Below are 57,671 nucleotides of genomic sequence, written 5' to 3'. Positions count from 1 at the left end.
GTTGCTACAAAAGTGCAAGCCGGGGAAACTGTCCTTTTGGTCACTGACTATGCTAAAACAGACATCGCTCAAGCCGTTGCTGCCGTTGCCTGTGACCGAGGTGCAGAAGTAATGATTATGTGTATGAAGCCTCGCAAACGGGCCGGAGAAGAACCGCCTGCAGCCGTGGCCGCCGCCATGAAAAATGCGGACGTCGTGATCGTGCCCGTCAGTTACTCTATTACCCATACACATGCAGTAAAAAATGCGGCGGCAGCCGGAGCTCGAATCATCGTCATGACAGATTTCACCCCTGAAGTTATGATGCACGGCGGGATAGAAGCTGACTTTGATCAAATCAAACCAACCTGCATTGCTGTCGCCAAAGCCCTGGAAACTGCCGAAGAAATTCATATCACCTCTCCGGGAGGAACTGATCTTCGTTTCAATACGAAAGGAAGACGCGGAAATGCGCTTTACTGCGTAGTTGAAAAAGGTCAGTTCTCTACCATCCCCACTATTGAAGCAAATACAACCCCTATAGAGGGGACTGCAGAAGGGATTATTGTATGCGATGCTTCAATTCCATATCTCGGTATCGGCCTTGTAGATGAACCCGTCATATGCAAAGTCGAAGGGGGCTTTATCACTGAAATCAAAGGCGGAAGGGCTGCAGAAATCCTTCGCAAAGATTTAGCCAGCCACGCCGACAAAAACAGCTACAACATTGCAGAACTCGGGATTGGTTTGAATCCGAAGTGTCGTATGTGCGGAATCATGCTTGAAGACGAAGGAGTCCTCGGGACCTGTCATATCGGCATCGGCACAAGCCTTACCCTCGGCGGCGTTACCAAGGCACCGTGTCACTACGATCTCATCATGTGGCATCCGACCATCGTCGCCGATGGAAAAGTAATTTTTGACAAAGACCATCCGACGCTCTGACCAAAATTATCCCCAAAACTTTATTTCCATTCCAAGGACAAAATCATGAAACGCAGAAACCTTCTTTCCTCCCTTTCTGTTCTTACCGCTCTAAGCCTCTTTGGCGCCGGTTCAGCCTATGCAGCAGATATTTATCCTTCTAAGCCGCTCTTGACAATCGTTCCTTTTAGCGCAGGAGGCGGCAATGACATCCTTCTTCGCATCATGGGTAAATACGCGGAAAAACATCTCGGTCAAACTCTTACCATTGACAATAAACCAGGAGCCGGCGGCCAAATCGGCTGGACCCTTCTGAGTAAAGCCAAACCGGATGGTTACACAATCGGTGCAGCTTCTTTACCTTCAATGATCATGATCAAGGAACTGCGTAAGAATGTGCCTTTCTCTATGGATGATTTCACCTTCATAGCAGCTGTTCAATCTGACCCAATTGTCTGGGTTGTCAACGAGGACAGTCCTTATACAACAGCAGCTGATTTCATCAAAGCAGCTAAAATCAAAACTTTGAATGTCGCCGGAGACGGTCCGCAGTCTAATGTTCAGCTCCAGCATCTGATCGCTGAAAAAGATCTTGGTATTAAGACAAATTTCGTTCCCTTCAACGGCTCAGGTAAGGCACTTACAGCATTGATGGGTAAAAAAGTTGACCTCTGTGCTTCAACACTCTCTGCCGCACAAAAGCAGCTCGGCAACGGACTTAAAATTCTCGTGGTATTCGCTGACCAGTCCGCAGCCTCCGCTCCCACTGCCAAAGAAGCTTTCGGAAAAGATATCGCGCCTGCAGGCGCAGCCATCCGCGGCATTTGCGCGCCCAAAGGCTTAAGTCCCGAAGTATTAACTAAATTAGAAAACGGCATCAAAGGGATTTGCGAAGATCCGGATTTCATCGCTGAAACCAAGAAACTCAAGCTGGATATCGGCTTTAAAAACGCCCAAGAAACTCAAAGAATTGTCTCTCAGACCTCCAAACTAGTCTCAGAAAACAAGAACCTCTTCTAACATTTTGTCGGGAGTCAATCATGGAACAAGAGAACATCCGAAAAGAAACGTTTCTAGCGACTCTTCTTTTGCTCGCAGGAACTCTGATCTTATGGAAAGGCTATTCATATGAACCGGACTCCCGACAGTTCCCGGTCTTCTTGGGCTGGCTTTTCGTGTCTTTCTCGATACTCAATGCAATCACCCTCTTTAAAAAATTCAAAGCAGAAAAGCTATCTCTTTCCTTTGAGTTTCACAGACCGGGTTTTCCTCTCTCCTTGACAATTCTGCTGTTAGTTGGAACTTACGCAGTCGCAGTCCCGCTGCTCGGCTACTATTTCTCTACATTCTTATTCTTAATACTGGTGATGGCCGGATTTGGCTGCATCCGTAAAAGGAGCCTATTGGTTTATCTAGGAGTAACGCTTCTATTCCTTACCGGCGTTTATTTCTTCTTTACGCTCTTGCTCGGCACACGATTGCCTGTCGGCGAGATATGGGCTTTTTAGGAGGGCAGCTATGGATCTTTCAGCACTTTTTCCTGCTTTTTTCCAAGCATTGGAACCCGGAATGCTGGGGATGGTTCTCCTAGGGACAATTCTGGGCATTGTCGTGGGCTCTCTGCCAGGACTTACGAGCACTATGGGCGTTGCCCTTCTGGTACCTTTCACTTTCAGCATGAGCCCAGCGATGGGACTGGCTCTTCTCGGTGCCATTTATGCCTCTTCAAGTTACGCCGGCTCCATCAGTGCAATTCTGTTAAATATTCCCGGAACTCCCTCGAACTGCTGCACGCTACTTGACGGTTATCCGATGACTCAGAAAGGGCAGGCTTCTCGCGCCTTAGCGTTATCTACGATCGGTTCGGCAGTCGGCGGAATTCTCTCTGTCTTTGCCCTTTTATTTCTTGCTCCCCCTTTAGCGCGTTTGGCTTTGGAATTCGGCTCTCAGGAATATTTCATCATGGCGCTTTTCGGAGTCGCCATCATCGCTGCGCTTTCAGAAAAGAATATTGTTAAAGGAATGATCACCGGTATTTTTGGTCTCTTACTTTCGATTGTAGGAATGCATCCGATTACCGGGGAAGCGCGCTTTACCTTTGATCTGCCGGAACTTTTCAACGGTTTATCTCTAGTGACTGCATTAATTGGCCTCTATTCTCTTCCGGAAGTTGTCTCAATGTTAAGAGACGAAAAAGATGCCGTTAAAGTCGAAAGTTCGGTTTCCTGCTCTGGAATTATCCGCGCGATGAGAGAAATCCTGAAATACAAAATGCTGACTCTCAGGGCCTCAATCATTGGCATCATAATCGGCATCGTCCCGGGAGCCGGCCAGTCCATCGCTTCATTTATTGCCTACGATGACGCAAAGAAATCCGCCAAAGATCCGAGTCATTTCGGCGCCGGCTGCCCTGAAGGCGTTTTGGCTTCAGAAGTTTCCAACAATGCCGTAGTTGGCGGTTCGCTCGTTCCTGCCTTTACGTTAGGCATCCCGGGCAACGCCGTATCGGCTGTATTGATCTCCGGGCTGATGATTCATGGACTCCAGCCCGGGCCAACGCTTTTCCAAGAGAATGCTGAGACTGTTTACAGCTTTATCTTCAGTTTACTCATCGCTAATGTCGCTTTCATTCCCATCGGAATCCTTTGTGCCAAATACTGCGTCAAATTGCTGGCAATGCCTAAACCCATCCTTGCCTCATTAGTGCTTGCGTTAGCAGTGATCGGCTCGTACGCCGTCAACGGCTCAATTGTTGAAGTTTGGGTCATGATAGGTTTCGGAGCATTGGGATGTGCAATGAAGCACTTCAACCTTCCCAGAGAACCTTTGGTTTTAGGTTTGGTACTCGGCACAATGGCTGAAAGTGAATTAGCGCGTGCCCTGGCCTTGGTACAAGGAGATGTCGGTCAATTGCTTTTGGGAATATTCTCAAGCCCAATCTGCATGATTCTAATCGGCTTAATTCTTTATTCCATCATTCGCTCACAATACAAAAAAAGGAAAGCTTCAGCCAAGCCGTCTGACCAAAAAACGGAATTATCGGAAGAAGCCCGGATTACAGCGGCTTCCTGACCTCTTTCCTCTTCCTCTACCCGAAGAGGAGGAGGTCAGCTCCGCGGAGACCGGACTTTTCGGTCTCATTTCATCAGTCTTCGGTTTCCTCTTCGGTTCCCTCTTCTCCCATGTTAACCTGCCACCGGTTGGTTACAACAAGTAGAGCTTCCTTTATCAGACCATTCGAAGGACTTACGCTTTCAGCTCTGTACCCGTTAAAAAATAAACGCGAAGCAGGCATATGCGTGTCTTCTCCATAACGATATAACGCATAATGATGATGGCGCTGGTCAGCTTGCAAAGAATCCTTACTGAGATAAGAGATTTCACGATCAAAGCGATCGAACACCGACAGCATTTGCGGTGCAGCCGCGAAAATCCCTACTCTGTTGGATCTTGAAGAAATAACGTTCCTATCCGGCTTATACCCATCCTGAGAGACAAATATCATTGTTGAATTACCGGAAACAGATTTTTCTAAGGATATCGGACCGCCAGCATTCAGGACAAAGATCTGATCTCCGGCATCGACATTTTTGACCACGACGGCAGCAGACGGATCTGCGGAGCGCTGGACAATCGTGACATCCGCTCCGGACGCTAGCCCATTGGCTCGAATTTCGCCGTTGGCTTCGAGATAAATATCCTGAGATGCTTGAAGGTCTTTAAGTAAAACACTGTCGGCTTTCATTTCAGCGTGGCCGTTAACAGTCAGTTCATATCCAACTGAAAGCGGACCGTTGTAATTTTCTATAGTCAGATTTCCGTTGATGATATTGCCTTTTTCTTCGTTAATCTGAATTTCCTGCTTCTGACCGTTCAAGACCAAATTAATGTCCGAACCGGCAGATACAATCAATTCATCAACTCGATTCCCCAGTTCTTTATCCTTGGCTGATTTCTGAGCTAGTAACTCAACCGATCCGCCTGCAGAAACTTCCAGACGATCGGACGCAATGCCGTCGGCAGAAGCGTCTTGATGGACGTTTCTTTCCGCGTGAATCTCGAGGTTTTCCACCCCGTCAGAAGAGAATCCTTCAATTCCGGAGCCATGTTTCAAGGACACATCTTTCCCGGCCTCTACTTTCACAAGACCGTCCCCAGCCAAGACGGATCCTTGACCGAGCTCGAAGTTTCCCCCTGCTTTCAATTGAGCCTCTTCGGAAGCAAACAACATTACGGTGTCTTTTATCGTAAAGTCTTTTCCTGCAGAAACCGTCAAACGATTGATTTCCTCATCTTCGGAAGGACTGAGGACACCAACAGCTGTTTCCTCTTCAAAAACAACTGAGCCCCGTTTTGCTTCAATATTCAGGTCAGCTTGAGTCAGAACAACCGTGCCCTTTCCGATTGTGACATCTTGTCCGGCAGTGAAGGAAACATCCTTTTTACCCACTCGATTGGAAGCATCCGGATCATTACCGGCAAAAATAAAGGAATCAGATCCGATATCTATAGATCCGGCTGCGTCTAAATACACGTCACCGTAAGAAATCAATTCCGATTCATCTTTGAGTACGACATTGCCTTCAGAAGATCTGATTTCTGTTTCATGGAGAGAAGTCGAAAGGAATTGTCCGTCAAGAACCACGTCTCCTGTCACATTCATGCTGACGTTGTCTCTCGCGCTGACTTGAGAATTATCTCCCAGCTCGATAGAACCGCCTCCGACACCCCACTCATCTCCGGTTCGGATGTAAGCCGTTTGACCTTGGACGACTGAGTTTTCTCCCAACCTGATGTCGCCATGTTCTGAAACCAGTGACGTATGGTTCTTAGAGCCGTCCTCAAGCTTCGATTGAAGAACGGCGCCCTTATCCAAGAAAATGCCCTTGTTGCCGATAATATCTAAGCTCGTTCCAGACGTAACAAATGCGTTTTCTCCAAAACTTGTTTGGCCGCGTGAAGAGATTCGGACGTAAGAATCTTCCTGATCTTCTTGGGTCCGAATGTTTGCGCCGGCGCCGAAAGCAATATCTCCTTGAGCGTCAATAACAGCGCCGAGAACTGAAGTTTGGATGGAAGCACGTTCGCCGAAAGTTATATTTCCTTCCGTGTGATTTTCATCATCTCCCGCGTTCATAGACAGCATCGTCGTACGGAACGTTGCATCATTCCCGAATCTAACATCTCCTTTCACGTCAATAGACGTTTGCGGCAAAGATTCTATCGAACCGGTCTCGTATTTTCCGAATTTCGTTTGAACCGTTGCTCTGTCTCCTACAAGCAGCGAGCCTAGAGCATTGAGTTCAAATCCTTTTCCATGAACCGTAAAGTCTTCTTCGAACCTTATATTCTCTCCGGCACTGAACACCACAGAATTTTCTTGGCTGTCGAGTTTCGCATCCCGATCGATCACAATATCTTTTCCAGCTTCAAACAAAGTTTTGACAGCCTTAGAAGTCACCGTAAGGTTCTCACCCATGTAGATCGAACCTTCACTGCTTCTTACCGTGACTCCGTCTGTGGCACCGACGAGCGTCGCTTTATCACCGAATCGAACATCCTTTTGGGCAGAAACCAATAAATCGTCAGAAAGGATTTGAGCTTCATCACCGATAGTAAAGCTGTCTCCGGCGATGACACTGACTTTTCCATAGAGCGGGTTTTCTTGACTTAATCCGCTTTGCGTCCCGGCTTTCACCGTCGCTTTATTTCCGATATCAATTAAACCACGTTCCGAGATTAAAGAGCTGTCGGACGCAGAAACGATCGTTAAATCATTCTTGATATTCAGGCCGTTCCCGCCAAAGATATCGACACTGCCGTTTTCAGCAATGACTTCGAATTTGTCTTCCGTAACGTTTAAAACTCCCTGAGCTCCGATCCGGATCGGAGCTTCGTCTCCAGCAGACGGATCTTTCAAGGAAGCATTCACGTTGAGCGATCCTCCAAGCGTCGCGTCGGCGTCTGCCAAAACTTCAATTCCGCCATTTGTTGCTGTCAGAGAAACATAGTTTCCGAGGCTGAAGGCTTGTTTTCCTCCCGTAACAGACACACTGCAGCCCTCGACAGATATTTTGTCTCCGAGCACCAAACTCTCGTATCCGCGAACTACTGCTTCGTCCCTTGCTTTGACGGAAGAACCGGATTTGAGGTCAATTGCCTGTCCTTTCAAGACGGCTTTCCCGGAAGAAGCCTCAACTGTAATGGGGGCTTCATCTGCAAAAATCAACCCTCCGGCGCTGTCCATTACGACTTCGTCGCCCTTAAAGGTATTGTTTTTATGAGCAAACACTTTAAGGGCGTCAGAATCTGTAGAACCTGCTGTCAGACGTAGTGCTCCAGACTCCGAATATACAACTTTAGCTGCGGATAAATCGACCTTGCCTGCTGCGCCCACTTCCAGACTGCCGGCAGAATCAATGCTGGTCTTGTTATTAGAATCAACGTTTCCTTCCTCAGCCGAGAGGAGAACCGAGCCGGGTGTCGAAGTACTCAAAGAGGCATCCTTGATATTCAATCCGCCGGTAGCAACCTTCAAGTCGCCTTTGGAAGCAACAAGCGTATAACCCGTGAGATTAAGTTCGCCTTTTCCTTTTAAGGTGATCGTATCGGCAGCAAGATTCTTTTCATTCAGAGCAAGGTTCAAATTGCCTTCTTTCGACACCAAGATCAAATTAGAACCATCCTTGTTCTTTAAGGAGCCGCCGGTAACGGAAATACTATCTTTCGCCAGAACATCAATATCAGTTGAAGAATCGACATTGAGCCCCTTCAACGTAACAGAGCCGTTTTCTGCTGCGGCCTGCAAACCGCCTGTGTTGCCGTTCGCTTCTGAACTTACGTTGATGCTTCCTTCTTTACTCTCGACATCGAGTTTGCCAGCTGCATTCAAACTTTCAACAGTTAGACTGGCATCCTTTTGAGACGCAATGTCGATAACTGAGCCTGAACTTACTGTATTGCTTGTTACCTCAACCGCTCCTCCATTTGAGTTAATAAATAAGCCTTCCGATTCCCCAGTGCCGGCGGCGATTAGATCGGCTCCCATCACTTGTGTGCCGGCTGCAGAAGTAAGTCGGATAGAACTTTGAGAGTCAAGTTGTCCGGCATCGATCATGACGGAACCTTGAGAGGAATTCACTTCTACTCCGCTGCCTTCTCCCGTTCCCTTAGCCGATACGGAAACATTTGTCAGCTGCGCGTCTGTGACAGCAGAAAGTTTGACGGAACCGTTCGAATTGATCGAGCCGTCACTGACTTTGACTGCGCCTTCAGAAGAACTCAAAAAGACTCCGGCCTCTGCGTCGTTTCCTTCTGAAGAAACAGCAGTTCTGCTGATTGTCGTGTCCTTAGCTGATGAAACATTTATAGAGTTCTGAGACGTTAATGCGCCGCCATTAATGGAGACAGATCCTTCGGAAGAAACTAACGAAAGGCCATCTGTTCCTGCAGTTAGACTGCTGTCCGTCAAAGAAATATCATTGCTTGTAGTAAGGCCGAGTTTTTTAGCTTCCAGCGTTAGCGCTTTTCCGAAAGTCGTTTTCGGTGCAGAAAGATCAAGGGTTCCGTTTAAAGCTGAAAGGGTGGAATGGTCTGCGACCGAAAGCGACGAGCCTGCCTTAAGAGTCAGATTACCATCAGAGGTCTTCGCTGTTCCGTTAAGGTGGATCGTGTTAGCTTCAGCCGCCACATCTCTTTTGGCCTGAATCTCTTCAATTGTTAATGTCTTTTTGGCATTAAATTCGATCTCTCCGCCTTCTGAAACAAGTTTTTTAACTTTCAGAGAACCTTCCGTCGAGATCTCAACATTTGAAGTAACTGTCTCTTCGGTCACGGACACAGACATTTCAGATTCTCTATTGGCTTGAAGGTACACATTCTGAGGTTTGCCTTTCAGAACAACATTAAAGTCATTGACTGAATCCAAGCCCAAAGCTGCATCTTTCTGACCGATCTCGCCGTCTGTTTCAAAAGCGAAATTGGTTCCGCTAATTCGTCCGCTCTGTCCGCTTGTGTCCTTAACGGAATAAATATTGTCAGCCTTCAATACAACATCTTTACCGCTGGCCACGGATTGGAGATTAAGCGTTCCGTCTTGATCAACAAATACGCCTCCGTTTCCGGAGAACACGGCCGATCCTGTAATCGCCGTTTTAAGAAGTTTGTCGGCGGATCCGATTGAACCAAGCCCTGCTCTCAGGATCAAGTCTTTAGCTTTAACCGCACCCTCTCCGGATAGAGTGATTCCATTTGTAGCAGTGAGACGGATATCTCCGTTTTGAGAAGAAAGGGAACCGAGATTCAATGTGTTTTCAGAGTCAGACTGTAGATAAATGCTGTTTACTGCATCCGCATTTAATTTCGTGTCGCTGCTCTGATGGACTTCAAAGGCTTTCTTTAAGTTGATCGTCAGAGTGCCTGCTTTTTTGTTCCAAGTAACGTCATTAGCTTCTGCTCGAGCTAAAAGCTTGTAGAGGTTCAAGCCTTTTTCTGTCGAAGCATCCAAATCGCTGATGTTTGCCGTATGACCGTCAAGTTCCTGACCGATTCCGGCGCCAGACTTCAACGTAATATTTGCTGCTTTGATATTGGCAACGCCTGACTCAGGAACATAGCTCGGATCGGGATTCAAGATGGCTTCAGACACTGCAAAGAGCAATTCGTTCTGCGTCCAGCCGTAATTGTCTTTCGATGCTTGAACAAGATTTAATGCCGAGCCTTGAATTTTCGCTTCTTTGTTAATTGCGTCTTCTGCAGAGCCGCATCCCGCAAAGCGAGACTTCAGAGCCGCAAAATCCTTTTGCTCTTCTGTTGTCAGCGCTCTTACGCGACCCTTTTCAGCTTCCTGCTCATGGTTTAGGTAAGCCTGATATCGATTAAAGTCGGAAGTAATACCATTTTTTATGTCTTGTTCGTCTTTAGCAAACCGAGCCCCTTCGTTAGAAGTTCCGTCAGACGTCAGAATGCCGGCTTCAATCCAGCTTTCAAGGCGTTTTTGTGCCGAACGCTCATCGCGATCCGAGCGATCAATCGCATCATAAATATTTCCGGCTGAATCAATTGTGACATCCCCACTCGTGCTGATCTGACCAACAGAAATATCTCCGACAGATTTCAAAGAAATATCACCTGCTGCAGTCAGGTCAAGACGCTGCGACAGATCAGAGGCCTCTTTGTGATCCAGACTCTTAATATTAATTCCGCCTTCTTGGGAAACAAGAGAAAGCTTCTGTCCGGAAAGCGAATTCAAGTCAACGCCGCCTCTGAATTCAGCAGAAACCGTTTCTCCGGCATTCAGGGATCCGGAAACGGCTGCGCCCGAATTCAGATTCTTGGCATCAATATAAATAGACTTGCCAGCGGTTGCCGTTAGATTTAACTGCTTGTCGGAACTTCCGGCTGCTGTCCACTTAATAGCAGATCCTTCCGAGCCAATTGATCCTGAATCTGCTTTCAAGGTCAGATTAGATGCTCCGGTTATTGCTGCGGCTCCGCTTTGATTGAGGATGTTGTTCCCTGCAATCAAGCTAACAGAACCGCCCTGGGCGTTCACAGCGCCTCCGAGCAGGACTGACTTACCGCTTTTAATCACGATTGTATTGGTTCCGCTTAAGAAAGACGTACCTACTTGATGGTCAGCCTTTACCGTGTAGGAATAAAGCGTTGAAGTCGAAGTGGTCGTAACTTTCTGAGTGTGATGTGTGCCTGAGAAGTGGACCCAAGTGTTATAAGTTGTCCAATGAGTAACCGTTGAGCTCTCCGAACTGCTCACATGTGTAGTCCAAGCCTCAAAATTCTCATTCTTTCCTTCAGGACGGTCTGCTACCCAAATGGTCGAGCCGTTTGCTAAGTCTGCATCTCTTACTGTTGTCGTATTTACTGACGCCCAGTTTGTAGGCTCGCCGTAATCAAATGCATCCCAAACGGTAAACTTTTGGGAGTTATATCGAGTAGTGACCGTTGTTGAACCTTTTCCGTCGGTCCAGCCATATAACTGGTCGGTCAAGGGGTCGTAAGAACTATCTAGGACTTTGGTCCCAGCCGTTTTAGTTCCGTCGGAGTTGAGCCAGTAAGCAACAGCGTTCCCTTTACGAATTTCGGTAACCTTAGCAATCGCATTATCGGGCTTATCGGAATCTTTAAATCCCGAGTTTGTATCTGTGATTTGAATCAGGCCCTCAATATTGCCGGTATCGGCATTTCCAAGCAGAACGTCGCGGTTGCCGACGTTGATATTGATGTCTGCCGAACCGTTCGCCACGGACAATTGGCCGCCGCCTGTGCTTGCCACTCTTCCGGTAATGTAAATCTGTCCGCCTTGCGGAGAAATGTCATCGACGATCACCCTGTCATTGACCGGATCGTACCAGGCTGCGACTTGATACTTATAGGACTTGGAAGCTTCATCCCAAACAGGACCGCCTTCCTGAAGGGCATACTGCGGTGTTCTGCTGTTGACATCCGAGGGTGATCCGTGTGCCTGCCAATTTGCCTTAATAGAAGAAATCTTCTTGTCGACTTCTGTGTCCGACAAAGTCAAACCGTATTTCGCATAACCGCTTTGAACGTAGCCGTTTAAGTTAATCGCATCGGCTGCGAGGAAAATACTTCCTCCGGCAACCATGTCTCCGGCTTGACCATTGTCTGCATTACCAAGTTTGCCCGGACCGTACACATGGTCGGCATTTGAACTGACTGAGGATTGGGTGTCTAAGCTTCCGACTTCGTCTTTCCATAGCTCTTCAACAGAGCCTCCGACGTTAAACAATCCTCCTCTGTAAGACTGAGTAATAGAACCTTTTGCCGTGACTCCTAAAGAACCTCCGGCAGAAATCGAAGCTGTTTTATCGGCGTAAACATCGCCTCCGCTGCTTACAGAGATATTTCCTGCCCGGTTAATCAGTTTTCCGGAAATATCAATGCTGGTATCCGGATTGATTCTTTGCTCTTTACCGTCCGAGGTAACTAGAACCAATCCGTTGTAAGCAGAGTTAACCTTTATTGACGGAGCTTCTGAATTAGCTGACGTCGTTAACTGGCCACGGAACGAACCCAACGCGCCGGTCTTATCGATAACAACCTGATCGTTCAGTTTAAACTCGCCGCCTTTATCCAAAATTTGGATATCGCTCAGCTTCAATGCCACTGTGGCTTGGTTATCAATATTGATCCCCTCAGCGGTTTTAGCGATTAAAGAACCTCCTCCGGTTACGCTATCCGTGAAGGCAGAAATATTTCCACCCGAGACTGTGACATTGGAAATTTGGACATAAGGGCGGCTTGTCTGATCAATAAGCGAGAAATTACCGTTCTCTCCCCGGATCAAAAGGCCCTTCTGCTCCATTGTCGTAAGAAGCAGTTCGTCTTCGGCCTTGTAAGCAGCAAGCAAGGAGGGATTCGTCGTGCCGTAATCCTGCATCGCTTTCTGAAGTTCCTCATGACGCTGCCAGTACATGTTCGTCAGGGATTCTGCCTTCACACCGCTGACGGATTCATCATCAACGCCAGTCTTTGTGATCGTTAAGGGATTTTGTGAATCCAGGGTCACGCCTGATTCGTTGGGCGAAGCAATTCCGCTGATCTGAATATCTGCTTTGGCATTCACACCGGCTTGAACGAGTCCGCCGACCTGGATCTTATTGTCGGTGGTCAGATTCTTGGATTTTGTTCCGGCCGCTGTTGAAGCAATCGAGACTTCGCCGGCATCCGACGCAGACGTCCAGAACCAATAACGTGCTGTCTCATCCGTAGAAACATCGCCGCTTTGTGCGTAAAGCTCAGTATCACGCCAAGATTTGATTTCTCCGTTGAGATTGAGCTTATTGGTCAGGTTAAGACTGTCGGAAACTTCCGAATCCGTTCCGCCGATGGCTGAGTGGCTGTAAGCGTGCGCATAGCTCACTAAATCAAACTGAGAGTTCGAGCCATCAGCATCTCTGCCTGCTCTAATCGCCAACTTGCCTTTCGACAAGATGTTAGAACCGCTGCCGACATTTACTTCATTGGTGCGATTTTGGTTGACGGAAACCTTGGCCCCTGCCCCGGCTACCGCTGCGCCTTGAACATCTCCGACGCTCTGTGCTTCAACATCTTCGTCAGAAGAGGCGGCAATCGTCAGCGTGCCTTCGGCGCTACTAGCAGTTAAACGCACACCGTCGGCCAAGTTAATTCTATTTTGAGTATTTAGGGTTTCGAAGTTTTCTGCTGTCACACCGGCAACGGCACCGGCCGTTTGAGCACGAACCTTCAGACTAGTTCTTCCGACATTCTTCGCAGAAATGGTCAGATCATCTGCAGTCAATACCACATTTTTACCGATATCGACCTGTTGGGTACGGTTTTCCGTATTGCTTGCTTTAATGCCGGTACCGACAAAGGCTCCGTAAACACGGGAGTCAACGGCATAAGTTCCTTCAGCGGCATGAACGTCCCAATTATCAGAGGCTCCAACAAGAATACCGGAAGCGTTAATTGCCGAGCCATCCCCGATCGAGACTTTGTTAGTGCCTTGCATGTCGTTGATCAGCGAAGCACCGCTTCCTCCGGCCAAAGCGCCTTTGGTGTTATCGGCTTTCATGCCGATGTTGTGTTCGCCCGAGGTCACAAAGGATGCTGCATCTTGAACATTCCAACGGCCGCTGACAGTTAAAGTCGTATCAGAGCGATCTGTATGTTTTACTTGAGCCGCATTTGCGTCAAGATCGGTACCTTCGGCAAGAATAATTCCGCCTCCGGCACTGTCGGCAAGAACCATCGCCTTTTCTTTATTAGAAGCTGTTACAACCGCATTCTTAACTCCCACTGAAGACGAAGAAGAAACTTCGTTCTTCACCGATACCTTATGGTTCACTTCTGCGGAATTATTGCCCGAGGCAATCGTTCCTCCCGTACCTGCGGTTGTCTTAGACAAATAGACAGCACTGCCTTCTGTTACCGAAGTGAAGTTCTCCAAAGAAGAATCACCGGACAGTTCAATTTTGCTTTCGACCTGATTCGAATTCGTGATCTCTGAGGTATTGACAGGAATCGAAGCAATGATGGCACCGCCGTAGGTTTGAGAGTCGGCCGTCATCTTTAAGGCTCCACTTTCATCTCCGAGACCGGCACCGGCTGCCACTGTCAAATTAGCATGACTAAATACATTTCCAGTCACTTCGGAAATGACTTTACCTCGGGTTTCGGCAATCGACTGAACCACACCAATCCCGAGGCCTCCGGCTCCGGCACCGTAACTCTTAACCGTGATATCCGGACGGTTATTTGTGGTCAGACTGACGTCGCCGCCGGCTGTATTTCCGTTAAAGATCGTTCGAGTTGAAATCTCACCATCGGTTCCGTCATAGACCTTTGCTAGCGCACCTACTCCGTTGATGGCGCCGCCGTAGCCTGCAGTCGATTCGGCAAAGAGTTTTTGCTGACGAACTGCAGAGGCATTAAACGAAGAATTAATCCTTGAATTCAGAACTTGGCTTTCTACACGGCTTTTATCACGAATTTCTGCGACCATTCCGCCGCCGGAGGCTGCCGCAACCGTAATTCCGAAGGACTTCAGATGGATTTCTGATTTATTTTCCGTCTTAATCTCAAATACGGGATTGGTCGTTTGAGGTTTATTCTCTTCCGCCTTATTGGCCTCATCTTTACTGCCGTCAGGCTTTGGCTCTTCGAGTTTAATTCCTCCGGAAACGTTGCCTTCCCAGATCGTCGAAGCGCCGCCCGTGATTTCGGCGTCCGCATAAGCTGCAGTTCCGCTGGCAAGAGCCAGCGAAGTTTGGATCGCCTCAAGGTTGGTCTTACCTTCGAGTGAATTGAGAACGTTAAAGTTATCCTTTGATGTGATCGTGTTGCCGCTGAGATTAACTTTATTGTTGTAATGACGGCGCAACGTAATGACAGAGGCCGCTAATACTCCTGCACCGGCACTTCCGCTGCCGAGCGTAACGTCAATGCTGCCTGCCTTTGAATCTTCCTTAACAGAGACATCACTGCTTCCAACCGTCAGGTAATTGCCCGACACCACAACGGAAGTTCCATTCCCACTTCCCGAGGACACGCTTGCGTCTGCCGCTGCGGCCGAACCGACGATTTTGTCTTTTTCTTCCTGAGTCAGCTCATCATTCTCTGTAATAAAGCCGAGAGATCCGGTGCCTGAAGATGCGTAATCGGACAGATATTTATTAACTGTGTCTTCTGCGCTGCCAAGATCTTGACGGTTTGAAGCGAAAGGATTGTCTCCCGAACCGATCACCAGCGAGAATACATTTGCACCGATCGTTCCGATACCGCCGGAAGCAAACGCAACCGTTCCGTTAACGTAATGATCCTGAAGAGAGGAAACCGTGAGTTTGTCAGCTGTAACGATTGAATTACGAAGGTTAGCGGCCGAGGAGCCTTTAAAATAAGAAACGACGACCGAAGCACCCAAACTTCCGATAGCACCCGTAGCAGTAACATCTGTGACTTTCAGATGGTCTTCGTTTTCTGCATTGACGCTGAACTGACCGGCCTTAACTTCCGAATCGTTGACTTCAGCAGATGTCGCACCTTCAATCGTATTAACGTTCACGAGCCCAGCGACTGCTCCATACATTGCTCCGGAAGCGGTCACGTTCAAAGAAGAAAATTCCGAGATGCGATTCGCACCCACTGAAGCTGACTGGCCCTCAGCTCTCAGGATCGAATGAGCTACAGAAGAAGAAACTGCATTATCAGCGTAGTTGATAACCACGCTGATCGGTACCGCAGCATATTGAGAGCCTGCAGCTGTAATGGCAGAAGTCGTAATCCTGCCCAAATAATTTGCGTTCTGCGCGAATGAATCTAGCACTTCCGTCTGATCCACTGCAGCAGAAACATCCGAGAGCTGCCGATTCACGTTAACGGAAGCACTAACCGCTGCATACTGAGCACCTGAGGCGGCAATTAGTAAGGAAGAAATACCTTCTTTAGCATCTGCATCAACAGAAACAGAGGTACCTGTTAATGAAGATTTATCTGTTGATGTTCCGGTAACTACTACACCGGTTGAATGATCAGTGGTGATGATATTCGTTACAACGCCAATCGCCGCCCCCAAAGCACCGCTCGCAGTCGCAATCACAGTATCCACGTTCGCAGCGTCAGAAGCTCCGACCATCAGAGCGCCGGAACCGGCATTCAAATTCGAGGACTGAACCTTCGTTTCTGTCTTTCCACCAAAATAATTGACGTTTCCCGTGGCTGTGACCGCGGCATCCTTGGCCCCTCCTCCGGTAATGTAGAAAGTCTTAAAAGTTTCTGTAGAAGAAGCGTCAACCATTAATCCGGAAACAGTCTTGTCCTGTCTTGAATTTCTCAGCGAGGCAGCAACAGAAACATCTTCGACAATCTTCGAGTTGATCGCATCTTTATCAACTCCTGCCTTAGTTGTCAGAACCAAAGAAGTTTCCTGAGCAGAACGAACGAAGTCGGAATTCAGGATTTCGGCCTGAGTAAGTCCGCGTTTTTCTGAAACCGTGACTGTTGCTCCTACAGCTGCATTTTGAGCACCCTGGAGTTGGCCGCCATATGTTCCGATCGTATCGTCACTTCTTGCTTGAATGAGGGCTGCCCCTGCGTACTCTGCATTTAAGTTATTGGTCCGAGCTGCGGTGTTGTTCGTGACTAAATTAATAGCTGTTGAAGCCGTGACACCGGCTTTACTGCCGCCGGCTCCGCCTATTCCGATCGTATCAATGTCGTTATTGGATTCGGCCAAAACCGTCAAAGTATCGGAAGAAACAAGTCTCTGTTTATCCGAAGCACTCAGAGCTGCTGTCGTATCCGTGTTGACTCGGTTGACAGCAACACCGACTCCGATACCGGCGCCTTGAGCACCCACTCCTGCAACAATGCCAAGGTTATCAATATTAGTGCTGCTTGAAGCATGAACAGATAAGGCATTTAACGCTTTGGCTGCTTGATCCTTGACCCCTTGGGTGGTTTGGTCTTTTGTGTAGTTAACCGTCGAAAGGTTATTGACGGAAGCATTAGCGGAGCGATTGATCTCGTTGGTTCCGGCAGCTCCCGACAGACCGACATTGCCGCCGGCCACGCCGACGCTCAGCACAAGCGTTGAAATATGGTCATCAGCTTCGGCATCAACAGAGAAATCCGTCAGATTATTCGAACCTTCCGGCTGAGCAATCACCACACTGTCAGCAATTGCTTGAGTTTGAGAGCTGCGGGAAGACGCGTAAGCTACCGCTCCGGAGAGACCGGCTTTGCCTTCCGGGGCAACAGAAACATTTCCTGCCATCGTCCAAATGGCAGCCTTATCAGAAGAATTAAGTGCTGCCTCTTTGAGCCCCGTTAATCTTGAATTCTTTAATTGGACCAACGCATCGTTCTTAACGCGATTAACCGCAACTGCACCTCCAATACCTAAACCGGAAACCGACACTGCTCCGTCCGCAGCGGCCGCCCAAGCTGAGGCACGGTTAACCGCGGCAATATCTAATTTGGAGCTACTGAACTGGACGGAAGAAAGATTCAGACCGTCAACATCCGCAGAAGCTTTATTGTTGGTGTTAGCTACCACAACAGAAGCCCCGACAGCTCCAATCGCTCCGTCGCCGACATTAACACCGAAGTTGCCTCCGACATTGACCGTTGTTGCCCCACTGTCGGCATGGACATTTAAACGATTAACAGTCGAGGTCAAATCATTAACGACAACAGAAGCACCTTGATCGACGTTCGATACAACAACCGAACCTGCCGCGTTGAATTTGCCTTTGCCTCCGGCCACACCAACGGCTACGCCGAGAGAAAAGGCGTCATCTTTGGCATCTAAAACAACGGAAGAAGATGCGTTATCGGTATTGATGACGGTTCCGGAGGCATTTACCGCAAATTGGTTGTGAATCTGATTCACAACCACACCGGCGCCACCGGAGGAGCCCCCGGCACCAATCGCAGGAGAAACTGCGACGGTAATTTGTTTCATCTTGCCGGCCTGATCGTATAAATCACCAAGGTTCTGGGTTTGTTCTTTTGAACTATCTTTGCCCGTTTCTTCAGCATCCGGTGATGTTCTTAATCCGACATCTTTAAAATAAGACTCATTGTTGAGCTCGTCGAGATTGTCGACATACCATTTGCGATCCGCGAGGTTTTCAAATTCATCGGCTTCCTGACCGCCGGAAGAACGCGCCGCTGCTTCAAATCCGCCCTCTCCGGCTACAGAAATACTGAGTCCATTAAGCGTCGTTGAAACATTATTCGTCAGCTCGGAGCTTGCCGCGGCGCCGGAAAGTGCAAAGGATGATTCTCCAGTCGTCACGGCAGAAGAAACAGCAGTCGTAACTTGAGTTATATCGGAAAGGGCTCGAACGGCGCTGGTTCCGGCGAGTTTCAGAGTGCTGTCGGCAAATTCAGAAGAAACGGTGTTGTCGATGTCTGCCACGGCAAAAATCAAAGAACCACCGAAAGACTTAGCGCCGGTATTGCCGCCTTTGCCGAAAGAGAACCCGATGCCGCCCGTGACTTGATTGTCTCCGACCCAGCTCACTTGGTTGTAAGCCGTATTAAACGCAGACCCGTCTAACTGAGACAAACCTTTAACGTTTGTAGAAACCGTATTCCCGATGAGATTGGCAGAAACTCCTGCATCGAAAGCCCCGCTGAATTTAGCTGCACCTAACGACAAGGCTGCGGCCAAGCCTTCTGCCACCGTCGTACCGTCAGACACTGAACGAATATTCAGTTTCTTTAAGTCCGTATTGAACTTTAAGCCCTGAGAATTTAACTTCGTTGCATCGATATTGACTGCCGTCTTGTAGTTTCCGGTGTTTCCGGCAACAGCGCCTGCAATGCCGGCGGCATAATTTGCCGCATTCAGTTCAGAGATGTAGTTAATACCAGCAGCGCCGGCCCACGCGCCGACCCATTTATCCGTGACCGCATCGACCGAGACTTCTTCCGGCGCTTTGATTTGGAAGTTACCGACCTCGATGTTGACTTCGTTTTCCGTGTCAGTGTCGTTCCAAGCGGCACTTCCTGCAGCACCTAATTGGAACTGAGAAGTTCCGCCCTGGGCCACACCCGAAGTTGAACTGCTCGTGGTACTTGCAGTACTGCCGTTTTGCGCAAGGTTGGAATTATTGTTTCCGCTCATCGAGGAGCTGGTCGGATCGTTCTGAGACTGATTACGGTTAAATTTGTCTCTGATCGAATGTCCTAAACCATTGGCCTTCTGCGCTAAAAGCGGGCCGCCTTCTTCTAAATAGAAGCTCAGCCCTTCCTTAACGTAAGTGGCTTTGTCTCCGAGGCCGGAGAAGAATTGTGAAATTTTGCCCGGAGGATCATTGGATTCCGGGCTATGGCCGGATACGCCGACACCGCCTGCAACGCCGATCGCGTTCATGGCCAGGTCTTCGGAGGCCAGCAAATTGACCTTACCATCGGCGCCGGAAGCCTCTAAGAAACCTTGCGCCTCATAGAGCGAACGATCTTGCTCAGCAATAACGTCGTTGTCTTTAACTCTGAGCTCATTGCCTAACTTACCGGCATTCACAGCAATGCCGGCGCCGGCCGCTTTGTTTGCATTGTCGGATATGTCTACAACAACAGCGCCTGCAATCGTTTGTACGTCGTCATCGCGCTTAGCGCTGACTTCGACCGAAGAGCCTTTTACTTGGGACTCGTCATCGAGCCAAACCAAGTTAGTTCCGTTGGTTACGGCAACAGCCGCTAAACCTTCCAGACTTAAATCACCTTTATTGACGTCGGCAGCTGCGCCGATGGTTAATCCGTAAATACTGTCTTGGGCTGTAAGGAGTGCAACATTGTCCGCAGTCAGCTGAGCATTTTCTCGGACGATTAAGCGGCTGGAAGATGTCAGCTGGTTGTAAACCACCGTAGCACCGAGCGCGCTGGCTTTTTCCATATCCGGTATCGGAATACCGAATACCGTCGCAGCCTTTCCGCCCAAAACTAAGCTTTCGTTTAGAGCATTAGAACGAACGATGAGATTTCCATTGCTTTGAGAATCGGCAGAAGGCGTTCCGTGCGCTTCAATCCTTGTGTTTTTGCCGACATTTAATAAAGAAGCGGTCTTCTGGTTGATGACCATTGCCGTTCCGGTTGCACTCCAAACTGAATTATCCGAAGAAGCGTCACCGGCGGACGCGGCATAAGCATTTAAATAATTGGTCGGCTTAATGAATTCAAGCAGACTCATGACAACATTGCCAGTCTCAGCTCCGGCCGAACCGATAACCTTTACTTCTCCGAAGAAAGTTCCTAATGCAGAACCCAGCGTTCCGAAAGAGGTTCCGACTTTTTTAATCTTTTCGATAAAAGAAAGATTAGCGTCGCTGACACTGTTGAAGTCTGCGTCGACCTTGTCAAATGCTTCTTCGACTTTTGCCCATTGATCTTTGAATTCATGAGCAAAAATGGCCTTGAGTCGATCACGAGCCTTAGCGAAATCTTCCTTCATCTTGGTGAGACGATTCCACTCAATCTCGGCTTCCGAATCTAAGACAAGTTGTCCGTTGTTCGCTTTAAGCACGGAATCATTGCCGATTTCGAGGATTGATCGAACGGCTTCTTTTTCGTCTCCGGAGAGCGCGACTAAAACTGCCAAAGAACCCTGAAGTTTCGTTTGGCTCGTTTCTCCTTCCGGCGCCGCGGAAGAAACTTTAGAAGTCACCAGATAATGATGATCTCGTAAGAGCACATCAGAGGAAAGGTTTAAGTTGCCTGCTGTTTGAAGACCGATGGAGCAGCCTTCAATCACCGGAGTATTAACGATGACAGAAGAAGTTTGGGATCCGAGGACAACGCCAACCGCGCCGCCAAGTTTAAATTTGGTCGAATCAAACTTGCTATCTACGCCCTGACCTGCCTGCCCCATGAGTCCGGCAACAAAGTCCCTCGATACCGCACCGATGGTGTCATAGAGAAGTTTTGAGATGCCGGAAGCGCCGACAGCATTATCTGCCTTAATGGTTAGATCTTCTGTGACATTCTTAGCTGTAACCGAAGCTTCCAAAGCCTCGTTTGTGAATCCGGTGTTCAGAAGGACGTTCGAATGCGTATCCAATTCAGTGTAGTTGAAAGCTAAACCGCCGTAACTGCCATCCTGAACAACGACTGAAGATTCGGTTTTAACGGAACTGTTTTGATTCGAGGAAATTTCGACTTTTCCAGCGTCTTTTACGATGTCCAGCAATGCCGAACTTTCAACATTGATGTCAGATGTACCTTTGAGTCTGGCAACGAGGACCGAAGTTTGAACCGCTTTGCTTTCTTTTGTCGCAGCCGTAGCCGAAGCTTCTACCGTTAAGTCATCCGCTGAAGTGATAGTTAAGTCTTTTCCGGCCCTTAAAGATCCGGCGACGTTGACCGTGCTCGAACTGTCAGCAAGCGCGACGATTGCCGCGATTGAAGGAACCTTCTGGGTTGATTCGGTATTGAATAGGTCAAAGAGACTCGTCGAAGTTCCCGCTTCAAGTTTGGTATCTGCAACAGAATCCAAGGATAAGTTTTGTCCGGCAGAAAGGCTCGCGTCCTTACCAATATTGATGAGAGAAGATGTCTTTAAGTCCGCGTAATAAACCGCTTCATTGAACGGTGTTGCCGTTCCTAAAATCTCCAGCGTTAAACCTGTCGAAAGGTCAGCCATTGTCGTAGAAGATTTAACCAAACGGTTCTCTGCGACGGAATTCACGTCAAGATCTTTAGCTGCGGTGATAACGCCGTCAATCCTGATCTCGGAAGATACATCCAAGAGCTTGTGTTTACCGTCAGAAACGAAATGGCCGATTTCTCGATCTTTTTTAGCCTTTTCTTCTTCTGTGAGCTTGTCGTAACCCGACGGACGAAGCTTCTTATCGATGTCATAGACACCGTTACCTGCCATAGAAGAAACTTTGACATTTCCTCGAGATTTGACGGAAGCTCCGTTCGCAACTTTGACCTTTGCTTGGACTTTCTGTTTCGTGACGGATCCTGCAATCGATCCGGTCCCGGAGCTGTCGCTTCTGGCCAATAGAAGTATATCGCCGGAACCGTCAGCCGCCTCTTGCGTCACCAAAGTGTCAGAAACCGAGCTTTTAGTAACGATGTTTTGACCTTCTTTAATATGAACGAGGTTTTTGAAATCCGTTTCCAAATTGGAAAGCTTTGCGCCAAACTCTAAATGGATCTGGGAAGCAGCAAGTGTGATTCGATTACCTGCATTGATGCTTCCGTTAACTGTAATCACACCGACAGGATTAAGAGGAACTTCTCCTTGCTGCATTTTCTGCAAGGTTGCAAGCGCTTGTTCTTCTGTTTGGCCTAATCCTAAAGGAAGTTTTTTGTCTGATAACTCACTGTACTTTTTATAGGCATCGTCCGTGGTAATCACGGCCGTCAAACTTCCGGCATTGATCACACCGGTTTTACCGACGATCATTCCCTGCGGGGAAACAAAGTAAAGATTGCCTCCGATCTTGTTTTCTTTTAATGCGTTAACCGTTCCGTTAACGGAAATCTTGTTGTCGACAAAGTTCACCAAGTGGTTTGTATTTTCCGGGAGATGCATGTCTACAAGATGCTTTTCTCCTACCCGGAACTGAGTGAACTTATTTGCGGCAACCGATCCGTTGATATAGCTCGTCGAGATATCGTGATGCAGATTGTCTTGTGAGCTGGTAATCGTCGTTCCTGTCCAGTTTGGGTCCACGGTGATTGCGTGATCCAGCGCTTCTGCGACCGCAGTTAAAGGAAGCGTTAGTAAAGAGGCTTCCATAACCAATAATTCAACGGGGACGATTAACGATGAGGTTTCTTTGCCATGGGCACGATGATTCTCGTCCGTGACAACGTGTATTCCTCGGCAAACATTCCAAATAACTTTATAGATCTTATTCATAGTGTTCTCACCAAACAGCGTTAATCACGAAATCGAATCGTGCTTTGCTCACGTGTTCCGAACCCACATTTCTCTTAAACGGAAAGGAGATAGTGGCAGAACTCATCAGCCAATCCACCGGTCTCCAAGAGGCTCCAATGCCGACGGAACCCAAACTTTTATCTTTATAGGGAGAATCTCCGCTCAATCGCCCGGCATCGAGGAAGGCAAACACGTTGGAGCCCTTCCCGTCTAAGTGGTATTTCGCTTCTAAATTAATCCAGGCGCCGTTGTAAGCAGAGATCGTGTCATTCTCATAACCACGAACGCCTGAAGAAGTGCCCAAATAGAAAGAATCACCTGAAGCCATTTCCCCGCCACCTAGATATCTTTGTGCGCCGGCATTGACGGTGTAGCCCCAATTTTTCCAAAGCCGGTGATCCCAAGTTAAATAACCTGTCAGACGGCGGTAACGGGAAGCGTTATCGAATGTGTAGTCTTTCAGCCAGGATTCAATGTATTGACCGTTGGCGTAGAGCGTCATGCCTTCTTTCAGCCAAAGCTGCTCCAGGCCGGCTGTGAGGCTCTTCACCGAAGTATCGCTGACTGTCAGAACATTAAACATTTCAGTTTCGGATGTTTGACGGGCCGCTTGTAGGTAACCAGTGAGCTTTGAGGTCGAAGTCACATACAAAGGATGGTCGAGTCTCAATGACAGATATTGAGAATGCCCTTTGACATCGAAGTCCTCGGACGGTCCGTCAACTACTTTTACGCGGCCGTATGAGTAACTTGCGGTCAAACGTGTTCCGAAACTATTGAGCGGAACAGAGTAAGAACCCATAAAGCTTCTTGAACCATGGGAAAACACACCGATCAGCTGGAGCCGATCACGCCACCCCAACAGACTTCTTTCCGTGAAGCTGACGCCACCGCGGTAACGGCCGGACGATTTAGAGCCGGAAGAATCCGAAAACAAAGTGAAAGTACGAGGATCGGGCTCTTGTACAAAGATCTCATAGTCCGTTGTTCCCGGTTCTTGCCCTGCTCTCATGTCCACTGAGAGCTGAATGTCATTGGTCATGTTGAACTTGACCAAATCACCCAGCATTTCTCGGTAATTGGAGACCTTACCTTTTTCAAGATCAAAGGCTCTCAGGATATAACCGCCTCGAGTTTTAAACTCTTTTCCTTCTACTGCCGAACTTAAAGAGACTGCTCCGGTCTTACCTTCGACTAAGGTAATTGTTAAAACACCCTTAGAAATTCTCTGCGGCTGAAGGACAGCTTGGCATACCACGTAGCCTTTTTGGCGATAAAGGCGATTAACCGCCTCAAGCATTGCTGTGAGCTCTTTACCTGTGACAACCGTACCCACAAATGGCTTTACGGCTTCAAGTGTTTCTTTATCCGTCAAAATCTGACTCGGTGTGAAATGAACCGAAGAAAGAAAGAAACGAATGCCATCTCCGAATTTTTGAGACTCTGAGGCTGAAAGTGCTTTTTCTGCCGCTTCTTTTGCCTGCCTTCTAATTTCACGTTCTTGCTCTGTAAGATCACTTCTTTGAGCTTCATTCAAGAGTCGGCGGACATCTCGCTGAGGCAACGTAACATCACGCTCCAGAGAAGCAGAGAGAGCGGGGTTAACTATTTGTGCTTGGACACTAAAAGACAAAAATGTCAGTACCCCTAAACAAGCATGTGTCGGCAGTTTATTCATTTCCTTGGGATTCTTTATGTTTATCGAAAGATTTTAACAGACGGGGTAGTCTTGAATTTTCGTAAATCGAAGAGAGTTTTTTATTTATATTCAATGAGAAAGATAGATTATCTCAAAATAAACAAAAGTTCACCCAGATCTTATTTTTGGGTTATTTCTAATAAAAATTACGACTAACAAATTAAGAGTGTTTAACTTTCTTCACTTTTAACTTTCAAAATGATTTGCATTTGACAAGGGAGAATTCTCAGTAAGCGTTTTGCTTGGCTTTTCATATTTTTCGTGAGAGTCGTCTGAAATTGCGATAATTTTTGTCCGAGCCACCCTCCTTCAGCAATGCGGTTCAAATTATCAACAAAAAATGAATTCACGTAGCCTTAATGATTAAGGAAGATGCTAGACGTATACTCACGTTTGGAGGAACAAACAAATAGAACAAATACTTAGATTTTGAAAAAAAATTGAGCCTTGATTTCTTATCAAGGCTCCGACCCACGAAGTCGACCGAGGGGACAGCTTCGAGTTTGAAGTGGTCTAAATGCTACAAATTAAATAAAACTTTTCTAACTGCCTTGAGAAATCAAGGCAGTTTGTTCTCCAACTGTTTCACGCTTTCAAAGACCATCTGCTTATAGAAACGGCGGACAAATTCTGTGTGGAAATCCATATTGTTGAAATACGAAAACGTGAAACGCTTCGGATCCTGGCCGACTTCTTTTTCTTTGGAGTCTTCATGGCCTATGAACATATGATCTGTCTTCGGAGAAACTTCTAGTTCAGGCTTATCTTTTAATTTGACTGCCATCTTCATCGTCATGTCGTATTCATAGACGATCTTTTCCGGATGATTGTCAGGATCCGCCTTTTTGGCTTCAATCGCAGCCTTTGTCTTCGGATCCATTGCGCGGGTCAAATCAATTACCACTTCGCCTTGTCTGTCTTCCGCGTCTTCCTTCACGATCTTGAAGAGACCTGTCTGTTCAAGATAGCGTTCTGAAGCGAGCCAGAGACCGTAGTGTTCGCGCCAGTCAGCCGGACGTTTATCAAACGGTTCCGTCACAATAGGACGACCTTCCCACAGATAATTTACAACCAGCGAAACCTTTAGCGGTTCCTCTACTTTCTTGAATTGATCGGCTTCTATCACGGTTGTCGGCTGAACAAACCAGCTTTCTCTCGGATAGTCTTTATGGTCATAGGCGCAGCCGCTCAGAGCCAAACTCAATGCGCAGACCGAAGCGGCTAATAATGAAGTTTTAGTATTCATGATGCTTATTCCGTTAGGTAAACGAGTCGGGATGGGAGGCACGGAATCTATTCCGCGCCGTTCCATCAGCTATGCGTTCAGCGTTTGTTTAGAACATGTACTTGATGCCGATCTGAGCGGTTTCGTTGTGGTATCCGGATTTACCGGCCTGAACTCCAACAGTTGCCCAGCCAAGCGTGTTGCGGCTTAAGTGACCTTCTAAGCCCATACGGAATTCCCCGAGGTTTCTCCCGCCGTCCATATAGACCTTGTCAGTGCCCATTTGAACGCCGGCCTTCTTGCTGTTATGAATCCAGTTGCCTTCAATGAATCCGAGGCCCTTATTCATATAGTTAGCATGAAGTCTTGCGCCGACTCGAAGCGTGACATTATCAGTGCCTAACTGGCGATATTTCGTCCCGAAGGAGTCATTAGCGGAATTGGCCTTAACGCCGTCCCATACTAATTGGGCTTCCGGCTGGAATGTCCAAATCAGCTTGTTGTAATCCTTCGTTCCGCTTTCTCCGATAGGAATGGTGTAACCGGTTTCAACCGACCAAACCCAGCCGTGTGATTTGAATTTGAACGGAGAAATTTCATCTGACCAAATCTTGTTGTCATAACGACCGAAGAGAAGCCAACTATCAACATAGAAACCGTCATCAGGGCTATTGCCTGTGTACAGCGTTCCGTAGATACCCAAGGAGTAACCATCTGAGCGGGATTTTGCGCTATCCCAAGAACGGCTGTCAGAGCGGTTGTAGAGACCACCGGCAAAGACACCGCCAATATACTTCCAATCTTCGTTAAATTCGTTTCTCAGCAAATCTCCGCCGATCTGAGTAACGGCAGTATTGGAATGAGTCTTACTCTGTCCACCCGCCATGCGGAAGTGAGAGTGAGAACCAACCTGACGGACCCAAGCTGCTGCAGGCTTTTCTTCACCGTCAAATGGGTCGATGTAGTATGCCTGACCAAAGCGGTCGTGCAGTCTCATGTGCATCTTGGCCCAAGATTGAGATGCTCCTACGTAAGCACCAGCTTCCGGTCTGAGGACTAGATTTTCTTCTTCCTTCGGAGGTACTAAAGGTTCATAGTAATCTTTGTCATCCGAGTTATAGAGCACCCAAGTTCTTTGTTGCTCTTCATCGTTGTAACCAAGACTATAAATCCATTTATAGGCCTCATTGTCTTTGGCAACGACACCAAATGGCTGCATCTCAAGCCGAAGTTGATTTCCTTCAAGTCCCTTATCAGCAATAACGAAGATTGGAATACCTTCGCTCTTCAGAGTTTTTTCACCACGGGCTTCTTTGAAGATTCCGCTAACTGGGATCTTGCTATGGTCATCTCCGAAGGAGACCTTAGAAGTACCGGAGGCAGTTTCAGAGTGAATAACGTCTACAAAAGAATTGTTGGATCCTTGGACCAGACCTCTATAGTGAAGAACGGATCCTGATTCGCCAACATAATTTTCTGCCACTTTGACGTGGTTCAAATTAGATACTTTATCTTCACTTCCAGAAAGGAAAACATCACCTGCATTTTGAAGAGCCCTGATGTTGGCCACACTTCGAGGATCGACGTCTCTCGAAAAAGATGCTGAGGCACTGTTAAAGTACAGAGAGGAATTTTTAGAAACAATCGCAAGAGCGTTTTGTAAGGAGTTCTGTTCTTCCAACCTACCTATAGCAGAATCCAAGACAAATTCGCCATAATATTCTGGATTGGCAGTGTAAATATCTGCTGTATAACCTAAAATTTTTATCCGAGACTGTTTGTCACCCCTGATGTTGCCTCTAACTACCGCACCGTTCCTAACCGACAAAGATCCCGAGACAGAATCAACTTTTGTCAACTCCAACACAGACCCTTCAAAACTATTAAATCTTCCAACGCTTTGACTGGCAGTAAGTTGATAAATACCTTGTAGATTTAAAGACGAGGTGTACCGACCGCGTTTAGCCTCTTCGACCTTTTGGGAAAAAGGATCTTCGACAGCATTTCCGAGCGAGCCGTCTACCTTTTGAATTAATACTCCATTGGACTCAATTGTAGTTTCGCCAGAAAAACTATTTACACCATGAGTATAACGGTTCAATGCGTCTCCGATGATAACCGTGTTACCCTCAGGGATCACAATTCCACCAGAACCTGTCAATTCTGCTGACAATGTGAAATTTTCGTCCTTAACATCAGTCTCATTTGTTTTTCCATAGAGAATTAGTTGAGCGCCAGGAAGTACTTCAAGAGATTTCAACCAATACTTGATACCAACACCACCAGCATCACCAAGCTGGGTAGTTGTTTGACCTTTTACCGTACTCTCCCAATTTTTTATCTCATTGCCAAACAAATCCGTGCCGTTCTCAACATTATGTGTGACCTTAACCTCAGCATTAGGATTAAATTTTCCGTCTACATGTAAATATTTATAAAAACCATAAGTTGCTTTTGCGACATTTTTTCCATTTTGTTCTATGTCAAACCCATTGATTGTAAAAAAGAAATCTTCAAAGTTATCGCTCGGTTGGGTTAACGACCCCATAGGGGTTTTTGTTGAATATTTTTCATCCCCTACTTTTCCAACAAAAATCTGTGTATTTCCATAGGCAAATGTATCCTGCTGATTTTCGTGGCGGTAAATTTGAATGGCTGGGCGGCTAATATTTACCGCCTGAATTTGATTCTTACCGTCAGTGCCGTCGTTCACAGCAAGGTATAAGACTAACCCTCTATATTCATCTCTAAAAGCATCTGTCCAAGTCTTAGAATCCGCAGATCTATCAAAAACCAACCCATTATCATGAACCAAGAGAGACAAATGCTCCTCTCCATTCGCTCCGTAATAATGATTAACTGCCTTGTCAGTAAATAATTTTGTCTCGTCTGGACTGTATTGAATAAACCGCCCGTTGGCATTCACTTTATCACTTAGGACTGTATAGGCGGCAACCCAAAAGTTGTGCATTCCATTTGTAAAGTCACTTTGGCTATTCTTGTCCGAAGAAGCCAAACTTGAGTGAAACCCCTTTCGGTTAAGCAAATAACTACCGCCAACAAGTTGACCAAGCTTCATACTTTCTGAAGACGAACTGTCTTGAGATGTATATATGAGGCCAGTTTTGTTTATCACAGGAGTTTTTAGGGAATTAAAAGCGTTGTTTTCATGCTGATAATCTGCGCTTAAATCCAGCTCATTTTTAAAGTTTCTTTCAAGATAAGATTCATCGTAATATTGCCCAAAATGGAGATACCTTACATAAGCAGAATCGGCCTCCACGGCACCCGCAAGGTAGGCAATTCCTCTTCTGCGGTTAACCGCCTGAATTTTTTCTTCATCCACCCTGTCGGAAGTACCTTTTTTTAAATCTGAAACAGCCGTAGAGGTCCCGTAAATCGCTCCGTCTGTTAAAACTACATTGTGAAGAGAAACCAAATTCGCATGCAAGTCTCTTGGTTTGTCACCTTTTTGAAGAGAGTAGACGCCTTGCATCTCCAATCCCCCAATGACGTTTCCATTTATCTTAGAATTTGACGCCGAAACAATATTGTTTGCAGCTTTTCCGTAAGAATAACCACCAAATACTGACATTCCCTCCACAGAACCTGATGCTCCAGTGAGAGAATTGGGATCCGAAATTATGGTATTTTTGATTAATACAACATTGCCATTAGCGATAGTATTATTTATAGAGTCTGGATCGTCTTTCCCTTTGGTATCGTAAATCCGGTAATCAAAGAAACCTCTCCCGCCCACAATGCCAAGTTTTCTTGTTTTATTACTCTGAGATTGAATTACAACACTATCCAAAAGAACTAGGTTATTACTCGCTTCCCAACCTTCAGCTCCCCACAAACCACCAGCTTTGAACTGTAGATTCACTGAATGATCTTTGTCGCTGTTTCTTCCTTTAACTTCAACTTTATTAAAATTTGTACTATATCCCTTTTGATTATTCAGAGACAAACCTTCAGCTTGCGCAGACCTTCCTCCCATTATCAGAGTTCCGCGCCACAAAGCTCCTTCTTCACGTAGGTCAATTTTAACTGTGTTTGAATTACTATCTCCGACATTCTCAACTCTCGTTGCGAGGGGTTTATTAAAGTCTGAGATATCGTTTCTGCTCCCATAAATGACAGAGTAAAAGCTCGAATCCTTAGTAAATGTAAGATCAACTGTAGCTCCGCTGCAATAGGTAGAATAATTAAAATCTTGGCCGTTAGAGCCTTGGAGGGAGACTATCCCATCATTAAGGTAGAATTTGTTATTGACCGAAGGAGGCGGATCAGTACCTTCGTTATTATCTAAATAAACCGATCTAAAACCCCCAATTATATAGAATTGGTAAGGCGCCTGATTATAAGAAAGATTTTTCCCATTTACTACAACTGAAAGAACCGCATCTTTTGAAGTCTCCTCTGTCAGAAACAAATAAGGGCTTCCTGACCTCGTGGGATTCTTCATGGAAGAATCGTAGACAACTTTAGCCCCAGTCGCAGAATATGTCAACGTTACCGTAGATTGACCAGGCAGGGGGGGTAGTAGAAGATGCTAAAGTTGTCGAAGCTATTGTTGTTGTATGAAAAGTAACCAACAAAGCAGCGGCCAAAATCGTTAATGTAAACTTACCTCCATGTTTTTTTTGATAGGCATGAAACGTTCCATGCGATTGAGCATATATTTTGTTCATTCCTCGGGCTCCTATTTTGCATTGACTTCTTTCCCTCAAGGAAAAAATCACGCTTTTAGTAATAAAGAACCTATCTTACAACTAATCGTCCTAATTTGTACCCGATTCTTGAAAATGTGATTTTGTAGGTAGTTTTATCTATTTGATTTATTGACAATAATTCTATTGCTCTTACTTATATTACGAGTAATCATTTATACAGGAAAGAATTAATTACTATTATTTGGGATCAATTACCCACTAATAGATGGAACAATTACCAAACTCGCGCTCATTTTGTAAAAAATTCAACATGGGTAAAGGACAACCACCCGATAATTTCTAGCTAGATTCCTTCAAAATTGGGAATGAGATGTTGGATGTGTTAACTCTATCTGTACCTACCGTAGTCGTATCAAAAGAAACTAAACCAATAGGCAACGCAAAGAAAAAACGAAATTAACTTAGGTTAAAAGCCAGCTCAAGCGATCCTCTTTACAAACTAGAGAATAAAAACATATGATTCATGACATTGAAGCTCCCCCTTGAATATCTCTTAAAGAGTTTGCACACTTCTATTCGTGTACTCGAATTGGAAACACAAACTAAATATTCCCCACCTGACACCTCCTAAACTGGAAACTTGGTTTACCACAGAAAAAATCACCCTTCTTCTCAACGGAAATTCGAAGAACCTGCCCTCGTGTTTTGAAAAAGCCAGAGAAAATTGCGGTATAACTGGGAGGATCCGGCTTCTTCCGATCCCTTACAGTGACGGAAAAACTACCACCAGCATCATCTTGAAATCTTCTTCACCGTAAACGGCGTGCGGATGATTAGCCGGCATGACAATGCTCTCGCCTTTTTCTAAGAAATAAGGCTTACCGTCAATCATGATCTTGCCTTTACCATCCAAGCAGGTAACAAATGCATCGCCGGTGCTTTCGTGTTCACTAATGCCCTCACCTTTTGCGAAAGCAAATAACGTGATGCCAACACCTTTGTTTTGAACCAAAGTCTTGCTTACCACTTGTCCGGCTGCATATTGAACTTGGTCTGCTAATTTCAGAACTTCAGAAGAAGCAATATTTTTTAAATAAGCCATTTTTAACTCCTTATGTTTTAAAACGTTTTAAGAAGTCTATGGCTCGTTGAGGAAAAGTTCATTTAATAGCGCCTTCTTTTGGGCAGTTGCCTTAACCGCAACTGCCTTTCAATCTCAATTATTTTTTAAAGGCGTTACAGTCGATACTCCGAAACCTTTCCTTCACAAGGATATCCGTCAGTTACCCAAAGTTTTCCGGCCGTCACGTCCATCACCATGGCATAAACAGAACAATAACGTTCTCCGCTGATTCGAGGATCTTCGTGATAACAAATCGACTCCGGATAGTTGTCGTGATTGCTTAAAAGTTTGAATATCTCCTTCTCTCCGATCCTTCCGCCGTGTTTCTTTAACCATTTTTCCATGGTGTTGTAGCGTGTAAACGTCGAAGGAATAAAACTTTTGGCTTTATCCTGAGGTGCGATGAGAGGAGAAAGATAATGATTCGTATGGATTAAAGGTTCCCCCTGACTCATGATGACATCAAATTGATCAGGAGAGAATTCAATTACCATCTCAAATCCGCTGCGAGTCGCGATATTAAAAGCACCGGAACCGGCTCTCGGAAGCATAGAAACCGCTTTAATTGCTTCTGTTGCCAGACTGGAATCCAGAACTTTCCTCATCATTAGGTGAAGCGGAACGCCGATTTTCCCTTTTCCGACCGAAGTTGCATTAAGGCAAATAGAAATACCTTCCGAATTCAGTCCCTTTCCTCCGACCATGCCTGCCTCACAAATCATGAGAATGCTAGGCTCACCTTCTTGATGGACCTTAAGAACCACAGAATTTTGTCTGGCACTTGCCATCCAATCCCAAGTTTGTCCCATAAAGACATGACCGTTCTTGCCTCGTCCTTCCGGAATAATAATGCAGGAACAAGCATCTGCCTTGGCAAAAAGCACCTCGCTTCTGCAATTCAAAGTCAGGATGTCTTCAAAGCTTCTTCCCGCTCCCTCTGCAATGCCTTTCATTTCCTCAACATATGAAGGGCAATACTTCTCAATCACAGGAAGAAACTTCATGGCGAGTTTCTGTGCCTTCGGCCAATCAATATTCGCGGATTTTTCGAACGCGGAGGAATAAAAGTCAATATTTCTCTTAATCGCTCCGGAGGCCGATGATCCGTAGCGTTTTCCGCGTTCAAAGGCTGTACCCTTAATTTCTATCAGTTGATAATAAGGCTTTGCATTTAACTGAAGTTTTCTTTCTTTAGGAACGACCAAATCAGAAACGGTTTTCGCCCGAACCCCTTGGCTGACAAGTAAACCGGAAGAGATTCCAAGAATTAACTGGCGTCTAAGCATCACTTCACCCTAAAATTTTCTTCGTTCGAATACAAAACATTATGTTCTGAAAACATTCTCCATTCGTTTTAGAAGATACGATTTCTTGTCGCCTAAAAAATGGCAATTTTTTACAAGCCTACCGCCACCGTTTTTGAGATAGTTAGAAAAAACAAAAGAACCACTATATGGAAACCTTCTCACGAACCATCAGACATGACGAAGTGCTCGGGTTGGAAGCATTCTGCCTCCAGGGCTATGCTCAGCCTTTCCCTAGGCACTTCCACGACTACTACGTCTTGGGTTTCGTAGTTTCCGGTGAGCGGGAGCTCCTTTGCAACGGGCTTAACCTTCAAGTCTTTCCTGGCAATCTCTTAATTTTCAATCCTCGTGACAACCATGAATGTGTCTCGACGTCTCGAGCACCGTTCCTGCATTACCTGGGATTCAATATTCTTAAGAAGCGAATGGAAGAAATTTCAATGGAACTAACCGGTGAGAGTTGTCTTCCGCAATTCAAACCAACGGTTTTTTCTGACGAATCCGCCGGCAATGCTTTCTTGGAACTGCACAGGCTCATCATGCAGCGTTCCGATGAACTCAGGAAAGAAGAGTTGTTCTATGTCCTCTTCTCAAGGTTATTCGGAAAGTATGCCCACACCTCCTTGCAATCGCGGCCTCTCAGATCCTCTCAAATTAAGGAGGCTTGCGAATACCTTGAGTCACACGCTTCAGAGACAATAACCTTAGATGACATTTGCCAAAGAGTCTCTGTCAGCAAGTCCTCCTTAATCCGCTCTTTCAGCAAGCAGTTAGGTCTTACGCCTCATAGCTACCTCATGAGCATTCGGGTCAAAGAAGCGCAAACCTTTCTTAAACAAGGCATACCTCCATCACGCGCGGCACTAAAAAGCGGCTTTGCAGATCAAGCGCATTTCTCAAACGTATTTAACCGGCTAACAGGATTAACGCCAGGTAGTTACCAGAATGTTTTTCTAAAGAAGGCGCCTTCTTCCAATGACTCCGACTAACTCAAATACAACCGCTCATCTAGCGGCTTTCCTAACGATCCTTTGTTGGGGAACGACGTTCGTATCCACCAAGGTGCTTCTGCAAGGTTTTACGCCTGTGCAAATTTTGCTCATTCGTTTTTGCATCGGCTTCGCTGCTTTGTATTTTCTGTCCGCTAAAAGTACTTGCCAATTGACACAAAGACAGAATGTTTATTTGGCTTCGGCGGGTTTTTTCGGAATTTGTCTCTATTACCTACTGGAGAACATCGCTCTTACCTACACGCAGGCAAGCAGCGTCGGTGTCATCATGTCCGTCTCGCCGTTTTTTACTGCCATTTTTTCGTGTGTCCTGCTAAAAGAAAAATTACCTTCAGCAGCTTTCTTCGTCGGTTTTTGCCTGGCGATTGTCGGGATCTATTTGCTAAGTTTTTCCGGAGGGACGATGGCGGTCAATCCAAAAGGAGATTTGTTGGCCATATCTGCCGCTGCCGTTTGGGCTTTGTATTCAATCCTTATGAGAGAAATCGGAAAGTTCGGCTTTCCGACAATATTCGTCACACGAAAGATTTTCGGATTCGGAATCCTCTTTATGCTCCCAGCACTATTATTCGAGTCATGTCTGAACTGGCAAAGGATTTTTGAACCTGTCTTCTTCTTTAATCTTTTGTTCTTAGGTCTTGGCGCATCCGCCATGTGTTTTGTGACGTGGAACTTTGCTGTCAAAGTTCTCGGAGCGGTAAAGACAAGTGTGTACATCTACCTTGTTCCCGTCATCACCGTTCTCTGTTCTGTCGTAGTTCTACACGAAACCATTTCTACACGCGCCGCGTTAGGCATCCTATTAACGCTTATCGGTTTGTTGCTTTCGGAAATAAATAGCCGGAAGAAGTGATAACTTTGACTATGCGCTTCTTGCTGCCATCCTGCTGCTCATTCTGTCTATGGACTGTTTCAGTTGAGATCTTTGGACTACGTTCATTCCAGTAACGAGGACAAAGTCGAATCAGACTGGAAGACTAACTGCCTTAATCTCGACCAAGCAGACAATTTTTTTAGATCACATCTCCAAAATTTTAAGCAAATAAGTATTTCTACTTATAGGAAGAACAATCTTGCCTGGAAGTAGTCGGCAATCACCGGGAAGGCTGATGTGAAAATCTAGACTTACATTAGGAAGGAAAATTTTGGCAGGAAGGTGTTAACACCGACCTGCCAAATTCGTTTGTTTTCCTATCCCTTAAACTTAAAGAGCTGAGTGCGAAGAGCCTTCAATGCCTTAAAACAGTTGAGCTTGTCATTAACCGTCATTATTTGATTCGCAAGCAAATCAATGAAGTTCCTCATGCTGAACTCTGTTCCGATGATATGGAAGGACTTTTAGAGGCCGGGGGAATTCGAAGTTAAAAAGGTGATTGAACTTCGTTGGACGTCTCCTCCCCTAATCGTCGAACTTTCTGATTAAGGTTGAGAGACTCATTTAGCAGGAGCCGAATTTTTACCTGCGTTTTCAGTGTAATGCGAATAGACCTTCTTGGCGATATCGGCCATGATCTTTGCATTTGCAGCATCGGTTTCTTTTGAGTCTTTAACTAAAACTGCCAAATAGCATTTCTCGCCTCCGGGCATATAAATAACGCCCACGTCTGCATCGCACATTCTGATGCCTTCCGGTGTTCTGTATGACATTCCGGTCTTATGGCCAACTTCCACTTCTTTCGGCAAACCGGCTCTGAACTTGTCTTTACCCGAGGCCGAAGCAAGCATGGCCTTTTCTAAGAAAGCGAAATGCTCATCAGAAAGGACCTTTTCTGTGTAGACCTTTCTCAAGAGCTGAGTTACAGACAACGGCGTTGACCAATTGTTGTAGCTTTTTCTGATGTCCTGCTCCATGGACTTTTCGGTTTCGATCAACTGGATTCGATCGATACCCAAGTTCTTAATGAAGTCATTCACATTTTGAATTCCGCCCACAAAATTAATCAGCCAGTTACAAGCATTGTTGTCGCTCTGAGAGACCATATAGTTGATTAAGTCTCCATAGGACAAAGTGATTTTCTTAGACTTGTATTTTTTGTACATCGGACTCCAAGTCTTCGTGTCGATGTCAGATGGTCCTAGCGTAACAACTGCAGTTAAGGGGATGCCTTCCTTTTCCATTTTCTTTAGAACAGCAAGTGCAATATGGAATTTGAAGACGCTCATTAAAGGATATTGATCATCGTTATTCGCGGTGAAGGCATCGTCTTTGTAAAGAACCGCGACGCCGACTTGAGCTTTTTTGCCTTTAATGACTTCTTGAATGTCAGAAGTTAGATCTGATGCCGAGACTGAAAGGACTTGAAAAAGCAAAAGGCTCGATACAACGGCCTTACTAAGCAAGCTTCTTGATTTCATCAGAATACCGACAGTTATGATTGATCAAATTAGAAGAGGATTTTGCCAAAAATGATTTGGACAGACAATTCGGCGATTTCAATTTAGAAGCAGAGAGGCCGCTTTTTCGATTACAGCCAAAAGCGGCCGCCCGATTCTATGAATGGTTAGGATGTTTTCCTTGGTGATTAAACTTCTTTCCAACGGATAAATTTTCGTTCTTCAAGTGAGAAAACTAAAGCAACTTTGATCAGATTTTCTGATGAAGAATCGTCACCATATCCTTTGAGCTTCAGTTGCTCGACAGCTTCTTCGAGTTTTTGATCCGGATTTTCTTGGTCGCGGGAAACCTTAAATTCGAGGATCCAATGCCGGTTGTTAACTTTAACTTCCAAATCACTGCGTCCGTGAGCAGTATGGTGCTCCACTTTAGGCTCTAGTCCGGCTCCTGCAAAATACACCTGAGTAAACGCTCTGACTGAAGCTTCATCTCTTACCGGATATCGCTGATAATCAATTGCTGCAAAAAGACGATTAAGGATGTGGACAAGAGCCTCGGCTGATTCTTCTGACAAAACTTGGACAATTGGACCCGCTCCTACTTGTCCGGCGCTTCTACCCGTCAAGAGGTGCTCAACGTACAGTTGGCCCATAGCCTTCTTTACTTCAAGATTGGGATAATCTAAATAAACAGTATCTCCATACTTCACTGCTTTGATGGTCAAATAACCTGTCTGAGTGAGAAGACCTAAGTCAGACAAAGTGTCGGCGTCCGAACTCCCTGATAGAGTTGATAAAGAAATAGTTTTTTCTCTGCCATATTCCTCAGGACTTCTCATCGCATGGGATTTCAAATATTCCATCAGAACTGAAGGCTTACCGCCGCTTTCAAACCAATAGTCCAAGAGACCGTTTCTCGGGGATGCAAAGAAGTTTAGAAGAGACCAAGGGGCAAATACTCTTTCTGTGGCGCTTCTTTCAAAACAGAAACCATCATAATGTCTCATTAACGCCCCCAAGAGCTCAGAACGTGTTAAATCTAAAGCTCGAGCAGCGCAGGCTAGGTACGGCGAGAAGTATTTCTCGATTTCTTCTTTCGTATAGCCTAAAAGCTCTCCGAACTCCACATCCAAGGAAAGGTCTGACAAATTATTAAGGGCAGAAAAAATTCTGGTTTTGTTGAACTTAGTAATCCCTGTAATGAAGACAAATCTCAGTGCCCCGTCGTTGGACTTTAGGATCGCATAAAAATCCGAAAGGAGGCTCCTGACTTTTTCGAACAATTCGAAATTACTTAAACAAGAAGTCAGTGGTGCGTCGTATTCGTCAACAAGAATAACTAGAGAGTTGGGAGCCTGTTTTTTTAACCATGAAGATAATTGGCTAAAAATTGAAGTTCCGGTTTTGTCAAAGTTAAAACCATAAGGGGCGAAATTGTCTATTAAACGGTCTCGCAAATCATCCCTGAATTTCTCCAAACCGAAATCAGGTCTGATTTCCGAAAAATCCAACCTAACAACGTTGTAGGTCTCAGTTTCTTTCCATAGCTTTTCAATGGTCAAGCCTTTGAAGTCTCTAAGTCCAAACTTGAAGAGTGATTCAAACGTTGAGATCAATAGTGATTTACCAAATCTACGGGGCCGCGCGAGAAAAAATTTCCCGGGGCGAATGGCTATTTTGTATATAAGCGCTGACTTGTCGACATAAATCTGATTCCTTAACCTTAACGTTGCGAAATCAGACGTGCCAAGCGGCAGCAGACTTAACTCATCCATCCCCTTCCCCTTAATTCTAAAAATCTGATTTAGTCAATTTTACCAAAGCATGATAAAAGTAACTTTAACATCGAACCCCGAGACAGTTCTCCTGCATTTGCGGCTCTAAAAATATTTCTCCCCAGTATTTGGAGTTATTACGATTGTTCCAAAACCATGTACTAATCGTTCCATTCCTACTTAAAATAGAACGAAAAACATCATGTTTTGGAACGAAAATGTCTGCCCTCCGCGAAAAAGAATCAGAAATCCTAACCTCTCTTTCAAACTCCCCCAAAAGTCTTTCAGAGCTAGCGGAGGAATTAGGCGCCGGCTTTTCCAAAACAACCGTCCATCGAATAGTTACATCTCTTGCGAAGGACGGCAGGATCGTTGCGAGTGGTTCCGGCAGATCCGCAAAATATGAAATAACAAGCGTTGGAAGGCTGTTTAATCCCATAACTCCAGAGGAATACTTCCGGAAAGAACAAGACGACCGTCAAGCACTGACCTCTTTTAACCATGAGTTGTTTGAAACGCTTCTTAATCATGATCTGTTCTCCCAGGAGGAAATGGAAAGACTCACAGAACGACAAGGAGAATTCGAAGAACGCCGGAAAGGACTTTCGCCTATACTCCGACGGAAGGAAAAGGAGAGATTTGCCATTGATTTATCATGGAAATCCTCCCAAATTGAAGGCAACACCTACACACTTCTTCAAACCGAATCACTTTTCAAAGAAGGAAAACACACCAAGGGCAATACAAAAGCAGAAGCCGTCATGCTTCTAAACCATCAAGCCGCTTTGGATTACGTCCTCAACAAACCTGATTACTTTAGAGAATTAACAGTTCAAAAAATCCTTGAGATTCACCGCTTTCTTACGAAAGGACTTGGAATACCGAACAAAATCCGGGCCGGGCGAGTCGGAATTACCGGAACAAATTACAAGCCTTTAGCCAAAGCGAATCAAATCCAAAAAGCTCTCCAAGATTTGTGTGATCTCATTAACTCCAAACGAAACGTTCTAGAAAAAGCCTTTATCGCTCTGCTCTTAATTGCCTACATCCAGCCCTTCGAAGACGGAAACAAAAGAACAGCAAGAATTATTTGCAATGCGTTGCTGCTCCCAAACAAATACTGTCCTATCTCGTTCAGGACCGTTGAGCCGGAAGATTATCGTTACGCGACATTGCTTTTTTATGAACAGAACTCGATTCCTTCTTTCAAGAAAATTTTCATGGAGCAGTTAGAGTTCTCTACGGCCAATTACTTCTGAGGTGGTCGCTTCTTTCCGTTTGATCTAACTAAGGATAGCTCGAGTTTAAGCAACGGACCATACTGTAATTCGTCTGTCGGATTCGGAAAACACTAAAACCAACTTCAAAATCTCCATTCTTCCGCCCAGCTTTCCAGAAAAGGGTTTATCCAATTGACTTACCGCAACTTGCAGCAACTGTTCAGCTTCCTGATCCGGATGACAATATTCGAGTGTTAACACAATAGTCCTCTCTCCGGCTTGGACTTCTAAAACGCTTTCACCTTTTGCAATCACTTTAATAACGGGCGAAAGCCGAACATTAATCATCGCAATCTGAATGACGGCAAGGACACTCTTTGCATCCTCGATCGAGTACGCTTCGTAATCCACACTTTCCAGCAATCTATTGAATATTCGTACAAGAGTCTCGGGATTATCCTTGACAAGCCTAATAGCGAAGTCCATCACACCGGCCTGTTCAATAGTTTTTCCTACCAGCTGATGCAAGTACATACCAGCCATCGCATGCCGAACTTCTTCGGTGGAATAGTCAACAATGGCGATGTTTCCATCTACAGATTTGAAAGTCAGGTAGCCAGTCTGAGTAAGAAGATCAACTTCTGAGAAATTCTCTCCTATGGCGGGACCGCCAAGCTGCGAAAATGGAATGGTCTTAACGGCAGCGAAATTCTTTGGGTCTTTCAATGCTCCTGATCTAAATAGGTCTTTTAGGACTGACGGCTGGCCGCCGGTTTGAAACCAATGATCGCGGAAGCCTCTAGTAGGATAAATAAGGAAGCTCATGACCGACCATGGATTCATGACTCTGACGGTTGCGGTCTTTTCGAAACAATATCCATCATAGTATCCAGTCAAACGCTGCAGCAAAGCCTCCGGCTCCGCCCCAAGTTGTCTTGCGGCGTTTTCTATATAACCAGAAAAATAGTCTTTTAGTTCTTGAGTGGTAAAGCCAACAATCGATCCGTACTCCGGATCCAAAGAAATATCTGCCAAGCCTTTAAGCTCAGAGAGCATACCGGTGTTTTTGAAGTTCACAATTCCGGTGATAAACACAAAGCGGAAAGCAGAATCTCGAGATCCAATCACCGAAAAGAACCCAGAGATATCTTTCAAAATTAGGTTGAATAATTTTGGATCTTCCAAAGTCGCCGTCAAAGGCGCCTCGTACTCATCTACAAGAAGTACCAGAGAACCAGGCTCCTGGCCCTCTAACCATTCCGACAACTTTTCCAGCAGATCAGGCAGCAAATAACTATCGCATTGAAAGCCATGCTCGCTGAAGGAGTTCAAGAGGTGCAAAACAAAATTCAACTCAAAACGCTCGAACCGGCTAGAGCAAGTCACAGAAAAGTCCAGCAGGACAACCTTATTCTGCTTTCGTTCTTTCCAGAGCTTTTCGATCTTCAAGCCTTGAAAATCTTGGTCACCGCTGCGGAAGAGCGAGTTGAGCACGGACACAAGAAGAGATTTACCGAATCGTCGTGGTCTTGTCAGCAACACTCGAGAATGTTTATCAACCATGGAAAAAATCTGAGCCGTCTTGTCCACATAAACTCTGTCGGACAGACGTATATTTCCAAAAGAAGAAATTCCGAACGGCAATGAAGGAAGAGACATAGAAGAAACCTCAGATAACTCCGGCCATTTTAGGCACTCCCGTATTCTCAAAAAATCCCATGTTACAGGCATGCTTGCTTATATTTATTTTGAATTTTTCAAAACTAATTTTGAAAAGTTCTCTTCCCGAGAAGACAATCGACGGCATCCATAGGATCATTAGAGGACCAAATCCCAACCACCATAAGGAGCCACTATGGACGAGAACCATCGCGGAAAAATCAAAAAAGCACCCGCACCGGAAGTTGTGAAATATCTTATCAACCCGGCGATTAAAACAGACCTAGAAAGAAGTTATCAAACCATCCTCGATATCAACAAAGCTCATGTCTTAATGCTTGCCGAGGAAGGCATCATCAGTACCGACGTTGCAAAGAAGATCTTAGAGTGCACGCAGGAAATCTCTGCAATGGAAGGTCATCCGACCTTTGAAATCAATCCCAATGTCGAAGACCTGTACTTCAACTTGGAGAAGTATCTTCTTGAGCAAACCGGCGCCGAGATCGGGGGCCAGCAGCATACCGCCCGATCCAGAAACGACCTTTTTGCAACAGAAGCAAGAATGGACATCCGAGGTTTCTATCTGCGTCTGTGCGGCATGTTCAATGAGCTTCGCCAGAATCTTATAAATTTAGGAGAGGCAAATGTTGATGCCGTTATGAGCGGCTACACACATCTTCAGCCGTCAGAACCGATTACTTTCGGTCATTATTGCGCCGGAGTTCTAAATGCTCTGGAACGTGATTATGAAAGAATCCAAAATGCTTGGAAGGCCTTGAACATTTGCCCTCTTGGGGGCGGTTCCATGGGTTCTACCACTTTCATGATCAACCGAGACAGAACAAGTGCCCTGCTCGGTTTTGACGAACCCATGCAAAACTCCATCGACTGCACGGCAAGCAGAGATTACTGCCTTGAGATCATCGGCACGATGTCTGTTGCTTCCTGCACGCTTTCCCGCTTCGCTTACGACCTCTACATGTGGTCCACGCCTGAATACGGTTATGTCGAAGTCGACGATTCTGTTGCAGGGTGCTCTTCCATCATGCCGCAGAAGAAGAATGCTCTGACACTGGAATGCTGCAAAGGCAAAGCCGCTCATATGGAAGCTTTCTTCGTGTCAGTTTTCAGTTCACTGAAGAATATTCCGTTCACTCACTGCAGAGACTCTTCAACAGAAGCTATGCGATTTGTATGGACCGCTTTGCAGGAATTTGAAGCTGACTTGGCATTGTTAAATGTCACGATCAAGACATTAACGCTCAAGAAAGAAAGGATGCTTCAAGCTGCAGTCCAAAACTATTGCACAGTTACCGAATTGGCTAACTACCTCGTTCGCCATGACGGTATTTCCTTCCGCAGTGCTCATGGCGTGGTGGCCATGTTGGTCGGCTACATGCAGGAACATAACAAGCTAGCCAACGAAATCACAGTGGATGACATCAATCCGATCTGCGAGCTTCTCCTGGGTAAGAAGACCAGTCTTACTGATGACCTGATCCGTGAAGCGCTTGATCCGACAAGAAACGCGATGTCCAAGAAGACAATCGGCGGTTCGAATTCTGAGGAAGTCACTCGCCAGCTCAATCGTCTTCAGACCAACCTGGATCGTGACAACCTGACATTAGAAAGCAGAGTCGGCCAAGTTAAGGGCGCTAAAGAAGAATTAGAGCGCAAGGTCGCCGAAGCTATCGCTTAATTAACTTAACCTCCCACTTTTCCAACCAGACGGCGTTCCATTTGGAGCGCCGTTTTTACGGCTGAAGGGAAGCTTTCAGACAAGTGGTTTTTTGACCATTGAGATTTTGAGGTTGCCTATAGGTCAATGAGCCTAATTACCTTTCTGTTCCTCAGTGGAAAGCTTTCGGAAATTCGAAGTACAGCTCCAAGCTGATGATCCTTCATATAATTATCAACGAACACGAATGATCAGCTGAGCTTAGATAATGGATAAAAAACAGTGGTCGGAAAATTCCGGTTTCTTCAGTACCGGCACACAAGTCTTCTTAGTAATGGCCGAATGCGGTAATTTGTCGGAAGCATCTTCCGTCTTGGATATGCATCCGTCGACCATTTCTTATCATCTCTCCGAACTGGAAAAAAGCCTAAACCTTCCTCTGTTTGATCATTCCAAAAGGCCCTTAAAGCTCACTTCCGAAGGTTTGAATCTCTATAACGAGCTGAAATATCATTTCTCTTCGCTTAATGTTCGAGTTCAGAAACTAAGACAAAAGAACTTTCTGAAGCCTATTATCCGAATCGGCATCATTGAAAGTCTCTCTCGGAACCTCGGCGTACATCTCATCGAAAAACTTTCCCCTTTGTCCAATGAGATTTCTCTTTTAACTGGGACTTCAAAAAGATTAATCGAGTTAGTTAAGACCCAGACCGTTGACATCGCTATCGCCTGCACTAAGAAAATCGACGAGTCTTTCTTTGCTCAAAAGTACCTGTTTTCTGAACCGTCAGTGTTGGCGCTCCCAAAGGAGCCTCGCTTTGAAAAGGATTTTTTTACCTGGGAAGAACTGAGGTTTTGCGGCCTGCCCTTCCTGAGATACAACCGATTCTCGGGAGGCAGCGAGATGACGGAGAATTTCCTGAACTCACTGTTCATTCATCTGCCGAATCGGATTGAAGTTGACGATGGCGGCGTCATGCTGAAACTCATCTGCAAAGGCATCGGCTGGAGCTTGGTCCGACCTGCTACATTGGTTCAGCATCCTGACTTAGCAGCCCAAGTGCATTTCTGCAAGATGCCTGATCCCGTTATGCAGCGAGAAGTGATTCTGATCTTCGGGAAAAGCGTCAATCCGGAATTGGTTGATACGGTCGAAACTCTCAGTAAAAGTTTCTATGAGGCCGAGCTTTCTAAAGAGTTCAAAAAAATCCTTCAACAAAAATAAAAATAAGGGCTTAAGCCAAAAACCTAAGCCCTCAAAAATTCCCTAAATTATTAGGGTACCTTGAAGTTGTAATAATGGCAGCCGGCACAGTAATTCTTGCCAGCCTGATGGCCTTTGTGGCAAGTCGTGCAAGGCAGATTACCGTCATGCTGAGAATGCGGGTTCATCTCTTCAGGGTTTTTAGGAACAGTTCTCTGAGCTACTTTGTCATAGAAACCATGACATGCAACGCAAGGTTCATGTCTGTCCTTGTCTTCCGGAAGAGCTGCCTTGGGAGCATCCTGCCCGTGACAAGCTGCGCACTGAACGCCTCTTGCAACGTGACGATCTGCTAAATACTGGGGCGTGGTCTGAGCAGCCGCCATGCTCATTACTAAAGTACCCAGGATCGCGGCTAATAATGTTTTCATTTTGTCATCCTTGGAAATTTAAATTAGAGAGCACAAATGGAAAAAGCGACCAAACCTAGGAGTTTGGTTTGGCCGCTAATTCATTAGTACAAATTATGCACGATTAGGAAGTTTTGCAACTTCTTTACCGCAAACCTGACCGAATACCAAGCATTCTGTTAAGTTGCCGCCGCCCTGGTAAACGAACTTAAGGGCAGAAGCAATTTCACCGACTGCATAGAGTCCGGGGATCGGCTGGAGGTTCCAGTCAAGAACTTCGCGCTTAGCGTTAGCAGCGAGACCGCCCTTGGTGTTAGGACCGCCGGCAACCAACGGGCAAGCATAGAACGGGCCATCAGAAACAGGCTGCAACGTGCTCTTTAAGCGGCCGAATTCTTTATCTTCGCCGGCTGCGCAAGCTGCGTTGTAAGCCTTGACGGTTTCAGCGAGAGCTGCGGGATCCATCTTGCCGCCGTTTTCCTGAAGAGCTTTGATCTTCTGGCCAAGTTCTTCAATCGTGTCAGCCTTGAGAATCCAACCCTTCTTCACTGCATCGCTGTTGTCAGCGGCACCGTAGTCAACGAAGCCGTAACCTGGAGTGGAGATGCCGAGGCCGACGAGCGGTTTCTGTTTACGCAGAGTTTCGTCGAAGATGAACCAAGACGGAGAGTTCGGATAGTCGAGTGTGTCGATGTTGAACTTAACTGCTTCTTTGTAGAAGAAGTAACGGCTCGGGTCTTTGGTGACCTTGTGTTCGGCAGCGTAACGTTTACCGTAGTTGTTCACTACGATAGCGTGGCCGGAACCGACGGCAGGAGTGATCATGCCCACTTTCATTCCGTTGTGGCGGACAGGAGCAGGCATGATGATACGGGAAGCGGCTTTACCGGCTTTCATGATGCCAGCGCCAACTTTCTGGCCCATGGCGATACCGTCGCCTTCGTTATAGATCGTGCCGTAGAAAGCCCAGCCTTCAACGCCCGGACCTTCCAAGAAGGCCTGACGCATCGGCTTGCTGTATTCGTAACCGCCGGAGCAAAGAACAACTGCTTTGCGTGCCTTGTAAGCAACTTTTTTACCGTTTTGATCTGCAATCACGCCGATAACTTCGCCCTTGTCATTGGTGACAAGTTCTTTACCGCGTGTTTCGTAATCAACTTTGATCTTGTCTGCACGGGACTTAACGCCGTTGTCAAGGCACAGCCAGAATGCTTCGCCGGAAATTGCTTTTTCTTTCGGGCCGTTGTAGCAGGGGCTGTTGAATCCGGGAGGAATACGGTCAGGATAGGAAGAACGATAAACCTGGTAGCCGCAGTCTTTAGCTCCCGGGAAGTTGGGGAATGCTGCACCCTTGAAGCCGGGAGTAGCAAAAGCCTGGAACTTCGGATCCAGAGACTTCATCCAATCCAAAAGACCAGGTGTGTAGTCTGCCCAAGCCTGTGCGAGACCTTCGGAGACTTCAGGCTGTTCGCCTTCGAGTTTGCCGGGGATGTTTTCGCCGGAGAACATTGCGCGGGCGTATTCTTTCAGGGCAGCCTTGTTTCCGGTTTTGTCCGGGCAGTGGAAGATGCCGCCGGACATACGAGTATTAGAACGGAGCGTTGCAGCAGGCTGACGTTCGATAACGATAACGCTGGCGCCATTGTCAGCAGCCGTGATAGCAGTTGCAGCACCTGCACCGCCTAAGCCCACAACGATAACGTCCGCTTCTTTATCAAACTTCTGAGCCGGTGTCTGGGCCATGCTTGTTGTAGCAAAACCTCCCAATGTCGCAGCGACGCCTGCTCCTGAAGTTTTCAAGAATGAACGGCGGGAAAAATTGGTCATAAGAAATTCTCCTAGGGTCGCAAGCTGGCTAGGCTTGCTTTTAATAGTATTAATAGCCACTTAAGGTTATAAAGTAATCGGGAAAATATGCATATAGGTGCTTCCCTTGGTAGACAAGGGCTTTGCTTTCATGTAACAAATCTTTAACGAAAGAGATTCTTAAATTTCGTGTTCTTGTTGATCGACGGGGTATCTTTGCCGTGATGAGCACTTAATTTATTTCCTCATCGAAGTCCGGAACGAAATAAGAGTCTTTTAATTCCGGCGTCATCTTCTTTAGCGTTGGCATGACGCTTTCTTTGTAGATTCGGCAGATCTCTCTGGCGATACTTTCAAACAACTCTTGAGAAAAATCCGAACGGGAAAGCAGATAAATCTTTCTTTCCATCCCTAAACCCGGAAGTGCGCTCAGTGTCACTTTGTCTAGAAAAGCCGAATGCGTCATCAAACTCAGCGGGCTCGTAATCGTCCATCCGTTATTGTCGACAACCATCGCTAGTTTAATGGCTAGGTTGTCGACGTTGATCTTCCCGTTTAATTGTATCCCGTAAGTTAAAAGGAAATTGTTGACGAGCTTACCTCGTCCGCTCTTTTCATACGAGTTAATGAAAGGAAGATTACAGAGAGACAATGACTGCCAATTCTTAGCATGGTTATCTTCAAACTTGAACGCTTTCGGAAATACGGCAACCGATGGCTCCCGAATAATCATCAGCCGGCGCCAATCGGTATAACGCAGAGCCGGATCGGAAGAGATAATAATGTCGAGATCATGCGTGCGCAGGCATTCTAAGAGGCGGTCGGAGCTGCCTGTCAGACAAGTAATACGCCCGACCTTCTTCTTAAACGTAGATAAGAACTGCGGAGCCAGATGCAAAGACATGCTCTCTAAAAAGCCGATTCTTAGGTCAGAAAACAAATAATTCTCTTCCCTAACCTGCTCCATGGCCTCTTGAGTGATCTTCATCGCAGGAAGCACCTGACGGTAGAGCCGTTTACCGCTTTCGGTGAGAACCATCGGCTTAGAGCACCGATCAAACAATGTCACTCCTACAGAATCTTCCAGCCTCTTTAAAGAGCGAGAAGCGGACGAGGTACTGATGTTGAACCTCTCTGCTGTTTCCTTTAACGACTTACTCTCACAAACCGATAGAAAGAGAAGCCACTCATGGGAAAATACGGTCTCCGGAACATTCATTGTTGTTTAGCTTTTTATGAGGTTGACCAAAGCTTGCACTGCTTCATCCGGTGTGGACCAAGAAGTACAAAGCCTCAGGATGCCCTGTCCCTCTTGCGTTCGCCTGATTACTTTAAATTTTATCTTTTCCGATAAACGATTGAAAAGCTTTTCATCAACGATCGGAAAAAGCTGATTTGTCTGAGATTCAGAATAGAAGCTCACGCCGACCTCCTCAAAGGCTGTGCGGATCTTGGCTGCCTTTTCGTTGGCAGATCTTCCGAGGCGCTGATACAAGTCATCTTCAAAGAACGCTTTGAAGGAGCATCCTAAAGTTCTTCCTTTGGCGATCAATCCCCCGCACATCCGCAAAACACCGAGAAAACGATCACGTACATCGCGATCTTTTATGACAACAGCTTCGCCGAAAAGCGCTCCGCACTTCGTGCCTCCAATATAGAAAGCATCTGCGCATTCCGCCAGTTCTTTTAATTCCACATCTGAAGAAGCCGCCAGACCATAAGCTAGACGAGCACCGTCAATGTAGAGAAATAGCCGGTGCCTTTTGCAGACACCGGAAAGCGCCTTGAGTTCTTCTAAGGAATAAATCGTGCCTAATTCTGTCGGGAAAGAAATGTAAACAGCTCTTGGACGGCAAACGTGTGCCCTGCTCACCTGATCTGATTCTTCGAAGTTTGAGCAAACCCGTTCGATACTTTCCGGAAGAATCTTTCCGTCCTTACTTCTTACAGTGAGGATTTTGTGGCCGGAAAACTCAATGGCACCCGCCTCAGCAGTGTGTATATGAGCCGTATCTGCGGCTAATACAGCTTCATTTGCAGCCATAACCGTAGTCAGCAAAGAGAGGTTGGCCATAGTACCAGAGGCAGCCCAAAAGACGTCAGCCTCTTCCTTGTTTAGTCCGGCTTTCTTGAGAATTAGGCTTTCTGCTTCCGCGCAGAGCGAATCTTCACAGTATCCCGGAAGCTCCAAAGGATTCGTCTGTACCAACTTCTCTAGAATCTCGGGGCAACATCCTCCAGTGTAGTCACATTGAAACTGGTACATTTTTATCTCCTTGAGTTACTTTTGTTCTGCGCGAAGCTAATACTTCATTTTAGACAGCCGGCTTCCGGCTCAACCGCTTCATGAACTCGGAAGCACCTTCTTTACCGGATATGACTTCTACGTTAAAGAGCATGGCTTCCAAACTATCCGGAGCAGGATTTCCTGCAAGCTTGGTGTATGCATCTTCAAGCGTTAAATCATTGTCATAAGCGTAACGTGCAACTTCTCTTGCCTTATCTTCTCCAACGATCTGCGCCAGCGGCATTTGAAGCGCCAAGGACATTCTGGCGTGTTCAGCACTTCTTTCCTTGTTTGCAGTAAGACCCGAGATAACTTTTCTCTTGAAGACTTCGCATCCGTCGGAAAGCAGTGTGCAGGAATCCAACATACATTTAAGCGGCAGAGAAGAATGGGAGTCGGAGCCAAGCCATCCTGAGTGAACTCCAATATTTAAACCGGCTGCATTGGAGAAGACTTTGTCGCACAGATGCATGATCAGTTCTGCGACCGTCGGATTGATCTTGCCCGGCATGATGGAAGAACCCGGGGCTACCGCAGGAAGGATCATTTCACGAATGCCGGCTCTCGGACCGGAAGATAGGATCGTTAAGTCGCGAGCAATCTTCCAGATAATGTCGGCTGCTGCCTGAACTTTGGCATGGGCCACAATAAAGCGGTATTTATTGTTCAAAAGAGAAGTTAAAGGTTCGACGCTTGCCAGCGGATAACCAACCTGCTCTTCCAGATCGGCTTTGGCTCTAGCTGCAAATCCGGGCAGAACGCCCAAGCCGTTTCCAACATCGCCGGAACCTAACAAACAAACGTTCCAGCCTTTGGCTTCTTCTGCTAATTCATCAGCAGAATGCTGAAGCAAAGATTGATAGGCAGCGAACTCGTCCTCAAGTCTCATCGGAAGAGAATCTTTCAAGCCTAATCTTCCGCATTTGACAATGCCGGCAAATTCTTTGGCTTTTTGTCCGATGGCTTCAGACAGATCACGTACATGGTCAGAAAGTTTAAGAAGAACCTTTCTTACGGCAATGCCTTCTGCAGTTGTGGTGACATCGGCTGTAAATTGATTCAGTGCAATCTCTTTGCCTGATACTGCGCCGCCGGTGAGTTCACGGATTACAGAATCTACTGCTCGCTGAGCGGGTTTGCCGACAAAGCGAATCATGGTTTGGTCTAAGGCGGTCAGTGCATTAGGATCGGCTAAAAGGATTTGGCAGCCTTGTTCGATCTTGGAAGCTTTTTCCGGTGTGAGGTAGCCCAGGGCTCCATTGGCTTTCGCTGAAGCCAAGCAGACCTGAAGTAAAGCACGGAGGTATTCCGGATAGTCACGAAGTTTGTCGCCGGGGAAACTGCTAACCTGGTATTTAAGGTCAGTACTTGTAAAAAATGCAGAGTTATTCGTCATGTTGTCTTTCTCGCTAGGGTTTGAAGTTTGCATTCTTAGTCCACCTTTCTGATGTTCCTGTATTTCTTGAATAACTCAATGGTTTTATTTCTGTCTGTTAATGCCAGAACGTCGAAGATTTCTTCGCAGACATCTTCAGGAAGCACGTGTTCTTTAATAGCGACTTCTTTGCAGGACAGATCTTCCGCAATAGCTTGCTTGGCAATCTTCACACCTGTGGGATATCCGAAAAGACTTCCGACCATCGTTGACAATGAGGTGGACTTTTCTGCATAACTGCGAAGCAGTTCTTCATTGACTTCGACACCTTTTAAGCATTCATTATTGAATAGGCTCAAGGCATGAGAGGCGAGTTTTATCGCTTTAACTAATGTGATGAAGCCGCCGGAGTTGATGGAGCCGTGATCAAGCTGGCCTTCATTAGCAGAGTAGAAAGTCATGTCCTCGGCGATGACCATTTCGCCTAAGACATCCGTCATCATTTCGCAAAGGTAAGCGGTGTTCTCGTGCTCATACCCTTGAGTTCCTTCGGCACTCATCGGAAGTTTGACTTCGTTAATGCCCGAGCGAGGGCCGGAAGCATAAAGCAAAAGGTCATTGGCAATTCTTGTCACAGAGGCGACAAGCTCTTTGACCACTTCCATCAATACGGAATGATGGTCGGTATTGCGCATGCCGTCGAAAATGCCGCTATTAGGGATCACTTCGTCTGCGTAGACCTTTTGTTTCATCGTGAAGCCGAGCACTTTGGAGAGGTTCTCGAAGATTCTTTCAGGATATCCGGGCATCACGCCCATGCCTGTACCGACTGCCGTACCGCCTAAAACTCCGTAGCTAAAAACTTCTTTCAGACTTTCGAGCTGTTCGCGAGCTCTCTGAACTGATCTCAGCCAACCGGCAAACACCTGACCCCATGTCATGGGCAGAGCATCCTGGAGGCCGGTTCTTCCTAAGCGGACAACGGATTTGAAGTCACGGGCCTTCACTTCCAAGGTCTTTTCAATCTCTTTAGCAGAAGCAACGAGCGGATCGATTAAACGATAGAGAACAATCGCCTCGGCTGTCGGAAACACATCGTTCGAAGACTGGCACATATTGACGTGCGTATTGGGATGCACCTGGTCGTAAGCTCTTTTACCCGTCAAGATTTCGTTAGCGCGGTTAGCAATGACTTCATTGACGTTCATGTTCACACCGGTACCTTGAGAGCGCCAAACGTTGACCGGGAAGTGTCCGGCAAATTTACCTGCAATCAGTTCGTCGGCCGCTTTGCATATAGCTTCTGCTTTGACATGATTCAAAGCACCGATTTCGCTGTTGGTGATGGCGCAGGCCTTTTTAATCTCTGCCATTGCGCGGATCACTTCAGGAAATTCGTTGTAAGTATGGTTTCCGATCTTGTAGTTGCCCGAGCAACGAACTGTCTGAACACCGTAGTAGGCTTCATCCGGAACTTCTAATTCTCCGAGAGAGTCTTTTTCTAACCTCATTGCTCCTCCTTAGGTTTGTTGTTTGAGGCTTTTTCTTTAAAAACAAGGACAGTATTGAGCAAGGTGCAAGTTGGGACAATTAATTTGCACGAATTGCAACTTTCTGTTGAGTTGACACCTCGGAAAATGAGACGTAGGAAGCGGTCCGACGGTTAAGAAGAGTTAAGGTGAAGTGGAAAGTACTGGCTAGACAGTAGGAACGGATGCGCTAACCAACCTTTTGGTTTTAATGAAAATTGAATCTACGATTCCCTGTGTCTTCTTCGGAAGGACAATAAGCATGACGAGCCTTAGAATTACACATAATGCAAATGTATAAGTCTGATGGAAGCTCTAAGGATGAATGACTCAATTGTTTTTTCACAAGAGCAGACCGAATTTTTGGTAAAGGCTGCAAAAAGATATATTTGGTGGATGACAAAAGAAGAGGCCATGATGGATCCTTTTTTTGTCATCTCGCAAGTCATGAATCTGGGGGATCTCAAAGACTCTGCAAAACTTTTCTGCGATTTTGACCACAAAATCCTTCGTCAGGTTTTACTGAAAGCTAAGGCCGGATGGTTTGGCGACAAAAGAACTTGGGGTTCCTGGAATAACCTGTTATTTCCCGAATACAACTTCGTCACTCCGCCTATGCCAGTAAGAAAGATTCCAGATTGGGACGAACTATGATCCGTTTCAGCCCTCATTTAGAAATCCTCCCAGAAGTTCAACGCTGGATTTATCCCCGACTTCAAAATCTAAAAAAACTTGGGTTTGTTCTTTATGAAGGAACAGCTCTTGCGCTGCAGCTTGGTCACAGACAATCCGTGGACTTTGATTTTTTCTTACATGACCCATTAGACCAAAAGCAATTGCGAGACGCTTTCCCTTTATTGGAAGAGGCAAATCTCGTCACTCAGCTTCAGGACTTAGAAAATACACAGACATTTGAAATCTCTCATCCGGAGGCCGACAAAGGCTCCGTAAAAATTTCTTTTTTTGGAACTATCGATTTCGGCCGTATAGGAGAACCTCGACTGACTGAAGATGAGGTCCTTCTTGTCGCATCTCCATTGGATATTTTTGCAACCAAGTTGAAAGTGATTATCCAAAGGCCTTCGACCAAAGATTATGTCGATATCATTCGGCTGATTAAAAACGATGAGTCCCTAGTAGAAGCGTTGGGTGCAGCCTCTGTCTTCTTCGGCACCGATTTTTCGCCTATGCTTTCGCTTCGGGCTCTTTCCTACTACGACGACCTTTTGCCTCCACTCAGCCCCTCTGATTCTTCGTTTTTAAAGCGTCAAGTGTCTGAGGCTTTAAGAAGCTTAAGCATTAAAGGATTAGAAAAACCCGCGCTTGCTTCAGCAAATCTTAGCTCTAAAGAGGTAAAGAACCTCTGACAGAGTTTTCAGAAAACTATTAATTAATTCTTCTGAAAATCATTAGAGCCAGGATGAATTAGAGAGCTAATGGAATATTGCAATCTCTTCAGAAAATGGAGATATCTTGCTTCCTTAACGAGGATTAGATAACGCTTGAATCCTATGAAGTCCTTCCGTTGAGAATCCGCTAATCCTAGAAATTTTTTCTAAGGAAAGATCACCAATAGCAAGAAGTTCTTTGACAATCGCCGTCTTTCCTGCTTCCTGACCTCGAGCAAAAATTCGGTCTTCGATTCCTCCAAGCTGCTCTTTACCTTTCTCAGTTTTCCCAAGCACCCGATCTTTATCGTCCAGTTCAGGATTCACCATCTGTTTAGCCTACACAACAAGAACTATTTCTTTTTAGGATCAACCAAATGAATCAAATAGGGGTTAACTTCTCCCTTTTCCCTTTTTTAATTATAGAAATAGTATTGATATTGAAGATCCAAAAATCAAGGTATTTCAGTGAGAAAAACCATTAAGAATGTGAGGACGATTCTCTCAGGAAACAACAAACTCTTCCCTGAAGATGCAATTTGAAGGCTTATCAAAGTTCAAAACAAACCTCTCAATTTTCCATCATACAAAACGGGTGAGTTTTACGCCCACCCGTTTCCTCAAAACTAAAGACTTTTAGAGTTTTCTAAAGTCCTTGTACTTTTCGAAAAGCGCTTCCATATTCTCCGGATGCGTTAAGTTCGAAACATCAAAGAGTTCATCGATGACTTCATCCGGAAGGATTTTCAGCTTCTTAGCGGCTTCCCTCGGAGAGATATTCTCTTCTAATGCCAAGTGAGCGACCTGGCTTCCTACCTCGTAACCAAAGATCGTGCTGATCATCGTTGTATTGGAAACTGAGCTTTCAGCCATATCTTGGCAAAGCTGACTGTTCACACGCATGGACGGCAGAACTTCTTCAGTCAATATCCTCATGGCCTCCTTCAACATGGTCGCACTATTGATCATGGCTCTCAAAGGAATACTTGAACACGCACCGAGATCCAGCCAGCCATTCTTTAATCCGAATAGAATCGAGCTGTTATTGGCACTGACTTGATTGCAGGCCGTAATGACGGACTCAAGGCTGCAGGAAGCGAAACGCTGAGGATTAAGGGCATTCTCAGGATTTTTAACTTCGAAGTAGACCTCTCTCAAACCGGAATTAGGTCCGCTTGCCATGACGCGAAGATCTCGGGCGAGTTTCCACACTTGAGCACTCAAGGCAACGACTTGTCCGTGACAGGCAATTAGATCGTCGATTGCCATCATGCCGTCAACAAGATCGTCATAGGCTTTGACCTCATAGCCAAGAACATCGGAAAGATGTTTGTTGACTTTGCCTCTGAATCCCGGAAGGCAGCCCATGCCTGTACCGACTGCAGTGCCCCCTAAACAGCTGTAATTCCAATGGCTCTTCTCGTACTCAAGCCTCGATAAAGAACGTTCCATTCCGCTGGCAAAGGCATTGAGCTGTTGTCCTAAGGTAATGGGAACGGCATCCTGCAATCCGGTACGACCCATCTTAATAACAGAAGAAAACTCTTCGCCCTTTTCTCTCAACTTCTTAATCAAGACTTTTAAAGGTTCGATAATGATTTCTAGCTGATCATGGACAACAATCGCTTTTGCAGTCGGAATGACATCGTTGCTCGACTGAGCCATATTGACGTGAGTACTCGGATGAATGCCGCCCCCTTCTTTATTACCGGTCAAGATTTCATTGGCGCGATGTGCGACAACTTCATTAACACCGGCGTTTAAAGGTGTTCCCGAACCTCGATAAATACAAACCGGAAGCGAATAATCAAACTCTCTCCGAATGACTTCCCAGGCTGCTTGTTCAATCGCTTGAGCTTTCTCTTTGTCTAGGGCCCCGATTTCCAGATTGGTTCTGGCGCACGCCGCTTTGATCTTTGCAACAGCTTCGATAAAGGACGGAAAATCTTCGAGCGTTAAATCAGAGATATCAAAAGCCTGCCGATTTCTCTCTGTCTGAATTCCGTAGTAGGCGAAGTTGGGAACTTCAAGAGAACCCAAAGAATCATGTTCCAGTCTCATCTTTATGCCCTCCCTTGCCTGTTTTTAAAAGTCGAAATAAACCGCGTCAGTTCCTGAGGATTAGAGAATCGATCGAAATTAAAGAGCGCTTCGGCATCCTCTGCGGTTACTTCCTCGATCTGAAGCAGTGCCTGTGGGACAGACAGATTTTGTGAAGAAGCAACCGCTAAAACTTTCTCAGCGATTTCTCTTCCGAATACTGCGGCGGCTAAAGAAATCAGAGAAGCGGCACTTTCAAGGTGAGCTGAGGATTCATCGTGTTTTACGCGAATGCCGCTCACGCACTTCTCAACGAACTTATTGCAGCCTCGGCCGATAATCTCCAAAATCTCCAATAATTGGAAAAACACCCAGCCGTTCGAACTTCCGATATCAATGTCTTCTTCAACAAAAGAAAATGCAGCCAGCTGATCAATGCCCACTGTCTGATGCATAACCTGAAGCATGAGTTCCGGCATGCTCGGATTGATTTTGCCGGGCATGATGGTTGATCCCGGAGCGATAGCCGGAAGCGACAGCTCGGAGATGCCGCAGCGAGGACCCGATGAGTAAATGTAGAAATCATTGCCCAAGCGAGCCAAATTCAAGGCAATCAACCTTAACACGGAAGAAAGCCGGATAAACCTGTCATCCCCTTCCAGAGCTTCTACATAAGAAGATCCGAGAACAGGATCGTCGTCTTGAGGAACGGAATGCAGAGGCAAACCAGTCACTTTTCTAAGATTATTAACGGCTAGAGCGTTGAAGCCGGGCGCTGAATGCGTAAAGGAATCGATCGGCGTGAGGCCTAAATTGACGCCCAAGAAAAGATCCTGAACCCTTTGAAGCTCATCCGCACTTCTCTTTAAACGGATATACATGGCTCCGAACACCGCGCCCCAGGAAACCGGCAGCGATTCCTGAAGATGGCTTCGGGCAATGTGCATTTCATTCCGGAACTCCACCGCCTTATTGCGCAGTGTCTGCAAAAGATTATCAACACCGGAGCGCGTTAAGTTGATCGCACGGTACACGACAAGGTTCTGAGCCGTGTTGAAGACGTCTTCGTATCCTTGTCCTGCGTTGATTTTTTCTTCCAAAACGCCGGATTTAGCGGCCAGAAGACGATTAAAGGCCTGATTGTAAGCCAAGCCGTTGATATGTAGGGTCCCCGTTGTTAATTCAGATCGGTATGGATTTTCAATGATCTCTTCGCACGCTTTGATAATCGCTTCCGCATCCGAAGGATCTAAGATGCCTAAAGAAGCATTAGCGGCGGCGGATGCTTTTTTGATTTCCGCATAAGCCGTTATGAGCTGAGGATAATCGCGGAACTCTTTGATTTCTCGGTTTGAAGTGAGCATTAAGATTTCAGGAGGCGATTTAATCCCGCCTCCTGCCTTAAATTTCAATAATTAGCTGTTTTCTAACTTTTTAACAGCGACGTTGAGTTCTTCTTTGGCTTGGGCAAGATACATCAAACGATCGGCCAGAACTTTTTCGTCGGCGTCGATCTGTTCTTCAAGTAAATCCAGCTGACGTTTGACTTCTTCAGCGGAGGTTCCGCCGATGCACTTCTTAGCTTCAGCGATACGAGACGGATCCAAGGCTTCTTTAATTAGTTCGTCCGTGAGCTTGGTTTCAGCGCCTAACTGCTCTTTCATGGCTTCATTGACGCGAGCGCGGTCAATATGAGAGCTGTCTAAGCCTTCTTTGCAGAGCTTGTCGACGACATCAGCCACGATATGGTGTGCCTGACGGAAGGAGATATCGTCGTAACGAACCAAATAATTCGCGAGTTCGGTGACCGTACAGAAGTTTCTCAGCGCGTTGTCACGCATACGATCTTTCTTCACTTTCAGTGTGCCGATCGTGATGTTGGCCAATGTGAAGTCAATCTCCATGTCATGCATAGCTTCATAGAGGTAGCGAGTAGCTTCAACGCTGGTATCCTTGCTGTGAGAATAGATAATATTCTTCATGCAGGAATAGATTCCAACCACGAAACCTTCCATGTGGCCTGCCAAACCTTTCATGTGTTCCAGCGTGAATGGATTCTTCTTCTGCGGCATGATGGATGAGCAGACAGCGCAGGAGTCGTCGACTTCAATGTATCCGAATTCCGGTGTGGACCAAATATACAAGTCAAAAGCTAAGCGGCTCATCGTGTCGCTGGCCATCGCCAGTGTGACAACGGTTTCTAAGACGTAATCGCGGGATGCGACGCAATCGATAGAGTTCTGAATCGGACCATTAAAGCCAAGGAGCTTAGCCGTGTAGTTTCTGTCGATGTTGTAAGACGTCGATCCCATCGAGCAGCCGCCTAACGGACAGAGATTTAAAGAGTCCCAGACGTTGGCATAGCGTTTGTAGTCTCTTGCCAAACCGGCTAAGACGGCAGAAAGGTAATGTGCAAAAGAGACCGGTTCAGACGGCTGCATATGAGTGTAGCCGGAGAAGACGGCATCATAGTTGTCGCGAGCCAGAGAAAGAATCGTCTTGCGCATCTTATTGAACATTCCGGCAAGCTGCAGGTAATACTTTCTGGTATCCATGCGGACGACAGTAGCACCTAAGTCGTTGCGGCTGCGGGCCGTGTGCTGCTGGCCGCCCACTTCCATGCCGACCATTTTGATTAAGCGACCTTCCAAGTTGGTATAAAGGTCTTCAATGTTTTCGCTGAAGTCCGGGAGGATGCGGTTCTGCTGGATTTCATCGGTGGCTTTGAGAATCTTTTTACCGACTTCTTCTGAGATGATGTGTTGTTTGCAGAGCATTAAGACATGAGCGCGGTTGATGTCGAGCATCGTGTCATAAGAATGTTCAAAGTCTGATCTTGCGATCGGATCGTTTATGTACTTAATGATTTCCTGAGCCAGAGGCTTAGAAATTTTGCCGCGGCTGAAATCCTTTGCTTGTTCTGCCATTTTTGCAATTCTCCTTTTATTGCGGGATTGAGTTACTTCTTTGCCGAAAACGCTATTTATTCGTTTTACGGCGATTTATTGATCGTTATTCTTCGCCTGATGCAAAAGAACCTCAAAAATCATGCATAATATGAATAATCATGTTGCAAACTAAACTACCATGTCTGCACCTTCTCCGCGTTCCTTTCTTGT

30 protein-coding genes (1 of these 30 running past the window's edge) are annotated in these 57,671 nt (G+C 46.2%); 11 read left to right on the top strand and 19 right to left on the bottom strand.

Annotated elements, in window-relative coordinates; translation table 11 throughout:
- The 4 genes in view from HMPREF9439_RS04020 to HMPREF9439_RS04005 are tightly spaced (at most 45 nt apart) and all read left to right on the top strand, a layout consistent with a single transcriptional unit that may run on beyond the window.
- A protein-coding gene (locus HMPREF9439_RS04020; protein ID WP_021868592.1) for an aminopeptidase crosses the window boundary here: on the top strand, positions 1 to 924 show its 3' portion. 45 nt of this gene lie to the left of the window's left edge; 924 of the gene's 969 nt are visible here — the last part of the coding sequence; its start codon lies off the left edge, out of view; the stop codon is at positions 922 to 924.
- A 45-nt stretch (positions 925 to 969) separates the two neighbouring features.
- Positions 970 to 1,923, top strand: coding sequence for a tripartite tricarboxylate transporter substrate binding protein (locus HMPREF9439_RS04015; protein WP_008863808.1), 954 nt, complete (start codon positions 970 to 972; stop codon positions 1,921 to 1,923).
- 20 nt (positions 1,924 to 1,943) lie between these two features.
- Positions 1,944 to 2,411, top strand: a complete 468-nt coding sequence (locus HMPREF9439_RS04010; RefSeq protein WP_008863807.1) for a tripartite tricarboxylate transporter TctB family protein — start codon at positions 1,944 to 1,946, stop codon at positions 2,409 to 2,411.
- A gap of 10 nt (positions 2,412 to 2,421) precedes the next feature.
- Complete coding sequence (locus tag HMPREF9439_RS04005; protein WP_008863806.1) at positions 2,422 to 3,975, top strand: tripartite tricarboxylate transporter permease; 1,554 nt, start codon at positions 2,422 to 2,424, stop codon at positions 3,973 to 3,975.
- Positions 3,976 to 4,048: 73 nt separating this feature from the next.
- Here HMPREF9439_RS04005 and HMPREF9439_RS04000 read toward each other — a convergent pair whose 3' ends face one another.
- The 6 genes from HMPREF9439_RS04000 to HMPREF9439_RS03975 form a co-directional block, all read right to left on the bottom strand.
- The gene (locus HMPREF9439_RS04000; RefSeq protein WP_008863805.1) at positions 4,049 to 22,786 is read right to left on the bottom strand and encodes a leukotoxin LktA family filamentous adhesin; all 18,738 of its coding nucleotides are present in this window, start codon (positions 22,784 to 22,786) and stop codon (positions 4,049 to 4,051) included.
- Positions 22,787 to 22,793: 7 nt separating this feature from the next.
- Positions 22,794 to 24,485: a ShlB/FhaC/HecB family hemolysin secretion/activation protein gene (locus tag HMPREF9439_RS03995; protein ID WP_008863804.1), complete on the bottom strand. Its 1,692-nt coding sequence runs from the start codon at positions 24,483 to 24,485 to the stop codon at positions 22,794 to 22,796.
- A 580-nt stretch (positions 24,486 to 25,065) separates the two neighbouring features.
- On the bottom strand, positions 25,066 to 25,752 hold the full coding sequence (locus HMPREF9439_RS03990; RefSeq protein WP_008863802.1) for a hypothetical protein: 687 nt from the start codon (positions 25,750 to 25,752) through the stop codon (positions 25,066 to 25,068).
- An 88-nt stretch (positions 25,753 to 25,840) separates the two neighbouring features.
- A complete protein-coding gene (locus HMPREF9439_RS03985) occupies positions 25,841 to 30,199 on the bottom strand; it encodes an autotransporter family protein (protein ID WP_008863801.1) in 4,359 nt (1,452 codons plus the stop codon).
- A 971-nt stretch (positions 30,200 to 31,170) separates the two neighbouring features.
- Positions 31,171 to 31,509, bottom strand: coding sequence for a cupin domain-containing protein (locus HMPREF9439_RS03980; protein WP_008863800.1), 339 nt, complete (start codon positions 31,507 to 31,509; stop codon positions 31,171 to 31,173).
- Positions 31,510 to 31,643: 134 nt separating this feature from the next.
- Entirely contained in the window at positions 31,644 to 32,816 is a 1,173-nt protein-coding gene (locus HMPREF9439_RS03975) for a C45 family autoproteolytic acyltransferase/hydrolase (protein WP_008863799.1), read from the bottom strand.
- 167 nt (positions 32,817 to 32,983) lie between these two features.
- On the opposite strand from HMPREF9439_RS03975, the gene HMPREF9439_RS03970 reads away from it, so the two are divergent.
- Complete coding sequence (locus HMPREF9439_RS03970; protein WP_008863798.1) at positions 32,984 to 33,826, top strand: helix-turn-helix domain-containing protein; 843 nt, start codon at positions 32,984 to 32,986, stop codon at positions 33,824 to 33,826.
- Positions 33,813 to 34,700: a DMT family transporter gene (locus tag HMPREF9439_RS03965; RefSeq protein ID WP_008863797.1), complete on the top strand. Its 888-nt coding sequence runs from the start codon at positions 33,813 to 33,815 to the stop codon at positions 34,698 to 34,700. Before HMPREF9439_RS03970 ends, HMPREF9439_RS03965 begins: the two co-directional genes overlap by 14 nt.
- A gap of 581 nt (positions 34,701 to 35,281) precedes the next feature.
- Here HMPREF9439_RS03965 and bla read toward each other — a convergent pair.
- Positions 35,282 to 36,202 carry a class A beta-lactamase gene (bla, locus tag HMPREF9439_RS03960; RefSeq protein WP_008863796.1) on the bottom strand — a complete coding sequence of 307 codons (921 nt, stop codon included), beginning with the start codon at positions 36,200 to 36,202 and terminating at the stop codon, positions 35,282 to 35,284.
- Positions 36,203 to 36,369: 167 nt separating this feature from the next.
- Entirely contained in the window at positions 36,370 to 37,956 is a 1,587-nt protein-coding gene (locus tag HMPREF9439_RS03955; protein ID WP_008863795.1) for an AAA family ATPase, read from the bottom strand.
- Between the two features lie 143 nt (positions 37,957 to 38,099).
- Here HMPREF9439_RS03955 and HMPREF9439_RS03950 point away from each other — a divergent pair, with 143 nt between their 5' ends.
- Positions 38,100 to 39,215, top strand: a complete 1,116-nt coding sequence (locus tag HMPREF9439_RS03950; protein ID WP_155165840.1) for a Fic family protein — start codon at positions 38,100 to 38,102, stop codon at positions 39,213 to 39,215.
- 45 nt (positions 39,216 to 39,260) lie between these two features.
- Here HMPREF9439_RS03950 and HMPREF9439_RS03945 read toward each other — a convergent pair whose 3' ends face one another.
- Positions 39,261 to 40,835, bottom strand: coding sequence for an AAA family ATPase (locus tag HMPREF9439_RS03945; RefSeq protein ID WP_040603390.1), 1,575 nt, complete (start codon positions 40,833 to 40,835; stop codon positions 39,261 to 39,263).
- Between the two features lie 196 nt (positions 40,836 to 41,031).
- On the opposite strand from HMPREF9439_RS03945, the gene argH (HMPREF9439_RS03940) reads away from it, so the two are divergent.
- Both argH (HMPREF9439_RS03940) and HMPREF9439_RS03935 read left to right on the top strand, forming a co-directional pair.
- Positions 41,032 to 42,534 (top strand): argininosuccinate lyase, encoded by a 1,503-nt coding sequence (argH, locus tag HMPREF9439_RS03940; RefSeq protein ID WP_008863791.1) that lies wholly within the window; start codon positions 41,032 to 41,034, stop codon positions 42,532 to 42,534.
- A 247-nt stretch (positions 42,535 to 42,781) separates the two neighbouring features.
- The gene (locus HMPREF9439_RS03935; RefSeq protein WP_008863790.1) at positions 42,782 to 43,738 is read left to right on the top strand and encodes a LysR family transcriptional regulator; all 957 of its coding nucleotides are present in this window, start codon (positions 42,782 to 42,784) and stop codon (positions 43,736 to 43,738) included.
- Between the two features lie 50 nt (positions 43,739 to 43,788).
- Here the strand turns inward: HMPREF9439_RS03935 and HMPREF9439_RS03930 are convergent, their stop codons facing one another.
- The 6 genes from HMPREF9439_RS03930 to HMPREF9439_RS03905 form a co-directional block, all read right to left on the bottom strand.
- On the bottom strand, positions 43,789 to 44,148 hold the full coding sequence (locus HMPREF9439_RS03930) for a cytochrome c3 family protein (RefSeq protein ID WP_008863789.1): 360 nt from the start codon (positions 44,146 to 44,148) through the stop codon (positions 43,789 to 43,791).
- A 93-nt stretch (positions 44,149 to 44,241) separates the two neighbouring features.
- The gene (locus HMPREF9439_RS03925; RefSeq protein ID WP_050789272.1) at positions 44,242 to 45,954 is read right to left on the bottom strand and encodes an FAD-dependent oxidoreductase; all 1,713 of its coding nucleotides are present in this window, start codon (positions 45,952 to 45,954) and stop codon (positions 44,242 to 44,244) included.
- 211 nt (positions 45,955 to 46,165) lie between these two features.
- The gene (locus HMPREF9439_RS03920) at positions 46,166 to 47,152 is read right to left on the bottom strand and encodes a LysR family transcriptional regulator (RefSeq protein WP_008863787.1); all 987 of its coding nucleotides are present in this window, start codon (positions 47,150 to 47,152) and stop codon (positions 46,166 to 46,168) included.
- 6 nt (positions 47,153 to 47,158) lie between these two features.
- Positions 47,159 to 48,199: a threonine aldolase family protein gene (locus HMPREF9439_RS03915; RefSeq protein ID WP_008863786.1), complete on the bottom strand. Its 1,041-nt coding sequence runs from the start codon at positions 48,197 to 48,199 to the stop codon at positions 47,159 to 47,161.
- A gap of 49 nt (positions 48,200 to 48,248) precedes the next feature.
- A complete protein-coding gene (locus HMPREF9439_RS03910) occupies positions 48,249 to 49,649 on the bottom strand; it encodes a lyase family protein (RefSeq protein WP_008863785.1) in 1,401 nt (466 codons plus the stop codon).
- Between the two features lie 2 nt (positions 49,650 to 49,651).
- Complete coding sequence (locus HMPREF9439_RS03905; protein WP_008863784.1) at positions 49,652 to 51,106, bottom strand: lyase family protein; 1,455 nt, start codon at positions 51,104 to 51,106, stop codon at positions 49,652 to 49,654.
- 339 nt (positions 51,107 to 51,445) lie between these two features.
- Between HMPREF9439_RS03905 and HMPREF9439_RS03900 the strand changes: the two genes are divergently transcribed.
- Positions 51,446 to 51,778 (top strand): hypothetical protein, encoded by a 333-nt coding sequence (locus HMPREF9439_RS03900; RefSeq protein ID WP_021868578.1) that lies wholly within the window; start codon positions 51,446 to 51,448, stop codon positions 51,776 to 51,778.
- Positions 51,775 to 52,491 carry a nucleotidyl transferase AbiEii/AbiGii toxin family protein gene (locus HMPREF9439_RS03895; protein WP_008863782.1) on the top strand — a complete coding sequence of 239 codons (717 nt, stop codon included), beginning with the start codon at positions 51,775 to 51,777 and terminating at the stop codon, positions 52,489 to 52,491. The genes HMPREF9439_RS03900 and HMPREF9439_RS03895 overlap by 4 nt, the downstream gene beginning before the upstream one ends.
- A gap of 114 nt (positions 52,492 to 52,605) precedes the next feature.
- Here HMPREF9439_RS03895 and HMPREF9439_RS03890 read toward each other — a convergent pair whose 3' ends face one another.
- From HMPREF9439_RS03890 to argH (HMPREF9439_RS03875), 4 genes are all read right to left on the bottom strand, one after another.
- Positions 52,606 to 52,842, bottom strand: a complete 237-nt coding sequence (locus HMPREF9439_RS03890) for a hypothetical protein (protein WP_008863781.1) — start codon at positions 52,840 to 52,842, stop codon at positions 52,606 to 52,608.
- 306 nt (positions 52,843 to 53,148) lie between these two features.
- Complete coding sequence (locus tag HMPREF9439_RS03885; protein WP_008863780.1) at positions 53,149 to 54,573, bottom strand: lyase family protein; 1,425 nt, start codon at positions 54,571 to 54,573, stop codon at positions 53,149 to 53,151.
- Positions 54,574 to 54,575: 2 nt separating this feature from the next.
- Positions 54,576 to 55,916, bottom strand: a complete 1,341-nt coding sequence (locus HMPREF9439_RS03880; RefSeq protein ID WP_040603387.1) for a lyase family protein — start codon at positions 55,914 to 55,916, stop codon at positions 54,576 to 54,578.
- Between the two features lie 51 nt (positions 55,917 to 55,967).
- Positions 55,968 to 57,479, bottom strand: coding sequence for an argininosuccinate lyase (gene argH, locus HMPREF9439_RS03875; RefSeq protein ID WP_008863777.1), 1,512 nt, complete (start codon positions 57,477 to 57,479; stop codon positions 55,968 to 55,970).
- Between the last annotated feature and the right edge of the window lie 192 nt (positions 57,480 to 57,671).

Origin of the sequence: Parasutterella excrementihominis YIT 11859 (assembly GCF_000205025.1) — a bacterium.
GTDB classification, from domain to species: Bacteria; Pseudomonadota; Gammaproteobacteria; order Burkholderiales; family Burkholderiaceae_F; genus Parasutterella; species Parasutterella excrementihominis.
This window is presented reverse-complemented; position numbering and strand designations above follow the sequence as displayed.

Bases quoted from the DNA above. Each gene is read 5' to 3' on its own strand.
- HMPREF9439_RS04015 (WP_008863808.1), top strand. From the start codon at position 970: ATGAAACGCAGAAACCTTCTTTCCTCCCTTTCTGTTCTTACCGCTCTA.
- HMPREF9439_RS04010 (WP_008863807.1), top strand. From the start codon at position 1,944: ATGGAACAAGAGAACATCCGAAAAGAAACGTTTCTAGCGACTCTTCTT.
- HMPREF9439_RS04005 (WP_008863806.1), top strand. From the start codon at position 2,422: ATGGATCTTTCAGCACTTTTTCCTGCTTTTTTCCAAGCATTGGAACCC.
- HMPREF9439_RS04000 (WP_008863805.1), bottom strand. From the start codon at position 22,786: ATGAATAAGATCTATAAAGTTATTTGGAATGTTTGCCGAGGAATACAC.
- HMPREF9439_RS03995 (WP_008863804.1), bottom strand. From the start codon at position 24,485: ATGAATAAACTGCCGACACATGCTTGTTTAGGGGTACTGACATTTTTG.
- HMPREF9439_RS03990 (WP_008863802.1), bottom strand. From the start codon at position 25,752: ATGAATACTAAAACTTCATTATTAGCCGCTTCGGTCTGCGCATTGAGT.
- HMPREF9439_RS03985 (WP_008863801.1), bottom strand. From the start codon at position 30,199: ATGAAGAATCCCACGAGGTCAGGAAGCCCTTATTTGTTTCTGACAGAG.
- HMPREF9439_RS03980 (WP_008863800.1), bottom strand. From the start codon at position 31,509: ATGGCTTATTTAAAAAATATTGCTTCTTCTGAAGTTCTGAAATTAGCA.
- HMPREF9439_RS03975 (WP_008863799.1), bottom strand. From the start codon at position 32,816: ATGCTTAGACGCCAGTTAATTCTTGGAATCTCTTCCGGTTTACTTGTC.
- HMPREF9439_RS03970 (WP_008863798.1), top strand. From the start codon at position 32,984: ATGGAAACCTTCTCACGAACCATCAGACATGACGAAGTGCTCGGGTTG.
- HMPREF9439_RS03965 (WP_008863797.1), top strand. From the start codon at position 33,813: ATGACTCCGACTAACTCAAATACAACCGCTCATCTAGCGGCTTTCCTA.
- bla (WP_008863796.1), bottom strand. From the start codon at position 36,202: ATGAAATCAAGAAGCTTGCTTAGTAAGGCCGTTGTATCGAGCCTTTTG.
- HMPREF9439_RS03955 (WP_008863795.1), bottom strand. From the start codon at position 37,956: ATGGATGAGTTAAGTCTGCTGCCGCTTGGCACGTCTGATTTCGCAACG.
- HMPREF9439_RS03945 (WP_040603390.1), bottom strand. From the start codon at position 40,835: ATGTCTCTTCCTTCATTGCCGTTCGGAATTTCTTCTTTTGGAAATATA.
- argH (WP_008863791.1), top strand. From the start codon at position 41,032: ATGGACGAGAACCATCGCGGAAAAATCAAAAAAGCACCCGCACCGGAA.
- HMPREF9439_RS03935 (WP_008863790.1), top strand. From the start codon at position 42,782: ATGGATAAAAAACAGTGGTCGGAAAATTCCGGTTTCTTCAGTACCGGC.
- HMPREF9439_RS03930 (WP_008863789.1), bottom strand. From the start codon at position 44,148: ATGAAAACATTATTAGCCGCGATCCTGGGTACTTTAGTAATGAGCATG.
- HMPREF9439_RS03925 (WP_050789272.1), bottom strand. From the start codon at position 45,954: ATGACCAATTTTTCCCGCCGTTCATTCTTGAAAACTTCAGGAGCAGGC.
- HMPREF9439_RS03920 (WP_008863787.1), bottom strand. From the start codon at position 47,152: ATGAATGTTCCGGAGACCGTATTTTCCCATGAGTGGCTTCTCTTTCTA.
- HMPREF9439_RS03915 (WP_008863786.1), bottom strand. From the start codon at position 48,199: ATGTACCAGTTTCAATGTGACTACACTGGAGGATGTTGCCCCGAGATT.
- HMPREF9439_RS03910 (WP_008863785.1), bottom strand. From the start codon at position 49,649: ATGCAAACTTCAAACCCTAGCGAGAAAGACAACATGACGAATAACTCT.
- HMPREF9439_RS03905 (WP_008863784.1), bottom strand. From the start codon at position 51,106: ATGAGGTTAGAAAAAGACTCTCTCGGAGAATTAGAAGTTCCGGATGAA.
- HMPREF9439_RS03900 (WP_021868578.1), top strand. From the start codon at position 51,446: ATGAATGACTCAATTGTTTTTTCACAAGAGCAGACCGAATTTTTGGTA.
- HMPREF9439_RS03895 (WP_008863782.1), top strand. From the start codon at position 51,775: ATGATCCGTTTCAGCCCTCATTTAGAAATCCTCCCAGAAGTTCAACGC.
- HMPREF9439_RS03890 (WP_008863781.1), bottom strand. From the start codon at position 52,842: ATGGTGAATCCTGAACTGGACGATAAAGATCGGGTGCTTGGGAAAACT.
- HMPREF9439_RS03885 (WP_008863780.1), bottom strand. From the start codon at position 54,573: ATGAGACTGGAACATGATTCTTTGGGTTCTCTTGAAGTTCCCAACTTC.
- HMPREF9439_RS03880 (WP_040603387.1), bottom strand. From the start codon at position 55,916: ATGCTCACTTCAAACCGAGAAATCAAAGAGTTCCGCGATTATCCTCAG.
- argH (WP_008863777.1), bottom strand. From the start codon at position 57,479: ATGGCAGAACAAGCAAAGGATTTCAGCCGCGGCAAAATTTCTAAGCCT.